Source organism: Pseudomonas sp. TE21435 (genome assembly GCF_056279265.1).
Genome location: NZ_JBWBQZ010000001.1, coordinates 1,239,294 through 1,296,736, shown reverse-complemented (window position 1 = coordinate 1,296,736; position 57,443 = coordinate 1,239,294). Strand labels below are relative to the sequence as shown.

At 64.6% G+C, this 57,443-nt stretch carries 44 protein-coding genes and 5 pseudogenes (2 of these 49 cut by a window edge); 23 read left to right on the top strand and 26 right to left on the bottom strand.

What is annotated here, in order from left to right; genetic code table 11:
- From ACZ9C1_RS05890 to ACZ9C1_RS05865, 6 genes are all read left to right on the top strand, one after another.
- Nucleotides 1-1,363: the 3' portion of a TonB-dependent receptor plug domain-containing protein gene (locus ACZ9C1_RS05890; protein WP_476253728.1), read on the top strand. It extends 1,088 nt beyond the left edge of the window; 1,363 of the gene's 2,451 nt are visible here — the last part of the coding sequence; its start codon lies off the left edge, out of view; it ends in the stop codon at nt 1,361-1,363.
- The gene (locus ACZ9C1_RS05885) at nt 1,363-2,313 is read left to right on the top strand and encodes an aliphatic sulfonate ABC transporter substrate-binding protein (RefSeq protein WP_476253727.1); all 951 of its coding nucleotides are present in this window, start codon (nt 1,363-1,365) and stop codon (nt 2,311-2,313) included. The genes ACZ9C1_RS05890 and ACZ9C1_RS05885 overlap by 1 nt, the downstream gene beginning before the upstream one ends.
- Before the next feature lie 234 nt (nt 2,314-2,547).
- Nucleotides 2,548-3,324 carry a 2OG-Fe(II) oxygenase gene (locus ACZ9C1_RS05880; RefSeq protein ID WP_046857791.1) on the top strand — a complete coding sequence of 259 codons (777 nt, stop codon included), beginning with the start codon at nt 2,548-2,550 and terminating at the stop codon, nt 3,322-3,324.
- A 5-nt stretch (nt 3,325-3,329) separates the two neighbouring features.
- Nucleotides 3,330-4,079: a tRNA-dependent cyclodipeptide synthase gene (locus ACZ9C1_RS05875; RefSeq protein WP_476253726.1), complete on the top strand. Its 750-nt coding sequence runs from the start codon at nt 3,330-3,332 to the stop codon at nt 4,077-4,079.
- A 70-nt stretch (nt 4,080-4,149) separates the two neighbouring features.
- On the top strand, nt 4,150-5,694 hold the full coding sequence (locus ACZ9C1_RS05870; RefSeq protein WP_476253725.1) for an MFS transporter: 1,545 nt from the start codon (nt 4,150-4,152) through the stop codon (nt 5,692-5,694).
- Complete coding sequence (locus ACZ9C1_RS05865) at nt 5,681-7,021, top strand: LLM class flavin-dependent oxidoreductase (RefSeq protein ID WP_457377615.1); 1,341 nt, start codon at nt 5,681-5,683, stop codon at nt 7,019-7,021. The genes ACZ9C1_RS05870 and ACZ9C1_RS05865 overlap by 14 nt, the downstream gene beginning before the upstream one ends.
- A 139-nt stretch (nt 7,022-7,160) precedes the next feature.
- On the opposite strand, the pseudogene ACZ9C1_RS05860 reads toward ACZ9C1_RS05865, so the two are convergent.
- The 3 genes and pseudogenes from ACZ9C1_RS05860 to ACZ9C1_RS05850 form a co-directional block, all read right to left on the bottom strand.
- Nucleotides 7,161-7,373, bottom strand: a pseudogene (locus ACZ9C1_RS05860) (3-methylcrotonyl-CoA carboxylase); the annotation flags it as partial.
- Between the two features lie 70 nt (nt 7,374-7,443).
- Entirely contained in the window at nt 7,444-8,430 is a 987-nt protein-coding gene (locus ACZ9C1_RS05855; RefSeq protein ID WP_277504164.1) for an RHS repeat-associated core domain-containing protein, read from the bottom strand.
- Between the two features lie 111 nt (nt 8,431-8,541).
- The gene (locus tag ACZ9C1_RS05850) at nt 8,542-8,703 is read right to left on the bottom strand and encodes a hypothetical protein (RefSeq protein ID WP_277504162.1); all 162 of its coding nucleotides are present in this window, start codon (nt 8,701-8,703) and stop codon (nt 8,542-8,544) included.
- Nucleotides 8,704-8,842: 139 nt separating this feature from the next.
- Between ACZ9C1_RS05850 and ACZ9C1_RS05845 the strand changes: the two are divergent.
- Nucleotides 8,843-9,181: pseudogene (locus tag ACZ9C1_RS05845) on the top strand (maltotransferase domain-containing protein); the annotation flags it as partial.
- Nucleotides 9,182-9,322: 141 nt separating this feature from the next.
- Here the strand turns inward: ACZ9C1_RS05845 and ACZ9C1_RS05840 are convergent.
- From ACZ9C1_RS05840 to ACZ9C1_RS05810, 7 genes are all read right to left on the bottom strand, one after another.
- On the bottom strand, nt 9,323-10,306 hold the full coding sequence (locus ACZ9C1_RS05840) for a fatty acid desaturase family protein (RefSeq protein ID WP_476253724.1): 984 nt from the start codon (nt 10,304-10,306) through the stop codon (nt 9,323-9,325).
- Nucleotides 10,307-10,325: 19 nt separating this feature from the next.
- Complete coding sequence (locus ACZ9C1_RS05835) at nt 10,326-11,393, bottom strand: GNAT family N-acetyltransferase (RefSeq protein ID WP_476253723.1); 1,068 nt, start codon at nt 11,391-11,393, stop codon at nt 10,326-10,328.
- Nucleotides 11,394-11,831: 438 nt separating this feature from the next.
- Nucleotides 11,832-13,127 (bottom strand): histidine decarboxylase, encoded by a 1,296-nt coding sequence (locus ACZ9C1_RS05830; RefSeq protein WP_277504159.1) that lies wholly within the window; start codon nt 13,125-13,127, stop codon nt 11,832-11,834.
- Between the two features lie 81 nt (nt 13,128-13,208).
- Nucleotides 13,209-13,958: a 2,3-dihydro-2,3-dihydroxybenzoate dehydrogenase gene (gene dhbA / locus ACZ9C1_RS05825; protein ID WP_476253722.1), complete on the bottom strand. Its 750-nt coding sequence runs from the start codon at nt 13,956-13,958 to the stop codon at nt 13,209-13,211.
- On the bottom strand, nt 13,958-14,824 hold the full coding sequence (locus tag ACZ9C1_RS05820) for an isochorismatase (RefSeq protein ID WP_023632374.1): 867 nt from the start codon (nt 14,822-14,824) through the stop codon (nt 13,958-13,960). Before ACZ9C1_RS05820 ends, dhbA begins: the two co-directional genes overlap by 1 nt.
- Before the next feature lie 17 nt (nt 14,825-14,841).
- Nucleotides 14,842-16,443, bottom strand: coding sequence for a (2,3-dihydroxybenzoyl)adenylate synthase (locus tag ACZ9C1_RS05815; RefSeq protein ID WP_430944303.1), 1,602 nt, complete (start codon nt 16,441-16,443; stop codon nt 14,842-14,844).
- Nucleotides 16,444-16,469: 26 nt separating this feature from the next.
- Complete coding sequence (locus ACZ9C1_RS05810; RefSeq protein WP_476253721.1) at nt 16,470-17,642, bottom strand: isochorismate synthase; 1,173 nt, start codon at nt 17,640-17,642, stop codon at nt 16,470-16,472.
- Between the two features lie 128 nt (nt 17,643-17,770).
- On the opposite strand from ACZ9C1_RS05810, the gene ACZ9C1_RS05805 reads away from it, so the two are divergent.
- Nucleotides 17,771-22,063, top strand: coding sequence for an amino acid adenylation domain-containing protein (locus ACZ9C1_RS05805; RefSeq protein WP_476253720.1), 4,293 nt, complete (start codon nt 17,771-17,773; stop codon nt 22,061-22,063).
- Between the two features lie 75 nt (nt 22,064-22,138).
- Nucleotides 22,139-23,458, top strand: coding sequence for a putative histamine N-monooxygenase (gene basC / locus ACZ9C1_RS05800; protein WP_139671025.1), 1,320 nt, complete (start codon nt 22,139-22,141; stop codon nt 23,456-23,458).
- A gap of 375 nt (nt 23,459-23,833) precedes the next feature.
- On the opposite strand, the gene ACZ9C1_RS05795 is transcribed toward basC, so the two are convergent.
- Nucleotides 23,834-25,939 (bottom strand): condensation domain-containing protein, encoded by a 2,106-nt coding sequence (locus ACZ9C1_RS05795; RefSeq protein WP_476253719.1) that lies wholly within the window; start codon nt 25,937-25,939, stop codon nt 23,834-23,836.
- A gap of 218 nt (nt 25,940-26,157) precedes the next feature.
- Here ACZ9C1_RS05795 and ACZ9C1_RS05790 point away from each other — a divergent pair, with 218 nt between their 5' ends.
- The 9 genes and pseudogenes from ACZ9C1_RS05790 to ACZ9C1_RS05750 form a co-directional block, all read left to right on the top strand.
- Nucleotides 26,158-26,676 carry a sigma-70 family RNA polymerase sigma factor gene (locus ACZ9C1_RS05790; RefSeq protein ID WP_476253718.1) on the top strand — a complete coding sequence of 173 codons (519 nt, stop codon included), beginning with the start codon at nt 26,158-26,160 and terminating at the stop codon, nt 26,674-26,676.
- Nucleotides 26,677-26,796: 120 nt separating this feature from the next.
- Entirely contained in the window at nt 26,797-28,584 is a 1,788-nt protein-coding gene (locus ACZ9C1_RS05785; protein WP_476253717.1) for an ABC transporter ATP-binding protein, read from the top strand.
- Nucleotides 28,585-28,586: 2 nt separating this feature from the next.
- Nucleotides 28,587-30,356: an ABC transporter ATP-binding protein gene (locus ACZ9C1_RS05780; RefSeq protein WP_476253716.1), complete on the top strand. Its 1,770-nt coding sequence runs from the start codon at nt 28,587-28,589 to the stop codon at nt 30,354-30,356.
- Nucleotides 30,353-31,297, top strand: coding sequence for an ABC transporter permease (locus ACZ9C1_RS05775; protein WP_476253715.1), 945 nt, complete (start codon nt 30,353-30,355; stop codon nt 31,295-31,297). Before ACZ9C1_RS05780 ends, ACZ9C1_RS05775 begins: the two co-directional genes overlap by 4 nt.
- On the top strand, nt 31,297-32,232 hold the full coding sequence (locus ACZ9C1_RS05770) for an iron chelate uptake ABC transporter family permease subunit (protein WP_102682064.1): 936 nt from the start codon (nt 31,297-31,299) through the stop codon (nt 32,230-32,232). The genes ACZ9C1_RS05775 and ACZ9C1_RS05770 overlap by 1 nt, the downstream gene beginning before the upstream one ends.
- On the top strand, nt 32,229-33,011 hold the full coding sequence (locus tag ACZ9C1_RS05765; protein WP_258701578.1) for an iron ABC transporter ATP-binding protein: 783 nt from the start codon (nt 32,229-32,231) through the stop codon (nt 33,009-33,011). Before ACZ9C1_RS05770 ends, ACZ9C1_RS05765 begins: the two co-directional genes overlap by 4 nt.
- On the top strand, nt 33,008-33,970 hold the full coding sequence (locus tag ACZ9C1_RS05760; protein ID WP_139671013.1) for a siderophore ABC transporter substrate-binding protein: 963 nt from the start codon (nt 33,008-33,010) through the stop codon (nt 33,968-33,970). The genes ACZ9C1_RS05765 and ACZ9C1_RS05760 overlap by 4 nt, the downstream gene beginning before the upstream one ends.
- Nucleotides 33,971-34,196: 226 nt before the next feature.
- Nucleotides 34,197-36,434 carry a TonB-dependent receptor gene (locus ACZ9C1_RS05755; RefSeq protein WP_430944297.1) on the top strand — a complete coding sequence of 746 codons (2,238 nt, stop codon included), beginning with the start codon at nt 34,197-34,199 and terminating at the stop codon, nt 36,432-36,434.
- A gap of 237 nt (nt 36,435-36,671) precedes the next feature.
- A pseudogene (locus ACZ9C1_RS05750) lies at nt 36,672-36,815 on the top strand (CopG family transcriptional regulator); the annotation flags it as partial.
- A gap of 24 nt (nt 36,816-36,839) precedes the next feature.
- Here the strand turns inward: ACZ9C1_RS05750 and ACZ9C1_RS05745 are convergent.
- The gene (locus ACZ9C1_RS05745; protein ID WP_457377606.1) at nt 36,840-37,772 is read right to left on the bottom strand and encodes a LysR substrate-binding domain-containing protein; all 933 of its coding nucleotides are present in this window, start codon (nt 37,770-37,772) and stop codon (nt 36,840-36,842) included.
- Nucleotides 37,773-37,893: 121 nt separating this feature from the next.
- On the opposite strand from ACZ9C1_RS05745, the gene ACZ9C1_RS05740 reads away from it, so the two are divergent.
- Nucleotides 37,894-39,225 carry a serine hydrolase domain-containing protein gene (locus tag ACZ9C1_RS05740; RefSeq protein WP_476253714.1) on the top strand — a complete coding sequence of 444 codons (1,332 nt, stop codon included), beginning with the start codon at nt 37,894-37,896 and terminating at the stop codon, nt 39,223-39,225.
- Between the two features lie 35 nt (nt 39,226-39,260).
- Here ACZ9C1_RS05740 and ACZ9C1_RS05735 read toward each other — a convergent pair whose 3' ends face one another.
- From ACZ9C1_RS05735 to ACZ9C1_RS05695, 9 genes are all read right to left on the bottom strand, one after another.
- Entirely contained in the window at nt 39,261-39,764 is a 504-nt protein-coding gene (locus ACZ9C1_RS05735; RefSeq protein WP_102681999.1) for a fimbrial protein, read from the bottom strand.
- An 8-nt stretch (nt 39,765-39,772) separates the two neighbouring features.
- Nucleotides 39,773-40,279: a fimbrial protein gene (locus ACZ9C1_RS05730; protein ID WP_102681998.1), complete on the bottom strand. Its 507-nt coding sequence runs from the start codon at nt 40,277-40,279 to the stop codon at nt 39,773-39,775.
- Nucleotides 40,276-40,761 carry a fimbrial protein gene (locus ACZ9C1_RS05725; RefSeq protein ID WP_158247483.1) on the bottom strand — a complete coding sequence of 162 codons (486 nt, stop codon included), beginning with the start codon at nt 40,759-40,761 and terminating at the stop codon, nt 40,276-40,278. The genes ACZ9C1_RS05730 and ACZ9C1_RS05725 overlap by 4 nt, the downstream gene beginning before the upstream one ends.
- 10 nt (nt 40,762-40,771) lie before the next feature.
- Nucleotides 40,772-41,365 (bottom strand): fimbrial protein, encoded by a 594-nt coding sequence (locus ACZ9C1_RS05720; RefSeq protein WP_158247484.1) that lies wholly within the window; start codon nt 41,363-41,365, stop codon nt 40,772-40,774.
- A gap of 8 nt (nt 41,366-41,373) precedes the next feature.
- On the bottom strand, nt 41,374-42,117 hold the full coding sequence (locus tag ACZ9C1_RS05715) for a fimbria/pilus periplasmic chaperone (protein WP_102681995.1): 744 nt from the start codon (nt 42,115-42,117) through the stop codon (nt 41,374-41,376).
- 26 nt (nt 42,118-42,143) lie between these two features.
- Nucleotides 42,144-44,621 carry an outer membrane usher protein gene (locus tag ACZ9C1_RS05710; RefSeq protein ID WP_476253713.1) on the bottom strand — a complete coding sequence of 826 codons (2,478 nt, stop codon included), beginning with the start codon at nt 44,619-44,621 and terminating at the stop codon, nt 42,144-42,146.
- Between the two features lie 41 nt (nt 44,622-44,662).
- Nucleotides 44,663-45,208 carry a fimbrial protein gene (locus ACZ9C1_RS05705; protein ID WP_158247485.1) on the bottom strand — a complete coding sequence of 182 codons (546 nt, stop codon included), beginning with the start codon at nt 45,206-45,208 and terminating at the stop codon, nt 44,663-44,665.
- 70 nt (nt 45,209-45,278) lie between these two features.
- Nucleotides 45,279-45,833: a fimbrial protein gene (locus tag ACZ9C1_RS05700; RefSeq protein ID WP_102681994.1), complete on the bottom strand. Its 555-nt coding sequence runs from the start codon at nt 45,831-45,833 to the stop codon at nt 45,279-45,281.
- Nucleotides 45,834-46,009: 176 nt separating this feature from the next.
- On the bottom strand, nt 46,010-46,636 hold the full coding sequence (locus tag ACZ9C1_RS05695) for a response regulator transcription factor (RefSeq protein WP_102681993.1): 627 nt from the start codon (nt 46,634-46,636) through the stop codon (nt 46,010-46,012).
- 199 nt (nt 46,637-46,835) lie between these two features.
- Here ACZ9C1_RS05695 and ACZ9C1_RS05690 point away from each other — a divergent pair, with 199 nt between their 5' ends.
- The 3 genes from ACZ9C1_RS05690 to ACZ9C1_RS05680 are packed head-to-tail and all read left to right on the top strand — an operon-like array spanning nt 46,836 to nt 52,669.
- Entirely contained in the window at nt 46,836-48,047 is a 1,212-nt protein-coding gene (locus ACZ9C1_RS05690; RefSeq protein WP_476254558.1) for an EAL domain-containing response regulator, read from the top strand.
- A gap of 45 nt (nt 48,048-48,092) precedes the next feature.
- Entirely contained in the window at nt 48,093-51,788 is a 3,696-nt protein-coding gene (locus tag ACZ9C1_RS05685) for a response regulator (protein ID WP_476254557.1), read from the top strand.
- Between the two features lie 59 nt (nt 51,789-51,847).
- Nucleotides 51,848-52,669: an MrpH family fimbial adhesin gene (locus ACZ9C1_RS05680; protein ID WP_476253712.1), complete on the top strand. Its 822-nt coding sequence runs from the start codon at nt 51,848-51,850 to the stop codon at nt 52,667-52,669.
- 13 nt (nt 52,670-52,682) lie between these two features.
- Here the strand turns inward: ACZ9C1_RS05680 and ACZ9C1_RS05675 are convergent.
- Both ACZ9C1_RS05675 and ACZ9C1_RS05670 read right to left on the bottom strand, forming a co-directional pair.
- Nucleotides 52,683-53,270, bottom strand: a pseudogene (locus tag ACZ9C1_RS05675) (methyl-accepting chemotaxis protein); the annotation flags it as partial.
- Between the two features lie 273 nt (nt 53,271-53,543).
- Nucleotides 53,544-53,723, bottom strand: a pseudogene (locus tag ACZ9C1_RS05670) (HAMP domain-containing protein); the annotation flags it as partial.
- Nucleotides 53,724-54,577: 854 nt separating this feature from the next.
- Between ACZ9C1_RS05670 and ACZ9C1_RS05665 the strand changes: the two are divergent.
- Nucleotides 54,578-55,315: a PA3715 family protein gene (locus tag ACZ9C1_RS05665; protein WP_102681988.1), complete on the top strand. Its 738-nt coding sequence runs from the start codon at nt 54,578-54,580 to the stop codon at nt 55,313-55,315.
- Nucleotides 55,316-55,472: 157 nt separating this feature from the next.
- Here ACZ9C1_RS05665 and ACZ9C1_RS05660 read toward each other — a convergent pair whose 3' ends face one another.
- The 3 genes from ACZ9C1_RS05660 to ACZ9C1_RS05650 form a co-directional block, all read right to left on the bottom strand.
- Entirely contained in the window at nt 55,473-55,856 is a 384-nt protein-coding gene (locus ACZ9C1_RS05660; protein WP_277504128.1) for a hypothetical protein, read from the bottom strand.
- Between the two features lie 24 nt (nt 55,857-55,880).
- The gene (locus ACZ9C1_RS05655) at nt 55,881-56,444 is read right to left on the bottom strand and encodes a hypothetical protein (protein WP_277504127.1); all 564 of its coding nucleotides are present in this window, start codon (nt 56,442-56,444) and stop codon (nt 55,881-55,883) included.
- Nucleotides 56,445-56,687: 243 nt separating this feature from the next.
- Nucleotides 56,688-57,443 carry the 3' portion of a glycine betaine ABC transporter substrate-binding protein gene (locus ACZ9C1_RS05650; protein ID WP_277504126.1) on the bottom strand. The gene runs 48 nt beyond the window's last position, so 756 of the gene's 804 nt are visible here — the last part of the coding sequence; its start codon lies beyond the right edge, outside the window; its stop codon occupies nt 56,688-56,690.

Genomic DNA, 57,443 nt, shown 5'->3' with positions numbered 1-57,443 from the left:
CAACCTGTCCAACGACCCGTTGCTGAGCCAGCGCCGCTTTCACCTGACCGACGAGATCTTCGACCAGTGGACCACCAACCTGGACTTCAGCCGGGCCCTGGACATTGGCTGGAGCAGCCCGCTGGAAACCTCGTTCGGCGTCGAGTACCGCTGGGAGAAGTACCAACTCACCGAGGGCGAACCCAATTCCTATAACTATGGCGACTACGTCATCCCCAGCGGCCCGCTGGCCGGACGGCGTCCGGACCCCGGCCTGTTCTCGGTCAACGGCACCACGCCGGAGGATGCCGGGCAGATGATCCGCCATAGCGGTGCGGCCTACGTCGACTTTGGCCTCAACCTCACCCCGCAGTGGTACAGCGCCTTCGCCCTGCGCTACGAGCGCTACAACCAGGAGGTCGGCGAGACCGTCAGCGGCAAGTTCACCACCCGCTACGAGTTCGCTCCGGGTTATGCGGTGCGCGCGGCGGTGAGCAATGGCTTCCGTGCGCCGTCTCTGGCGCAGAACGTGTTCTCTTCGACCAGCTCGGTGACGATCTTTGGCGCCGGCGGCAGCACCAGTACCGCACGCACCAAGCAGATGCGCCCCGGCTCGCCCGAGGCCATTGCCCTCGGCGCCCAGACCCTGGAACCGGAGAAGTCGCGCAACTACAGCCTGGGCTTCACCGCCGAGCCCACCGAGCGCCTGCGCCTGACTGCCGACTTCTACCTGATCGACATCGACGACCGCATCCTGCAGACCGGCGTGCTCACCGGGCCCGCGGTGTCGCAAATCCTGGTGGCCAACGGCCTGTCGCCTGACTTGTCCGGGCAGTACTTCGCCAACGCCGCGGACACCCGCACCAAAGGCGTCGACCTGGTGGCCGAGTACCGCCAGCCGCTCGCCGAGTACGGCACGGTGCGCTGGAGCCTGGCCTACAACCGCAACAAGACCACCATCCGTGACCTGGCCGACACCCCGGCGAGCCTGTCGAGCCTCGGCGCAGGGTACGTGCTGTTCGACCGCCAACAGCAGATCGACCTGACCAAGGCCACGCCCAAGGACAAGTGGATCCTCAACAGCAACTACAAGGTCGACGACTGGACGGTGAACCTGACCCTGACCCGCTACGGCGAGTACACCGAAGGCTCGAACATCCCGGCCAACGACCGCACCTACAGCGCCAAGTGGATCACCGACATCGACGTGGCCTACGACCTCACCCAGAACATCACGGTGGCGCTGGGGGCCAACAACCTGTTCGACAAGTACCCGGACAAGATCGGCATCGTGCCCTGGGCCGGGACCTACGAGTACGGGATGTTCTCGCCCTATGGACTCGGTGGGGGCTACTACTACGGCCGTGTGAGCCTGGCGTTCTGATGAGTCATTTATTCAGTGGGCGTCACATGCTGACGGGGTTGCTGTGCCTGGTGCTGGGGGGCGTTCACGCAGACGAAACCCTGCGCGTCTCCAGCCAGAAGAACTCGCTGCAGGTGCTGCTGCAGGCCGCCGGCGAGCTCGACGACGTGCCATACCCCCTGGAGTTCGCCGCCTTCGGCGCCGCCGCACCCACCGCCGAGGCCCTGGCGGCCGGCGCGGTGGATATCGGCACCCTGGGCACCGCGCCGTTCGTGTTCGCCACTGCGGCCGGTGCCGGGCTCAAGACCGTCGGGGTGGTGCGCCTGCAGGTGACGCCCACGGCGGTGGCGATCGTCGTGCCCGAAGCGTCGCCATTGAGCGACGCGGCGTCGCTGGTGGGCCGGCGCATCACCACCACCCGTGGCTCCATCGGCCATTACCTGGCGCTGGCAGCGTTGCGCGCCACTGGCCACAGCGGCCGCGACGCCACGTTCGTGTTTCTCCAACCAGGCGAGTCACGCAGCCTGCTGGCCAACGGCGGCGCAGACGCCTGGGCCACCTGGGACCCGTACACCAGCATGGTCCAGCTCGAAGGCGGCACGCGGGTGCTGGTCAGCGGCGAAGGCTTGTTCGCCGGCAACATGCTGCTGGTGGCCAACCCTGCGACGATCCGCGACAAGCCGGCGCAACTGCGGGATTTCCTGCGCCGGGTTGGCCGCGCCTGGGACTGGGCCAACGCCCATGTCGAGGAGTTTTCGGCGATTCAGGCCTGCCAGAGCGGGCTGCCGCTGGAGGTGCACCTACGCTCGAACCGCTTTTCACAGCCACGCCAAGTTGCGGTGGACGACGCGCTGGTCAGGGACTTGGCCGACACCGCCCGGCTGTACCAGGACGAGGGGGTGATCGGCCCGGGCTTCGTTGCCGAACAACAGGTGGACAAACAGTTCAATGAAGCACCGGAAGTTCAGTGAAAGTTATCCGCAGTGCGTAACTTAAGTTGTAATTTTTATAATGTTCATGCGTATTTCTGATAATAGCTTAAGTTGCTCTGTAATATTTTGAAAAAAGTTTTGATGCTAGAGAAAAACGATATTTCACAAGTGCTTGCTGCTTGTTGAAGATGGCCTGGCGACCATCGGAAGTCGCCGGTTAGCCGCCAATCACAGGTGCAGTCAAACCGTTCAGGAATACGCGAGGGAGTGTTCATGCTGACGATTACCACGGTCGAGGAATTGACCGCCGCACAGTTAGACGATGTGATTCACGCCCGCACACTGGGCATCCTGATCAAAGGCTTCGCACCCGCCGATACCGTGGCCCTGGCCCTGGAGCGCCTGAGTCATCACGAGCTGCGTGGTGCCTTCAGCGAGCAGACCGAGTTCGTGCGCCTGGGCAAGGCCTACATCGAGATCAGGGACGAGGCCAGCCGCGCCGAGTACCACGGCCAGGCCATCGCCAATATTCGCAAGATCCGCAGCGCCTTCGGCCCGCTGGCATCGCCCATCGACCATCTGCGCCTGCTGCTCGACGAGGTCTGGCCCAAAGGGGCGCGGCTGCTGGATGTGAACGGGCGCAAGTGCTTCGTCGGCATCGCCCGCTTCCAGGGCAACAACGTCGACCTCACGCCGCATACCGATGACCTGGCCCGCAATGCCCCGGCCGACCACCAGCCGCGGCTGCTCACCCAGCTGTCGACCAACATCTACCTGCAGATCCCCGAGGACGGCGGCGAGCTGGAGATCTGGAACCTGCACCCCGACGAGGCCGAGTACGAACGCCTGCGTGGCCAGCGCGCCTACGGTATCGAGCGCCACCTGCTGCCGCCACCGGACCTGGTGGTCAAGCCCGAGGCGGGTGACCTGATCTTTCTCAACCCGCGGTTGATCCACGCGGTGCGCCCCTCGGCCACCAGCACCCGGGTCACCCTCGGCGTATTCATCGGTTATTTCGGCGACGACCAGCCTTTGGCCTACTGGAGCTAAGCAACATGAGCAATGTGGAAGCGATCAACCTCAAAGCCTATTTCAACAAGGGCGGCGAAGCGCTGGACTTCACCGGCAAGCGCTGCGTGCTGGCAGTCAGCGTGGGCCAGGAATACCACGAGGAGCAGAAGCTCAGCTCCACCGTGCACCTGATCAACAAGTCTGGCTTCAGCCAGGTGAAGGTGGTGGTGGCCGACACCTTGCAGCGCCACAACAAGCACGGCAAGTCGCCGGGCGAGGCGCTGTCGGCGTCGATTCGCGATGGTGACGCGTGGCTGGCGCGCAACCGCAAGTACCTGGCCGGATTGGAGGCGCCGGTAAGCATCAGCCGCTGGAACCAGGAGCTGGCCTCGGACCGTTACGCCGAGCTGCGCCAGCAGGTGAACCAGCTTTATCGGGAAAGCGAGGACCTGCGCGGCGCCATCGAAGCCACCATTGGCGTGTTCATCGAGCGTCTGCGAGTGCGTGACCCCGAGGCGGACCTGGAGCGCGCCGCCGCCCAGTGCCGCGAGTACATCCTCGAGGAAGTGCCGATCATCCTGCCGCAGTGGGCCGAGCAGGGGTACGACTACGTGATCTACCCGCAGCAGATGACCGACGCCATGGCGACCGCCCGGCGCCTGCTGGTCGAGCCTCACGCGCCAGACCGCGTGCACTGGCTGCCGCTGAAGTTCAAGAAACGCGGCATTCCGATTCCCTTCACCCTGCCAGGGGTGGTGCATCCGGCCTGGGCCGCCAGCGCCATTGCCATCTGACCTTTAGCCACGCAGGCCCCACGCCACACGGACGATGGCCTTCACACTGAAATCCGGAACAGGAGTTTCCATGGGCGTTTTTGCGCAACAGCAACGCAAATGGTGGGCTTTGCTCGGTGTGAGCATCGCCAGTTTTCTCGGCTGCGTCGACTTCACCATCGTCAACACCGCGCTGCCGGCGTTGCAGGCCGACCTCGGCGCCTCGGTGGGCAGCCTGCAATGGGTGATCAACGGCTTCATCCTGGCGTTGTCCAGCAGCATGGTGCTGGTGGGCAGGCTGGCCGACCTGAAAGGCCGCCGGCGGGTACTCAACCTCGGGCTCACGGTCTTCGGACTGGCCTCGCTGGCGGCAGGGCTGGCCAGCACCATCGATACGCTGGTGGCCGCGCGGATCGCCCAGGGCCTGGCCTGCGCGGTGCTGTACACCGCGTCGGGGGCGATCGTCGCGGCCACCTTCGCCAGCGAGGAACAGGGCAAGGCGTTCGGCGTGCTGTTCGGTGTCAATGGCATCGGCCTGGCGGCGGGGCCGGTGTTGGGCGGGCTGATTACCAGCGCCTTCGGCTGGCAATGGATCTTTCTGGTCAACGTGCCGTTCGTGTTGCTCAGCCTGGCGATCATCGCCGTGGCGGCGGACGAGTCGCGGGCCGGCGAGGACGGCGCACGGCTCGACTGGCTGGGGGCGGCGTTGCTGCTGCTGGGTTTGCCGAGCCTGGTGCTGGCCATCGTCCAGGGCGCCGACTGGGACTGGACCTCGGCCAGTACCCTGGGCCTGCTGGGGGTGGCGCTGCTTGCCCTGCTGGCCTTCGTCGCGGTCGAGTTGCGGGTCGAGGCGCCGATCATCGACTTGCGCCTGTTCGCCAACCGCCGCTTCGTCGCGGCGGTCACCGCCAGCTTCGGCCTGGCAGTGTTCTATTGCGTGGCATTTTTCGTGATGCCGTTGTACCTGGCGTTGATCCGTGGTGAGAGCGTGCAGACCAGCGGCCTGCTGTTGCTGCCGACCACGCTCGGCGTGGCGTTGCTGTCGCCGTGGGTGGGGCGCCTGGTGGACCGCAAGGGCCCGACATTGCTGGTGCAGGCCGGGTTACTGCTGTTCGTGCTGTCCGCCGTGCTGCAGGCGGCATTCGGCGAGCAGACTTCGTTGCTGCACCTGCTCGGCGCCTTCGCGGTGATGGGGCTGGGCTGGGCGTGCATCCTCGGGCCTTCGACGGTGCTGGGGATCTCTTCGGTACCGCAGCAGGTGAGCTCGGTGGCCATGGGCTCGCTGATGACCCTGCACAATGTCGGCGGTGGGCTCGGCCTGGCGGTCGGGGTGGGGCTGTACCGGGCGGTGGCGGCCGATACCTTGTCCGGCGCCACGGGCGTACCTGCGCAGACCGCTTGGCTGGCCAGGGCGGCGGCGGCGCCGGAGCAGGGCGCGGCCCTGCTGGGCGAGCACCTGGGGCAGGGCGGCGACGTCCTGCAGGGCTGGGTGCATGCCGCGTTTCTCGACGGCTACCAGGCGTTGATGGTGTTCCTCGCCGTCAGCCTGTTGCTGGTCTGGGGCACGGTGACCCTGCTGCTGCGCACGACAAAAGCACCTGCGCCTGCCCAGGAGCCCAGCCATGGCAAGGCGTGACGGCCGCCTGCGACTGGGGGCTTTTCTCTCCGGCGCCGGCGCCCACGCCGGCAGTTGGCGACACCCGCAGGCCGACGCCGATGCCTCGATCAACTTCGAGCGCTATCGACAGTACGCCCAGACCCTTGAGCGCGGATGTTTCGACGTGCTGTTCCTCAACGACAACGTCGCCGTCGGCGAGCTGGATCCACGGGTGCTGCGCAGCAGCGCCCACAGCCTGCGCTGGGACCCGCTGACCCTGCTGCCGGCACTGGCGGTGGTGACCCGCCACCTTGGCTTGATCGCCACCGCCAACACCAGCTTCAACGAGCCGTACAACATCGCCCGCACCTTCGCGTCCCTCGATCACCTGTCCGCTGGCCGCGCCGGCTGGAACCTGGTCACGGGATTGATCGGCGGCGAGAATTTCAACCACGCGGCGCACGTGTCCCATGCCGATCGCTATGCCCGTGCCGGGGAGTTCTTCGACGTGGTCACCGGGCTCTGGGACAGCTGGGCGGACGATGCCTTCCCGCTGGACAAGGCCTCCGGCACCTGGCTGGAGCCCGCGCGGATGCGGGTGCTCGACCACCAGGGCGAGCATTTTCGCGTGCGTGGCCCGTTGAATGCGCCACGGCCGTTGCAGGGCTGGCCGGTGATCGCCCAGGCCGGCTCCTCTGAAGCCGGAAGAGCGTTGGCGGCGCGCAGCGCCGAGCTGGTGTTCACCGCCCAGCAGACCTTGACCGAAGGCCGGGCATTCTATGCGGACATCCACCAGCGCCTGGCCGTGGCCGGTCGGCCGTCGCAATCATTGCTGGTGTTGCCGGGCCTGGCGCCCGTGGTGGGGCGCACGGCCAGCGAAGCGCAGGAGAAGCACGAGCAACTGCAGGCGCTGGTGGATCCGGAGGCGGCGCTCAAGGCACTGTCGTTCCTGCTGGATATCGGCATCGACCTGGAGCGGCTGCCACCCGATGCCCCGGTTGTGCTGCCGGCCCCGTTGCCAGTGACCGAACGGCACAAGAGCCGCCAGCAGCTGGTGGTGGACCTGATCCGCCGCGAACGGCCCACCGCCAGACAACTGCTGGCCAGGCTCGGCGCAGGCGGACACCGGCTGCTGGTGGGCACGCCCGGACAGATTGTCGAGGAGATGGCCTGCTGGTTCGAGGAAGGCGCGGCGGATGGCTTCAACCTGCTGTTTACCCATCTGCCGGGCGGGCTGGATGATTTTATCGGGCAGGTGGTGCCGGAGTTGCAGCGGGTGGGCTTGTTCCGGCGCGAGTATGAGGGGCGTACGTTGCGGGAGAACCTGGGGTTGCGGTATGTGCCGAACCGGTATTTTTCGAACTGAGCGTGGCACCTGTGTGGGCTTGACCCGCGATGGCGCTAAAGCTATCGCGGGGCAAGCTGCTCGGGACTGTCAGATTTTCTGTGTGCGGGCCGGTAATGGCCTGACAATGGCCTGCGTCAGGCAGGCCCTGACTCTCACTAGGTCGGCCTGATGAACCGATCTCCGTCGGGGAGAACGCCGGGTGCGCCAGGATGCGGCGCAGGAAGATAATGTTGGTCTTCAGCCCCCCAATGGCGAACTCATCAAGCATCGCCAGCAGTCGCAGGCGCGCCTGTTCGTGGTCCTGGCCCCAGGCGATCAGCTTGCCCAGCATCGGGTCGTAGAACGGCGATACCACGACGCCCTCGCTGACTAGCAGCTGGCGCATTTTGGAATCGGATTTCCATAGTGTGAGTAGGGTCGTGTTTTAGAAGTATTGAAGGCTAGCTAAGAAAGTTTCGTAACCGATCCATGAAGTCGCTGATGAAATTTCTCAATCCCTGCCCGAAACGAGGATAAAAGGTTATCGGTTCAGGGTTCGGGTGGGGTGCCGTACGAATTGTCATAGAGACGAGATTCCCCTGTGAGTCGAACGCATGACTGACTGGTACCTGTTTTTGGTAAGTAGTTACTGGCCTGTTGGCTAGCCGGGCTAGAACCAATCCTGGGGGCTTGACAGGATTGAAGTTATGATCCTCATACCAACTACCAGCATGGCAGCGAATGAGATGTATCGGTCCATTGGATAGTTCTATGTTTTCTCTCTTCATTTCTGCTAATAGCGCTTTGGGTTCGAACCCTCCAATTGTGCTGGTTCTAGGGCGCCCATGTCCGGCGATTACTGTCATGTTGTCGGTGTTGTGAATTATAGTGATGGCCCTAGCCTTAGGCGTTTCGCCAGTCAACTCTCCAAGGTACCGCACCGAGCCATCAGTTTTCTGAAGAGGAATAATGTGCGGTTTTCGCCGATGCCCTGAAGGGTCGCTGAAATTTATTGGATCCCCGGATGCAAATGCGTAGCTGTTGATCCCCCCTAGATCGAAAGGGCTTTCACTGTCCGGGCTACAAAATCTCATCAGAGTTGGTACATAAGAGCGCTGCCCCTTGCCAAGTAAATAATGGAGAGTAGGTTCCTCGGGGCGCTCACCCTTGAAAGCGATCGGTAGCAGTTCCTCGCGTCCAGCTGTGCCATATACGCTGAACATGCTGGATTGGACCCTGGCCACATAAAATGTTCGCATGGGAGTGTGTTGCAAATCGCAGGCGGCAAGGTTGACGAAATTTTTATCGGCTGTAGTGAGTAGCCAACCAACCGGTAAGCCACCGTGGCTTAAAATTGAAGTCTGACGTTCTTCCTCAAGAATCGTGGTGCGATTGTTATCAAGGTAAAAGAATCGCTTCACATGAAGCTTCCTGTCGACCATTGGCATACCCTGACTTCTCAATTAGTTTTCTTCGATAGGACATTTTTGCCGTAACTCATAATCACGGCATGTCGTGGGGCTATCAACTGGCAAATTTATCAGTTCTCCGGTCTATCCTTAGGCGTTCACCGGCGGCTCCAGGCTCGGCGGGTCGCCCACCGTAGGCGGCACGGTCGGCTTGATCGGCAGCTCGTCCGGGTCCTCCTCGGGCACCGGCGGCGGCAAGGTCGGGTCGTCGATGTTCGGGTCGGGTGTCTCCGGTGGAATGGGAATGTTCATGGGCCTGGCCTCGCGGGATGAATGAAGAGGTGTCGCAGGATTTGACCGGGGCTTGCGCCCTGCGCTCATTCTTTTTGAACCCTCGCGCTTGCGCACGGCTCTGAACCCTTTCCGCCACCAGCCCAAGGGAGCATGGTCGATGTCTGGTAACGAGCCGTTCGAAAGCGTGCCCATGGCGGGCGATCACCCGGACCAGGCCCCCAGCCGGCGTTTGCACTGCGTGGTCATGCATTCGCCGGGCAACGACCTGTGGCTGGCCGACTTCACCCCCACCGAGCTGGGCCTGCACCTGTTCAGCATCGAGGCCTAGATCGGCCCCTGGGCCACCTATTGCCAAGAAATACAAATTGTTGCTGCACCCCGACGCCGCACGTCTGATGGGGAGGCCGAGCACCGCAGCTACCTCACCCGCAGTCGCGAATTCCCGCTGGACGTGGACCGCGAGGCGACCCAGTTTGCCAGCTGGTATGAGCTGTTCCTTCAGGTTCGCGCGCAGAGCGTGTTGGGGCTGCGAAGTGCCAGGCGGCAGCAGCGATCTTGAAATCGAGCGCCGCCCGCGCGGCGCATCGCGGGGCAAGCCCGCTCCCACGCAGCCCCGTGCTACTTCAGAGGGGGCAGCTCAACTCCGCTGATCGAAGAAATGCCCCATCAGCTGCAACAACGGCCGGCGTCGGTTCTTCACCGCGAACTCCCATTCATGCGTCTGCGACGGCGCATGGCCGAGCTCATGCTCGCCCAGCAGCTTCTGCACCTTGGCCAGGCGGTACCAGGGCACGGAGGGGAAGGCATGGTGAACGATGTGCAGGTTGAAGTTGAGGATCACGAAGCGCGACCACAGCGGCAGGCTCTTGCAGTCGTGGGACACGCCGTCCTGCTCCCAGAACTGCAGGCGATCGGCATCGCGGGCGAGCAGCGGGGCCTCGGCGTGGTGCGGCAGGTTGAGCAGCTCGACCATGAAGAACAGGAACACCCAGGTGATCAGGTAGAACAGCACCAGGTCCAGCAGGTGCCCCAGGCTCCAGGCCAGCACGGCCGCCGCCAGGTAGCCGGCCAGGTACAGGCGGGCGAAGCGGATCTCCTTGAGGATCCGCGGCGAGCTGTCGCCCTTGGCCTTGGCGATGAAGGGCGCGCGCCAGTTGAGCAGGAAGTGGTTGGCGGCGATCATCGGGATCCAGTGCTTCCAGACGAACTCCAGGGTGCGCTCCTGCTTCTTGGTCATCACCGAGAAACGCTCGATCATGCCGCGGTTCTCCGGATCGTTCAGCGGGTGCGCGGTCCAGGTGTGGTGGGCCATGTGGAAGCGCCGGCGGACCAGGAACGGCAGGGCGATCAGCCAGCCGTTGCAGTGGCCGATGAAATCGTTGAACCGGCGGTTGGCCGAGGCGGCGCCGTGGGTCGCCTCGTGCATGATCAGGTAGAGCTGCACGGTGGCCAGACCTGCCAGCGCCAGGCCCAGCAACTGCAGGGCCGTTGAGTCGGCGAGCCAGAGGTTCCAGGCCACCGCCAGCAGCAGCAGGTCGGCGACCCACAACATCACGGTCCAGGGTTCCCGGGCGCCGTCGGGGATCTGTTTTCTTACACTAAGCCATTGGTCCTTGGTCACTTGCTGAAACTCCGATCGGTTAGCTGGCGGCCCGGGAAGCCGGGGCCGCGGGAAGGCTGCAGAGGTTGTTGGCCAGGTGCGCGTAGGCCAGGTCGAAGCGGGCGATGTCATCATCGAAACCGTGGCTGCGCGGCGCCACGGCGAAGTCCTGGAACACCAGCTGGATGCAGTCGTAGCGGCTGCCGTTCTCCAGGTGCCAGGCCGGCAGGTAGGCGGTGATCGCAAAGCCCAGGCGGCGCAGGCTGGCCAGCAGCTCCAGCTTGTCGGCCAGGATCACCAGGCCGACGTACTCGGCCTGGGAATACTGACGCAGCAGCGCGCCCAGCTCGGTCAGCACGGCATGGGTCGAGGCATAGTGGCCGCATTGGCCCGACAGCATCAGCGCGGCGGCCTGCGGGTCGTGGCTGTAGCTGAGCTGGCCATGGCGTTCGGCGCCGCTCGGGCCGCTGAGGTAGGTGTCCGGGTAGCTGCCGGGGACAACGGCAAGCTGCAGGGCGGGGTAGAGCAGCCTGCGGATATAGTCGGCGGCGCGGGTGGTCACGTACCAGGGGGCGACGTGCGCAAAGCGGGCCTGGGGTACGGGGTGGATGGCGGTCAGGTGATACTCGCGCAGGCCATCGACCTTGTCCGGGCCACCGTCATGGCCCACCAGCACGGCGGGGCGGATCTTCTTCATGACGCCGTGGCTGGCGATGTTGCGGGTAATGTAGAAGCCCAGTTCCATGGGTGCTGGCCGGTGCGTCTCGAAACCGAGGCGGACCAGGCTGGAGATGGCGCCGGTCCTGCGCGCGTCAGGGTGAATCACACCGTGGCACACCTCCCACGACTGGTTCCACGGGCGGCGGGCGATGCAGCAGCAGCCGACCAGGTTACCCTCGGCCTCGGCGACGAACCACTGCTGTTGCCCGCTGCTCATCGAGTAGCGGATGTAGGACGCGCTCTGGCAGGGGTGGGTGGTCTGCCCATAGACCTGCTGGAACAGCGCGGCGAGGGCTTCGATATCGGCGGGGTTGGCTGGGCGATAGCGCAGTGTTTCGGTTTCCGGCAACGGCGCAACGGCCGTTTGCGGTGAACGGGTCGCAGTCATGACGCACCTATTGTCTTTATTGAAGGCGAACGAAGGCAGTGACCGCCCAGGGCAGGTCACGGGTACGTGTCGGTTTTGGCGCTGCGGTCAGTGGCGAGGATGTCGTCGGTTGACGGCGGGGCTGGCGGGGGCGAGCAAAAGGCAAGGCAGGGCGGGTTTGAACGGAGCGTCATCCGTGAGCGTGGCCATTACGCAACTCCTGTACATGGCGGGGTTCTTGTCCGAGGCAAACAGAAATCCTTCCCGTTGCCAGGAAACCGACTATAGAGCCATGCCATGGGCTGTCAAACGCGCACGGAGGGTCGCCTGCGCGGTGGCCTGTGTGGGGCGGGCAAGGGGCGGATCAGCCCGCCCCCGGTTTTTCGGCACGCCAGGTTCCAGGGTCATGTGTTGTAGGCATAGGCTTACATGCTTACGCCCGTAATGACGACTCGGCGTTCAGCTATCGCTGCCCTTGGGATGGGCGATGATGCGTTGCGGTTCAGGTTTCCCCAGGCTCGGTGCAGGCACGCGCAGTGGCTGGCCGGCAGTGCTGTAGACCTGGGTGCGAGTGGCCAGCCCGTCGACCAGGGCGCCTTGCAACGGTTGCCTGGCCGGCGGCTTGCCACGGGCCTTGAGATCGGCGATCACCTCGTCGACCAGGGCATCGATCTGCGTGCTGTCCCGGTGGTGGGCGGTGGTGATCAGGTGCGCGGTATCCCCCGAGGTGGCCAGGCAATGCCGCTTCCACACGCTGGCCGAGGGGCAGGGGAACACCACGGTGATCGAGTTAGGGTTGCGCCAGGCCTCGATGCCGGCTGCCCGCAGCCGGTCTACCGCATGCTGGGCCAGGTCCAGGCAGCGCTGGATGCGCTCACGCCAGTCGTCCATGGAGCGGCTGCGCAGGGCGGCCCACATCATCAGCGGCGTATGGCCGTTGCGCGAGCCGCTGATGGTCTGGTCGCGGGCGCTGATGTAGTCGACCTCCACCGAGATGCGCTCGACGTTGGCGCGCCGGGCCACGACGATGCCGCAGGGCATCGGCGAGCCGATCATCTTGTGCCCCGAGACGCAGATCGAGTCGATGCCGTCGGCGAACGAGTAAGGCTCGGGGGCGTCGACGAAGGGCAGGATCATGCCACTGAGTGCCGCGTCGGCGTGCAGGTAGTAGTCCTCCCGGCGGATGCCGGCCTGGGCCAGGCGCTGCTGGATGACGGCGATATTGTCGGTGGCGCCGCGCAAGGTGGTGCCGATGTTGGCGAAGATGATCGGGTGGCGCTCGCCGTCGGCCGCGATCCGTGCGACCAAGTCGTCATAGTCCATCTCGCCACTGGCCTGGGACGCCACCACCTGGGCCTTGATGCGCAGCAGGCGGACGATCTTGGCCACCGAGTAGTGGGTGTCCTGGGAGTAGTAGAGCGTGGCGTCGGGGAATAGCTCGCGGGCCAGGTAGCAGCCGAACATGTTGCCTTCGGTGCCGCCATTGGTGACATAGCCCCAGCTGTCCTCGAAGGGGATGTGGAACAGTTCGGCGAAGAAGCGCATGACCTCGCGCTCGAAATCGAAGGAGTTGAGCAGGTAGTTGCTGTACTCGTTCCAGTCGCCGCAGTTGTTGATGGAGAAGCGCATGAAACGGTGCAGCAGGCTGTAGTCGAAATCGGCGGATTCGGGGTAGCCGACATTGAAGTACTGGTGGGTGAGGCAGTAGCGCCAGAACCCCTCGAGACGTGCGTGGTCGGCAGGTGAGAATGTCATGTCCAGCTCCATGGAGCGCGCCCGGCCGACCTGGGCCGGGCGCGTTGCGGGTGAAAGTCCTTGTCGGTGGTCGTGTCGGGCTCAGGCGGCCAGGGTGGCGCCGCCGTCGACCACGATGTCCTGCAGGGTCACGTGGCCGGCCTGCTCGGACGCGAGGAACAGCACCACATGGGCGATGTCTTCGGGCGTGGCGATCTTGCCCAGGGGCACGCCGAGCTTGAATTGCTGTGGCAGGCCGTCGATCAACTGCCGTTCTGCCGCCGGATCGCCCAGCATGCCGGCCAGCATCGGCGTGCGCGTCGAGCCCGGCGAGACCACGTTGCAGCGCACGCCGTAGGGCGCAAGCTCCAGGCCCACGCAGTGGCTGAGGCTGACCAGCGCGGCCTTGGAGGCGCAGTAGGCGGCCATGTTCAGGCGCGGCACATGGGCGGCGTTGGAGGCGACGTTGACGATGGCGCCGCGGCGCTGGCGGCGGAACACCGGGGTCCATTGGCGCATCAGGTAGAACGGCGCGCTGGCGTTGACGTCGAGGCAACGCTGCCAGTCCTCGCAGGACACCTCGTCGCTGAGCCCGAGCCGCAGTACGCCGGCGACGTTGACCAGCACATCGAGATACTGCGCCTGTTCCTTGAGCCGGTCGCAGACCCGTTGCACGTCGGCCGGGTCGGTCAGGTCGACATGCAGCAGCGGGAACGGCACGTCGGCCTCCTCGCAATCCAGGCCGATGACCTCGGCGCCTTCATCGACAAAGCGCTGCGCCACGCAGCGGCCGATGCCGCTGGCGGCGCCGGTGACCAGCACGCGCCGTCCAGTGAAGCGGGCCATGGCCATCAGGCAGCCCCCCGCGCTTGTACCAGCGACCACCAGCCGTCCAGGGTCGGCGCGTTGGCCAGCTCCTCGAAGCTGACGGCGATGCCGCGCTGCTTGAGCTCGGCCGCCAGCTTCATCACTTGCAGCGAGTCCAGGCCGTAGAAGATCAGGCTTTCCTGGGGATCGAGCTCGCTGTCGTCCTCGATCATCTGGCGCACCCGGCCGTGCAGCCAGTCGCGGGTGGTCACGCCCGCCGGCTGGGTCAGCAGGGTGGCGGTGTCGGTGACATGGCCACAGCGGGTGGCCACGTACTTCAGGGCCAGGCGGTGCTCTTCCTCGGAGAAGTCGGCCACCGCGTCGCCCACCAGGAAGGCCTGGATATCGTTCATGAAGGCATCGGCGGCGGTGATCATGCAGCCGATATGGGCGTACACGCCGCCGATCAGCAGTTGGTCACGCTGCCAGCCACGCATGCGTTCGAGCAGGTCGGAGCGTTGGAAAGCGCTGTAGCGCCACTTGGTCAGCACGGTATCGCCCGGCTGTGGCGAAAGCGCGTCGATGATCGGTTGCTGCTCGGGGCTCGCTGCCGGCAGGCCCGGGCCCCACATGGCGTTGAGCAGGGCGCGGTCTTCCGGCGGCTGTTCATGGGGCTGGGCGGTGTAGACCACCGGGATGCCCTGCGCGCGAGCCCACTGGATCAGCCGCGACAGGTTGTCCACCAGCGCGGTGAGCAGGGCTCCGTCCGGCTGGTAGAAGCGCAGGAAATAGCGCTGCATGTCGTGGATCAGCAGCACGGCGCGGGCCGGGTCGGGTTGCCAGGTGGTCTTGTTGGCCGGGTAGCTGGCCGGTTGCGGCATGGGATAGTCGTGGATGGTTGGAATGGTCATGTCGGGTCCTTGGACGGTCAGGCGGTCGGGGCGACGGCGAGCAGCGCGCGCAGTTGCTTCTTGTCGATCTTGCCCACCGCGGTCAGCGGCATGGCATCGATCAGCCGGATGCGGTCCGGGAGCTTGTATTCGGCGATGCCCAGGCCCATCAGGTGGCGGCGCAGGGCGATCGGCTTGAGTTGCGGGTTGCGCGAGACGATGAACGCGCAGCTCTTCTCGCCAAGCAGTTCGTCGGGCAGCGCCACCAGGGCGGCATGAGTCACGTCGGGGTGCATGACGATCAGGTTCTCGATCTCCTCCGAGGCGACCTTCTCGCCGCCGCGGTTGATCTGGTCCTTGACCCGCCCGACGACCCGCAGGTTGCCGTCGGCGCTGCGCTGGACGATGTCGCCGGAGTGGTAGAAACCGTCCTGGTCGAACACCTGGGCGTTGTGCTCGGGGCTTTTGTAGTAGCCGCAGAAGGTATAGGGGCCGCGGGTGGCGAGCATGCCGGGCTCGCCGTCAGCGACCGGCCGGCCCTGTTCGTCGAGGATGCGCACCTCGTCCAGTTCGCTGATCGGCCGGCCCTGGGTGGTGAACACCTGTTCGTCGCTGTCGTCCAGGCGGGTGTAGTTGACCAGGCCTTCGGCCATGCCGAAAACCTGCTGCAGCTTGCAGCCCAGCACCTCGGGAACCTGGCGCGCCAAGGCCTCGGCGAAACTGGCGCCGCCGACCTGCAGCAGGCGCAGGCTGCGCAGCTTGGCGGCGTGCCCGGGGGCGGCCTGCAGCCATAGGGCCACGGCGCTGGGCACCAGGGCGGCCATGGTCACGGCGTGGCGTTCGATCAGGGCGAAGCAGTGCAACGGCTCCGGGTTGGCCGCCATGACGATGCAGCCGCCAGCGTGCAGCACGCCCAGGCCACCGGGGGAACTGAGGGTGTAGTTGTGCGCCGCTGGCAGCGCGCAGAGGAAGCGCGTGGCGCTGTCGAGGGCGCAGATCTGCGCGCTGGCCCGCACGCTGTAGGCGTAGTCGTTGTGGGTACGCGGGATCAGCTTGGGGGTGCCGGTGCTGCCGCCGGACAACTGGAACAGCGCCACCTCGCCGGCGGCGCTTGGGGTGTAGTGGGTGCCGCGCACATCGGCGCTGGCGCTCCAGTCGTCGAGGGCATCGAGCATCAGCGTCAGTTTCGGGCGCAGGCCTTCCTTGGCCAGGTCGTCGAGGAACGCCTCGTTGCGGAATACCTCATGCTCCGCCGAAGCGATCAGCAGGGCCGGCTGGATCTGCCGGGCGAAAGCGCCCAGCTCGTGCTGGCGGTGGCTGTACAGCGCGTTGACCGGGGCGATTCCGGCCTTGAGCAGGGCGAACAGCACAATGTAGAACTCGGCGACGTTGGGCAACTGCACCAGTGCCGTGTCGCCCTGGCCAAGGCCGTGGGCGGCCAGGCGCGACGCCAGGTTGGAGGCGCGGCGGTCCAGTTCGCCATAGCTGATGCGGCGTTCGCCGCAGAGGATCGCCGGGGCTTGCGGCTGCACGGCGGCGCGGGCGATCAGCAACTGGCTGAGTGGCTGGTCGTTCCAGAGGCCGGCGGCGCGATAGCGTTGCGCCCGGTCTGTGGGCCAGGGGGTGAATTCGATGGTCATGGGCATCTCGGAAAGCCGGTTTGAGGTCAATGGTCCAGGCCACAGGCACGCAGCATGGTGCCGAGCTTGGTCTGCACTTCGTTCCATTCGCTGTCGGGGCTGGAGGCCTCGACGATGCCGGCGCCGGCGAACAGGCGCACGCGCTGGCCGCTGAAGGTGCCGCAGCGGATGGTCACCACCCACTCACCGTTGCCCTGGGCGTCGCACCAACCGACCATGCCGGTGAACAGGCCACGCTCGAAGGGCTCGACGAAGCGGATCAGCTGGCGGGCGCGCTCGGTGGGGTAACCGCATACGGCGGGGGTCGGGTGCAGGCGGCAGGCCAGTTGCAGGGCGTCGATATCGGCCGAGGCCAGTTCACCCTCGATACGCGTGGACAGGTGCCACAGCGCCGCAGTGCTGATCAGCGAGGGCCGCTCGGGGACCTGCAGGCGGCTGCACAGCTCGCCGACGCGCTGGGCGATGTCCTCGGTGACCAGGCGGTGCTCGTAGTGGTCCTTCTCCGACGCCGCCAGCCATTGCGCATTGGCGCGGTCGGCCTCGGGGTCGGCCATGCGTCGCACGGAGCCGGCCAGCGGGTTGCTGACGAAGGCGCTGCCTTGCTTGTGCACCAGCAGTTCCGGGCTCACCCCCAGCAGGGTGGAACCGTCGGCCAGGGGCGCGCGGAAGTGGTAGCCCTCGCGGTTCAGTGCCTTGAGGTTGGCCTGCACCTGGGCTGTGTCCACGGGCGCGGCAAAGTGCAGTTCGCGCTGTACCGAGAGCACGGCCTTGCGCACATCGCTGTGCTGGAAGTTGACGATGGCGTGGCGCACGGCGCGCTTGAAACCGTGTTCGTCGGGGATGTTGGCCTGGCTGAGCAGAGCAGGCAGCGAGCCGGGCTGTACAGGAGCCGCGGTGCGCGCCTGCCAGGTATAGGCCTCGGGAACGTACAGGCTGGAAGCCTGGGTGGTGTCGAAGGGGATCGCGCCGACCACGATGGGATTTTCCTGCCCGGCCTGGCGGGCGCGTTCGAAGGCCTGGTCGATGCTGCGCCGCAGTGCGCCACCGGCCAAATGGCTGCCGTGAGCCGGGGTGTCGATGCGTTCGCGCAGGCCGCTGACGCTCAGCTCGCGCTCGCCGGATGTGAATGAAAAGCTCGAATCCTCTTGGTTGAGCGGCATGGTGTCCCTGTCTTGCAAACGCAGGGTGCCTGTCTTCATGGGTTGCCTCCTTGGCGATGGGTGAGAAAGAAAACCTTGAAATATAATCATTCTCGTTAGTAAATATGAGGACGCGAAACACATGGATTTGTCAACTACGCGGGTAAGCGATGAGAGAGTTAACTTCGATGCAGGCCGCCTGTTGGATCGGGCGGGATGCACATGCGGCACTGGGTGGCGTCAGCGCGCACCTGTACGCCGAGTTCGATGGCCGGGCCATCGATGTGGCGCGCCTTGCCGGCGCACTTGAGGAGCTGTACCGGGCGCATCCGATGCTGAGCCTGCGCATCGACGGGCAGGGGCTGCAGACCATCGACGTAGCACAGCGCGCCCAACTGGAGCTGGAGGATTTCAGCGATCTGGATGGTCCAGCCGTGGAGCGGCGCCTCCTGGAGAAACGCCAGCAGTGGAGCCACCAGCGCCTGGACCTGAGCATGGGCCAGGGTGCGCGCTTCGGCCTGAGCCTGCTGCCGGGCAATGCCAGCCGGCTGCACGTGGACACCGACATGATCGCGGTGGACCCGTCGAGCTTCCGGGTGCTGATGGAAGACCTGGCCCGCCTGTACGACACCCCCGGCACCGCGCTGCCGACCACACCGAACTACTTCGACTGGCTGGACCAGGTGCGTGCCGATGCCGACCTGCGTGCCGCCCGCAGCCGCGACCGTGCCTGGTGGCGAGCACGCCTGGCGCAGATCGCCCCGGCACCCTCGCTGCCCTTGCTCCCTGCGGGGCCAGCACGCAGCGAGCGCTTTGCCGCTCGCCTTGAACCTGCGCAGTATCGTGCCTTGCAGCACGCGGCGCACGCACTGCGGATCACCTCGTCGGCGTTGATGCTCGGGCTGTTCGCGACCGCCCTGGGTGAGCACAGCGGCGATCGGCGCTTGCGCCTGAACGTCCCAGTGTTCTGGCGCGAACCGCTGCTGGAGCCTGTGCAGCGCATCGTTGGCGAGTTCGCCAACCTGGTGCTGGTGGATGTCGACTTCAGCGGAGTCGCCAACCTTGCCGCGCTGTGCCGGGACCTGCATCGGCAACTGGTGGAGCGTCTGGCGCACAGCGCCTATCCGGGCGTGGACCTGATGCGCGACCTGTCGCGCCATCACGGTACGCCGCAACTGGCACCGGTGGTGTTCACCGCAGGGCTGGACCTGCCTGGCGGCGAGCTGTTCTCCGAGCGGGTGAGCCGGGTGTTCGGGCCGATGGACTGGGTGATCTCCCAGGGCCCGCAGGTGGCCCTGGACGCGCAGGTGGCGCGGGCCGACGGCGGCCTGCTGATCAATTGGGACGTGCGCCTGGACGCATTGCCCGCTGACTGGGTCCAGGCACTGTTCGAGCGCTTCATCGCCCTGGCTGTGGCGGTGGCTGCCGACACGGGCGCGCTGCACCAGCCATTGGCGATTGCGGCGAGCCGGGATCGACCACTGAACGCTCTGCAACAGGCTTACCTGCTGGGGCGTGGCGAGCATCTGCCGCTGGGCGGCGTGGCCATGCAGGAGTTCCGCGAGTATCGCGGGCGCATGGACCTGGCGCTGCTGCGCAGCCGCCTCACGGACATGGTGCGCCGCCACGACAGCCTGCGCACCCGCATCGATGCCCAGGCATTGACCCAGTCGATAAGCGACCAGGTGCAGGTCAACCTGGAGGTGATCGACCTGCACGGGTTGACGGCCGAGCAGGCCCAGGCGCAGCTTGAGGTCCGTCGCGAGGACTATGCCCATGCGCTGTTCGACCTGGCCGGGCCGCCCTGGAATGTGACCGCCTTCCAGTTGCCACAAGGCGAGTTGGTGGTGTTCGTGCGCTTCGATGCGCTGATTCTCGATGGACGCTCCATCGCTACCTTGATGGTCGAGTTGTTCGACGGTCACTGCCAGCCGCTGACGGCCAGCGAGCCCACGGCGGCTGTCATCGACCAGAGCGAGGTGCGCAAGGCCGATGCCGAGTATTGGAAGTCAAAGCTGGCCGAGGTCGACGGCGCGCCAAGGCTGCCGAGGCGGCAAGCCTTGGACAAGGTCGGCGTGGCCCGATACGCCCGCCAGCGTCAGGTAATCTCCGCCCAAGCGTTCAAGGCATTGAGCCGCGCCGGTGCTCGTGAGGGCCTGTTCAAGAACTCGGCGATCATGGCCGTGGTGCTGGAAGTGCTCGGCCACTGGCTCGACGAAGGCAGCCTGTGCGTGGCGGTGCCGGTGGCGCCGCCCCAGGACGGCGCATTCGCCAACCGCTCCAGCTTCATCGCCGTCGATTGGCAGCGCGGCCTGCCCAGCCTGGCCGAGCGCGCCAAGCGCCTGCAGGCCGATGTGCTGGAGGGCTTGCAGCATCTGGCGTTCTCCGGCGTGGACCTGGCCCGCCTGCTGTACGACAGCAACGGCCCAGGCCCGGCGCTACCGGTGGTGCTGACCAACGGCCTGTCCTGGCCAGTGGGCGCGGTCGATGGCCCGATGTCCCTGAGCGCGGGCCTGACCCAGACGCCGCAGGTGGCCATGGACATCCGATTCTGCAACACCGCCGAGGGCGGGCTGGCGTTCGAGATCGACTATGCCCGTGAAGCGGTCGATGGCCGCTGGGTCGGGCAGTTGCTCGCAGCCTTGAACCAGGCGGTGGCGCAATTGGCCGGGCAGGCTGCATTCGAAGTCAACGCACGGCAATTCATCGACCTTGGCCACTACCGCCTGAACAGCAGCGAGGCGCAGGCCGAGCCGGTCGATTTCCTTGGGCGCATCGCCCACAACCTGTTCGGCCCGGACAATGGACGCATCGCCTTGCTGCATGGCGAGCGGCGCATCAGCTATGCCGAACTGGGGGAGGGTGTGAAGCGCATTGCCGGGGCATTCCAGGCCCGCGGGCTGCGCCCCGGCCAGGTGGTCGCCATTTGCCTGCCACGCGGTCCTGAGCACACCATGACGGCCCTGGCCTGCGCCCTGAGCGGGCTGGTCTGGGTACCGATCGACGCGGCGGCGCCCGAGGAGCGCCTGCGCTATCTGCTGGACAACTGCCAGCCGGCACTGGTGGTCGACGCCGTCGCGCCACTGCAGGCCAGCCCTCCGGCAGCCCTGGACCTGACGGGCCTGGCGGCCTTATCGGCGAGCACCGTGCCGGCCTACTACCTGTACACCTCCGGCACCACCGGCAAGCCCAAGTGCGTCGTGCTGAACAACCGCGCCACCGCCAACGTCATCGGCAGCACCTTGGCGCAGTGGCAGGTCAGCCGCGACGATGTGTTCATCTCGGTGACCCCGCTGCACCACGACATGTCGCTGTTCGACGTGTTCGGCAGCCTGTGCGCCGGGGCGGCGCTGGTGCTGCCCGAGCCCGGCGAGGAAAAGGATGCGCTGCGCTGGAACCAGTTGGTCAGGCAGCACGGTGTGAGCCTTTGGTGCTCGGTGCCGGCCATCCTCGAAATGCTCCTGGCCTGCCGTCAGGGTGATGGTCTGCGCAGCCTGCGCCTGCTGGCCCAGGGCGGCGACTACATCAAACCGGCGGTGATCGCCGAACTACGCGAGCAACTGCCCGAGGCGCGCCTGGTGTCCCTGGGTGGCCCGACCGAGACCACCATCTGGAGCATCTGGCACGAAATCGGTGAACAGGACCGCGCCAGGGTGCCCTATGGCCGGCCACTGCCGGGCAACCGCTACTGGCTGCTGGATGAGCACGGCGCGCATTGCCCGCAGGGCGTCGCCGGTCGTATCCACACCAGTGGGGTGGGCTTGGCCTTGGGCTACCTGGAGGACGGCAAACTGGTGCAGAACGACTTCGTCAATGTGCCCGACGAGCACGGCGCGCCAGTGCGTGCCTTCCGTACCGGTGACCGGGGCCGCTACCGCGAGGACGGCGTGCTGCTGTTCGACAGCCGGGTCAATGGCTATGTGAAGGTGCGTGGCGTGCGGGTGTCGCTGCCGGACATCGAGATCGAGCTGATCCGCCATCCGGCGGTGCAGCAGGTGCTGGTAGTGGATTACGGCGACACGCTACAGGGCGAGGCCTGCATCGGCGCGCTGTATGTACGGCGCCATGGTGCGCCGCCCGGCGCCGTGGCGTTGCGCGAACATGCCCGGGCCCTGCTGCCGCAGTCCCACGTGCCCACACGGTTTGTCGAGGTCGACGCCTTGCCGTTGACCGCCAACGGCAAGCCGGACCGCAGGCTCGCCCGCGCCTTGCTTGAAGGTGACACCGAGCAGGCGCCGATACCGGCGGCTGTGCCCAGCGACCCGCAGCGTCATGCCCAGGTGCTGGCGATCTACCAGCAGGTGCTCGGCGCCACACAGCCGGCCAGGGATTTCCTCGCCATGGGCCTGCGGCCGCAGCACCTCAAGCCGCTGGCGGCACGCCTGGGCGAAGCCTTCGCGGTGCGCCTGTCGCCCGCGCAGTTGCTGCCGTGCCGCACGGTGGAAGAGGTCGAGCGCCTGCTCGTCAGCGCCCCCGTGTGAAACCACCGGCCTGAATCAATCGCCCTGGGCCTGGCCTGGGGCGCCAATCATCGTTCTTGGGAAATCATCGAGCATATGGACATCGCACACCTGGATATCGCCGGCATCGGCATCGGACCGTTCAACTTGGGCCTGGCCGCGCTGCTGTCGCGCCACCCGCACCTGAGCTGCGCGTTCCTCGAGCGCAAGGCGCAGTTCCGCTGGCACGAGGGCCTGCTGCTGCCCGGCACCACCTTGCAGGTGCCATTCCTGGCCGACCTGGTGACCCTGGCCGATCCCTGTCACCCGCTGAGCTACCTCAATTACCTGCACCAGCATGATCGCCTGTTCCAGTTCTACTACTACGACCATTTCCAGGTGCCCCGGCGCGAGTACGACCACTATTGCCGCTGGGCGGCGGGCCAACTGCCGGGCTGTCATTTTGGCGAGGAGGTCACGGGCGTGCGTTACGACAACGCCAGCGAACGCTTCGTCATCGACAGCGTGTCGGTGTCGGGCCTGGAGCGGCGCTACAGCAGCCGCGACCTGGCCATTGGCCTCGGTACCCGGCCATGGTTGCCGGCCTGGGCGCGCACCCGCACCCAGGCGCCGTTGCTGCACTCGGCAGAGTTCGGCAAGCGTCAGGGCGAGCTGGAGCAGTGCCGGCGCGTGGTGGTGGTCGGTTCCGGACAGAGCGCCGCGGAGTGCGTGCTGGCGCTGTTCAACGCGCTGACCCCGGAGCAGGTGGAGGCGGGGGCGTCGATCCACTGGATCACCCGCTCGGGAGGCTTCCACCCCATGGAGTACTCCAAGCTCGGCCAGGAGTGTTTCACGCCGGCGTACATGAACTACTTCCACACCCTGGCGCGGGACAAACGTCGGGAGATCGTCGCCCAGCAGGGCCTGTTGTACAAAGGCATCAGCTTCTCGACCATCGGCGCGATCTACGACCTGATCTACGAACGCTCCATCGGCGGGCGCGAACCTGGGCTGACGCTGTTGTCCAGCTGTGACGTGGAGACGGTCGAGGAGCTGGGCTCGGCGGGGCTGCGCATGACCTTCCGGCACAGCCAGCTGGAGCAACGGGCAACGCTGGAAGCCGACGCGGTTGTCGCGGCGACCGGCTATGCCCATGCCTGGCCGCAATGGTTCGAGCAGCTCAAGGGTTCGGTGCTGGCCACCGACGCGCACGGCGACTGCATCGTCGGCGAGGATTTCACCGCGCAGCGTTGCGATGGCGGCAGTGGCCGCGTGTTCGTGCAGAACGCCGAGATCTTCCAGCATGGTGTCGGCTCGCCGGACCTGGGGCTGGGGCCGGTGCGCAATGCGGTGATCGTCAACCAGTTGCTGGGCCGGGCGCAGTATCGGGTGCCGCAACGCTCGTCGTTCCAGCGCTATGGGTTGCCGGAGGGGTGATTGGCGTTTGGGCTGCGAGGTGTTCGCCGGGAGGGATGTTGCGCCTATGAAATCGAGCGCCGCCCGCGCGGCGCATCGCTGGCAAGCCAGCTCCCACATCTGTTTCGGGCCAGTCTGTCCTGTGAAGTTGTCGCTGTCCGCCTTGGTGCATGTCTTGAGACAAGTGGGACGCCAGTGATGCCCACGCTGAGACCGTGTCGTACCCACAAGGCGTACAGCCGCGGCGGCGCAGGCATAACTGGCCCGAAACAGATGTGGGAGCTGGCTTGCCAGCGATGCGCCGCGCGGGCGGCGCTCGATCTTGAAGGCGCTGAACCTCTTTCGCCAAACACATAGCAGGCGACGCTCAATCCCAGAAGCGCCGCCCACCTTGAACTACAAAACCACCGCAGCCAAAGCCCGCCGGCCGCCATCCACCTCGGCCAACACACCGAACGCCGCCGAAATCATCGCGCACAGGCGCTCGACCTGAGCACCGCTGTAGCGATCGCTGCGGTAGGTGACCACCAGGCGCAGCGAGCGTTGGCCATCGAACACATCTTCCATGATCTCGAACTGCAGGCCGAACATCGACTCGCTCTTGTCCGGGTCGATCTGCTTGTAGCGGATAGCCCGGCCATCGGGTGCCTGCAACGCGCCATTGAGGGCGTTGTTGGCGTGGATCTGCACATACACATCGAACATCAGGCCCTCGGCGGGGGTCATGCCCAGCGCCTGCTGGATGGTCTCCATGGGCACGTCGGCATAGGCCATCGAGTCGTTGATCATCCGCGTCACCTCGCCCAGCAACCCGGCCAGCGACTGTTCGGGGGCGAACTGCACCCGGTGGGCGACCATGGTGGTGAAGTAACCGACGGTGTCGAAATACGCAGGGTCGGTGCGCCCGGACGCCGAGGTGCCGATCACCAGGTCCGAGAGGTTGCCGAGCTTGTGCAGCGACAGGGCGATGGCGGTGTAGATCACACTGAACAGCGATGACTGATGCAGCCGGGCACTGGCGCCCAGTTGCTCCAGCATGCCGGGTTCGGGGCGCAGCTCCAGCCAGCGCGCACGCGTGGTCGCCTGGTCGGCGGGCAGCAGCGTGGCGTCATCGCAGGCGGGCAGGGCGAGACCGCGGGTGGCGTCGCGCAGCAGCTCGGTCCAGTACGCCAGGTGGCGCGGGTTCGGGCCCTGGGCACTCTGGGCCAGGGCGAATTCGTGGAAGGTGCGCGCCGCCGCGGGCCATTGCGGCGCCCGGTCCTGGGCGCGGGCCAGGTAGGCCTCGACCAGTTCGGCCATGATCACGTTCAGCGACCACTCGTCGATGGCCATGTGGTGGACCAGGAACGACAGCACCTGGTGGCCACTGTGCGGGTCACGCAGCATGCGTAGCCTGAGTGGCAGTTCGCGGGCCAGGTCGAAGCGGTGCTTAGCCTCGCTGGCCAGGCTCGCGCCAGCGCTTTCGGCGCTGTTCCAGAACCACTTGAAACGGCCCAGCTCGGCCAGCGGCACGATGCGCTGGCAGGCGTCGTCGCCCTCGCCATGGTAGGTGGTGCGCAGGCTGGCATGGCGCTCCAGCAGGTCGGTGAAGGCCTGCTGCAGCAGCGCCTCGTCCACCGGGTCGTGGAAGTCCAGGGCAAAGGGCAGGTTGAAGATAGTGCCGTAGTCGAAGGCCGCACAGGCACGCCACAACGACGCCTGGGCCAGGGCCATCGGCGCCTGCTGGATATCCACGGCCTGATCGCTGGCCTGGCTGGCTTGCCCTTGGCTCAGCTTGGCGCGTGTGGCCAGCGCCGAGGCGCTGGGCGAGGCGAAGAAGTCGCTGAAGCGCAGTTCGATGCCATGCTCGCCCTGCAAGCGCCCGATGATCCGGGTGGCCAGCAGCGAGTGGCCGCCCATGTCGAAGAAGTCATCGTCCAGGGTCATGTCAGGCTCCGCCAATGCCTGGCGGAACGCGTCGAGGATGCGTTGCGCGATGTCCGTCGAAGGCGCCTGCGACAACGGTTCGAGCACCAGTGGCTGGTCGCCGGCCTGGACGTCATAGGCGGTGCGGATACGTTCGAGCAGGGCTTGTGGCGGCTGTCGCAGCACCGCATGGCAGAGCAGACCGAGCGCAGCCTGGTGATCGCCGGCCAGCAGCAGGGCCTCGAACGGCGGCTGCGTGGTGGAATCCCAGGGCGCCGCCTGGCGCGTCCGCAGCAGGGCGTCCATGCCCTCGGCCGCGCTCCGTTCGATACGCAGGCACGGGTACCAGCCGGGTTCCTGGGTCTTGTACAGGTCGCCATCGTCGCTGAAGTGGTAGCGGCTATTCAGGCCCGGCGTGGCTTCGACCACCGCCTGCACGGCCAGGGCCAGCAGCGACAGGTCGGCCGTGGGCCCAAGGCGCCAGGCGCCCAGTTGCCGGTGCAGCTGCTCGGGTTGCTGTTGCTGGGCGAACCAGGCGAGTTCTTCGTGTTCATCCAGGGCCTGGGGCGAGGGTAGGGTGGTGTTGCGTTCCAACATGGTTAGCTTCCTGCTGTTCGATCGATCAAGGCCCGCGTCGGCCTTCACTGCCATCCGTGGATCGCGGTGAGTGGCCGCGCAGAGGGTTCGCACCACCGGGGTGCATTGCGTGAATCCCGAGGATTCGTTATGGTGAGAAAGATGCAAATAATTATCATCTAGATTGGCGCACGTCAAAGGAAGCCGTCTGGAATGCACCACGCTCAGGGAGAGGTACCGTGGACAACGGAACGTTCGCGCTTCGTCAACAGCTGCAACAGCTGTATCAGGATCATCACGGCTGGTTGTGCGAGCTGCTGCGCCGCAAGCTGGGCAACGCGGTGGACGCGGCGGACCTGGCCCACGATATCTACCTGCACCTGATGAACAAGGGCCAGGTGCCGACGGCGGAACAGTCGCGCTGCCACCTGACGCAGATCGCCAACGGCAAGGTCATCGACCTGTACCGCCGCCGCCAACGTGAAACCCGTTACCTCGAGGACCATGGCCTGCAGCCCGAGCCGCGGGTGCCGTCGGAAGAGGCGCGGGCGCTGGTGGTCGAGGCCCTGGGTGCGATCGACAGCGCCCTGCAACGGCATTCGCCCAAGGCCCGCCAGGCCCTGCTGCTGTGCCGGCTCGACGGCATGGCCCATCGCGCCATCGCCGCCGAGTTGCGGGTGTCGGTGTCCTCGGTAGAGAAGTACATCGCCGCCGGCATGCGCACCTGCAGGCGCTACCGCATCGGCAGTGGCGCCTGAGCGTGGGCATTGTTTTTTGCGGGTTTGCCCGCCTCGTACGGAATACAGGTTGAGAAGGACTGGCGGGCCAGGCGCCAAAGTGGCTGCCCGGCCTGCTCCTCGTGCTGAAAAGGAGCATTCATGAGTGTTGAACAAGGGGTGGCGGTGGAACAGCCCGCCAAGGGGCCGGTCGCCGCAGTGCTGGCGCCGATTCGCGGGCGCTTGATCATCGCCGGGTTGCTCGCCGCGTTGGGCGCCATGCTCAGCCTGGCGCCCCTGGCCGCGATCGCCGAGGTCGCCCGGCTGGCGTTCGCCGAAGGGCAGGGCGTCGCCCAGGCCTGGCCGGTGATCGTGCTGGGGCTGGGCTGCCTGTTCGTCGGCATGGCCCTGATTTCGCTGGGCGACCTGGTGGCCCACCTGGCCGACAACCACATCACCGGCACGCTGCGCCTGGCAATCATCCGCCGCCTGGCACGGGTGCCGCTGGGCTGGTTCACCAGCCGCGCCTCCGGCGAGGTGAAGCAGGCCATGCAGGACGATATCGGCATCCTGCACAGCCTCACCGCGCACTTCTACACCACCCTCGGACGCAGCGCCGGGGCGGTGCTGACGTCGATCGTCTACCTGTTCGCCATGGACTGGCGCATGGCGCTGGTGTCGATGCTGCCGTTCCCGCTGTTCTTCCTGTTCTTCGCCCGTGCCCACCAGGCCAGCGCCCGCAACATGCAGGCCTTCGGCGCCGGCATGGGGCGGATCAACCAGGCGGTGGTCGAGTTCGTCAACGGCATCCCGGTGGTCAAGGCCTTCGGTGGCCAGCGCAAGGCCCATGGCAGCTACCGCGAGGCGGTGGACGCCTTCGCCGCTGCCTTCACCGACTTCACCCGGCCGCTGGTCAGCGCCATGGCCAATGCCAACGCGATGATCGCGCCGGTATCGGTACTGGGCGTGGTGCTGGCGTTCGGCACGCTGTTCGTCGGCCTGGGCTGGATCACCCCGGTGCAGGTACTGCCGTTCGCCCTGGTGGCGCCGGGCATCTGTGCGCCGCTGCTGTTGCTGGCCTATATCACCCACGACCTGAACAACGCCACCGGTGCCGCTCAGCGCGTGCAGGCGCTGCTGAATACGCCGGTGCTGGAGACCGACGGCCAGGGCGCCGGCAAGCTGCCGGCCGATGCACGCATCGAGGTGCAGGGCCTGGGCTATCACTACGACCCGCGCAATCCGGTGCTGAGCGAGGTGTCGTTCGCCCTGGAACCGGGCACGGTCACGGCGGTGGTCGGCGCCTCGGGCGCCGGCAAGTCGACCCTGGCGCGCCTGTTGCTGCGCTTCTTCGATCCCAGTGCCGGGCGTATCACCCTGGGCGGCGTCGACCTGCGGCAGATCGACAGCGCGCAACTGTACCGACGCATCGGCTTCGTCCTGCAGGACGTGCGCCTGATCCATGCCAGCGTGCGCGAGAACATTGCCCTGGGCCGGCCTTCGGCGAGCCAGGAGCAGATCGAGGCGGCGGCGCGCATCGCCAATATCCACGAGCGCGTCCTCGCCCAGCCGCGCGGCTACGACGCGGTGATCGGCGAGGACGTGCAGTTCTCCGGCGGCGAACTGCAACGGCTGAGCATTGCCCGCGCGGTGCTGCTCGACCCGCCGGTGCTGGTGCTCGACGAAGCCACCGCGGCGGCCGACGCCGAGAACGAAGTCAAGCTGCAACAGGCGCTGTCGCGCTTCGCCCAGGGGCGCACGCTGCTGGTGATCGCTCATCGCCTGGACACGGTGATGCACGCCGACCAGATCCTGGTGCTGGACCAGGGCACGGTCGCCGAGCGCGGCAATCACGACGAACTGCTGGCCCGTCGCGGCCTGTATGCCCGCTTGTGGGCCGCCGGCGGCTATGCGAAGACGCGGGCGACCGCGCAGGTGGAGGAGCACTGATCATGTTGGGGATTTTCGTTCGACTGCTCGGCGACGACGCCGTGTTCCTGCGCCGTTACATCCGCCTGGCGCTGGTGTATGGCGTGCTGTGCGGGCTGACCATCGTCACCCTGGTGCCGATCCTGCGTCACCTGCTGGGCAACCAGCTGGAGGCCGCCGGCCAGTGGCTGGCACTGCTGGCCCTGGGCGTGGTGGTGTGCTGGTACCTGCGGCGCCGGGTGGAGAAGGCCGGCATCGCGGTGGGCATTGCCGTGCTGCGCGGTGGCCGCCAGCGCCTGGGCGAGCATGTCGGCACGCTGCCGGTGGGCTGGTTCAATGCCGCCAACACCGCGCGCCTGAGCCATGTCACCACCCAGGGCATGATGGAGATCGCGCAACTGCCGGCCCATGTGTTCACGCCGCTGTTCACCGGGGTGGTGACGCCGCTGGTGATCCTCGTTGCGCTGTTGCTGGTCGACCTGCGCCTGGGCCTGGTGGCCCTGCTCAGCCTGCCGCTGCTGGCGCTGGTGATGCTGGCGACGATGCGCCTTGGCCAACGCGCCGACCAGCGCTACCAGCGCGACACCGCGCAGACCAGCCAGTGCATGGTCGAGTTCGCCCAGGCGCAGTCGGTGCTGCGCGCGTTCAATGGCGAGCAGGGCGGCACGCGCTTCCTGGAGCAGGCCGTGGCCCAGCAACAGCAGGCGGCGCGCAAGCTGATCCAGCTGTCGGCGTTGTCATCGGTGCTCAACGTCTGGGCGGTGCAGGTCAGCTTCGCCGCCTTGCTGGTGGTAGCCACGCTGTGGCTTGGCGAGCAGGCCGGCGCAGGCTTCGACAACGCAACGGTGATCAGCACCCTGGTCGCGCTGGTGCTGGCGACCCGCTTCATCGACCCGCTGCTGGACGTGGCCGGCTACAGCGAGGTGCTGCGCGGCACCCGTGGCCAGTTGCAGGCGGTGGCCGAGCTGCTGGCCGTCAAGCCGCTGCCCGAGCCCGCCGCACCGCAGGCGCCGGTCGACGGTTCGGTGCAGCTGGAGCAGGTCGGATTCCGTTACGGCGACGACCAGCCCGAGGTGCTGCGCGAGGTCAGCCTGGACATCGCGCCCGGTAGCATGACAGCGCTGGTCGGCGCGTCGGGGTCGGGCAAGACTACCCTGGTGCGCCTGATCGCCCGTTTCTTCGACGTTACCCACGGCCGGGTCAAGGTTGGCGGGGTGGATGTGCGGCAGATGTCCGCCGAACAGCTGGCCGGGCAGATCAGCCAGATCTTCCAGGACGCCTACCTGTTCCAGGGCAGCATCGCCGACAACATCCGCCTGGGCAAACCCGACGCTAGCGAGGCCGAAGTGCTCGAAGCGGCGCGACTGGCCGGGGTGCAGGAGATCCTCGAACGCCTGCCCGAAGGTTTGCACACGCCGGTGGGCGAGGGCGGTGCACGTCTGTCCGGCGGCGAACGCCAGCGCATCTCGATTGCGCGGGCGCTGATCAAGGACGCGCCGATCCTGCTGATCGACGAGGCCACCGCGGCGCTGGACGCCGAGAACCAGGCGGCCATCGCCGAAGCGCTGGCGCGGTTGCGCGGCAAGCGCACGCTGATTGTCATTGCCCACCAGCTGTCGACGGTGGCCATGGCCGACCAGATCGTGGTGCTGGACGAAGGGCGCATCCGCGAACAGGGCGCCCATGCCCAGCTGGCTGCCGAAGGTGGCTTGTACGCGCACTTCCTCGAGCAGCGCCGGGCCGCCAAAGGCTGGCGCATCGGTGAGGCCGCAGGCGATGGAGTGACCGCTTGAGTCGGGTGCTGCTGCCAACGCTGTTGTTGCTCTTGTGTGGTGTTTCATTGATGGTCGGGGCCAGCCAGATGTCCTGGTCGGCCTTGCTGTCCGCCTCCGACGATGCCTGGCTGACCCTCACCGCCAGCCGCTTGCCACGCCTGACGGCACTGGTGCTGACGGGTGTCGGCCTGTCGATCTGCGGGGTGATCCTGCAGCAGATCGTGCGTAATCGTTTCGTCGAGCCCGCCACCTGTGGCGGGCTGGATGCGGCCAAGCTGGGCATCCTGGTGGCCCTGACCGTACTGCCGGGAGCCGGGGCTACCGGGCGCATGCTGTTCGCCCTGGTGTTCTGCCTGCTGGCGAGCCTGGTGTACGTGGCGATCATCCGCCGCATCCGCTTCACCAACCTGGTGCTGGTGCCAGTGATCGGCCTGATGTACGGCAGCGTGCTCAGCGCCATCGCCGAGTTCTATGCCTATCGCCACAACATCCTGCAGAGCATGCAGGGCTGGCTGCTAGGCGACTTCTCGCGGGTGATCGAGGGCAACTACGAGATCATCTACCTGATCCTGCCGATCGTCGTGCTCACCTATCTATATGCCCAGCGCTTCACCGTGCTGGGCATGGGCGAGGGCATGGCTACCAGCCTCGGCCTGAACTACGCGGCCACCGCGATCCTCGGTCTGGTGCTGGTAGCGGTGACCGTGTCGGCCACGGTGATCACCGTGGGCGCGATCCCCTTCGTCGGCCTGGTGGTGCCGAACCTGGTTGCGCTGCGCTACGGCGAGAACCTCAAGCGCACCTTGCCCATCGTCGCCATGTGCGGCGCGGCGTTGCTGCTGGCCTGCGACATACTTGGCCGGTTGTTGATCCACCCCTACGAAGTGCCCATCGGCCTGACCGCCGGCAGTGTCGGCGGTGTGCTGTTCCTGGTGCTGATCCTGTGGAAGTGCAAATGATGCGCCGCGCCGCCTGGTTGTTGCTGCCGGCCCTGGCGCTGGCGTTCCTGTTGCTGGGCTCGGGCCTGGACTTCAGCTACGTGATCCCCAAGCGCCTAGTGCGCCTGGGCGCGATCGTGGTGGCCGGGGTGTGCATCGCCTTGTCCTCGGTGATCTTCCAGACCCTGGCCGGCAACCGGGTGCTGACCCCAGCGATCATGGGCTACGAAGGCATCTACCTGTTGTTCCAGGCCGTGCTGGTGCTGTGGCTGGGCACCGGCAGCGTGGCGCTGCTCGGCGCGCAGGGCAACGCGTTGCTGTCGATCGCGTTGATGCTCGGTTACTCGTGGCTGCTGCAGCGCTGGCTGCTGCGCGAAGGGCGCGGGGATGTCTACCGCCTGCTACTGCTGGGGCTGGTGCTGACCATGGTGCTGGGCACCTTCACCCAGTTCATCCAGCTCAAGACCAGCCCGGGGGAATTCTCCATCCTGCAAGGCTTGGGTTATACCTCGTTCAACCGCGCCCAGCCGGCCCAGGTGCTGTACTCGGGCCTGCTGGTGGCGGCAGTGGCAGTGCTGGTGGCGCGCGGCACACGGGTGCTTGACGTGCTGGCGCTGGGTCGCGACCAAGCCATTGCCCTGGGCCTGGACCATGGGCGCTGCCTGCGCCTGCAGATGGCGCTGATCGCCGTGCTGGTAGCGGTGTCCACCAGCCTGGTGGGGCCAACCGCATTCATGGGGGTGTTCGTCGCCAACATCGCCTATGCCCTGGCGCGCAGCGCCCGGCACCAGGTGACCCTGCCACTGGCCTGCGCCGTGGCCATCGGCATGTTCCTGCTCGCCCAACTGCTGGTCGAGCATCTGTTCAACTACCGGACCAGCGTGAGCATCCTCGTCAACCTGGTGTGCGGCGCGTACTTCCTCGCGCTGATGGTCCGTACCCGAGGCACCCCATGATCACCCTCGAACACCTGCACAAGGCCTATGGCGACAAGACCGTGCTCGAAGACGTGAGCCTGACGTTCCCGGCCGGCCAGGTTACCTCGCTGATCGGCCCCAACGGCGCCGGCAAGAGCACCTTGCTGATGTGCATGGCTCGGCTGCTGCCGGCCAGCCGCGGGCGCATCCTGCTCGACGGCCTGGACATCGGCCGCATCGCCATCGCCGACTACGCCCGCCGCGTGGCCACCCTGCGCCAGGTACTGGACTTCAACCTGCGCCTGACCGTCGAGGAACTGGTCGCCTTCGGCCGCTTTCCCTACAGCCGCGGGCTGCTGACCGCCGACGACCACCAGGTAATCGACGAATCCCTGGATTTCCTGGGGCTGCAAGCGCTGCGCCGCGCCTACCTCGACGAACTCAGCGGCGGCCAGCGGCAGATGGCCTTCCTGGCCATGACCATCGCCCAGCGCACCGACCTGTTGCTGCTCGACGAGCCGCTGAACAACCTCGACATGAAGCACGCGGTGCAGATCATGCAGGCAATCCGCAGGCTCTGCGACGAGCAGGGGCGCACGGTGATCCTGGTGGTGCACGACATCAACTTTGCCGCCAACTATTCCGACCACATCGTCGCCATGAAGCAGGGCGCGGTGCACAGCCACGGGCCGGTCGCCGAGGTGGTCACCGAGGCCAACCTGCGCGCGCTGTTCGGCCTGGCGTTCGAGATCCTGCCGAGCGCGCACGGTTTCGTCTGCAACTACTTCAACCCATCACTATCGAGAGAGCTGGTATGAACGGAATCTGCAAGATACTGCTGGCCGCCGCCGTGGCGGCCACGTTGCCGGGCTGCGACCAGGCCCCGCCGGAGCAGGCGCGCGCCGCCAGCGCCGACTACGCCCCGGTGAAGGTCGAACACGCCCTGGGCACCACGCTGGTCGAACACCAGCCGCAGCGCGTGGTGGCCTTCGACATGAGCGAACTGGACACCCTCGACCAACTCGGCGCGCCGGTGGTCGGCATCGCCAAGGACTATGTCGCGGGCTTCCTGGCCAAGTACCGCGACGACCCCAAGGTGGCCGACGTCGGCACCACCATCCAGCCCAACCTTGAACGCCTGCATGCGCTCAAGCCCGACCTGATCCTGATCTCGCCGCTGCAGGCGCAGAGCTACCAGGAGCTGAGCCAGATCGCCCCGACGGTGCACTACGACATCGACATGGACAACCGCCAGGGTAATGTCATCGACACCGCCAAGCAGCACCTGCTGACTGTCGGGCACATTCTCGGCAAGGAAGACTTGGCCCGGGAAACCGCCGCGCGCATCGATGCCAAGGTGGCCCAGGTGCGCAAGGTGACCGACGGGCGCCCGGAAAAGGCGCTGGTGGTGCTGCACAACAACGGCGCGTTCACCGCCTACGGTGTGCGTTCGCGCTACGGCTTCATCTTCGACACCCTCGGGGTCAAGCCGGCCAGCGACGACATGCAGGCCGGCCTGCACGGCCAGCCGATCTCCAACGAGTTCATCCACCAGGCCGACCCGGACATCCTCTATGTGATCGACCGCACCGCGGTGATGGAGCGCCGCGCCGCGCTGGACCGCGAGACCCTGGACAACCCGCTGCTGCGCCAGACCAAGGCGTGGAAGAGTGGCCATGTGGTGTTCGTCGATCCGCAGACCTGGTACCTGTGCACCGCCAGCGTGACCTGCCTGGAGCGGGTGGCGGACGAGGTGGTGAAGGGGTATCAGGGCTGACTTCCTGAAAGGGGGGCTGCTACGCAGCCCATTCGCCGGCAAGCCGGCTCCCACAGAAACTGCAGCCAGGCGCGATTCCTGTGGGAGCCGGCTTGCCGGCGATGAGGCCGGTACAGATGTGAAACCGATAGTGGCCATTTGAGTGTAATTTCTGTTGAGGGATTCGCCGATTCGTACGGAATGACTAATGAGAAGCATTACCATTCTGTCCCGAAAGGAATCCCTCATGCCTCCACTGCAACATCCCCAGGCCCCGAAACTACCCCGCAGGGCCTTGCGCATGGCCGTGCTGCTGGGCATGGCCGCCATCGCCGGCAATGCCTTCGCGCAACCGCCACGCAGCACCACCTCGGCGCAGCAGCAGCCCCCCGATGTGAAGGAAGAGGGCCTGACCCTGCCGGAAACCCTGGTGCAGGAAACCCGTGACGCCCTCGGTGCCCCGCCACCGGAATATGCCGGGGGCCAGGTCGGCTCGGGCAGCCGGGTAGGGCTGATGGGCAACAAGGACTTCAGCGAAACCCCGTTCAACGCCATCAGCTACACTAAGGAATACATCGAGAACCGCCAGGCCCAGGACATCGGCGCGGTGATCGGTGCCACCGATCCTTCGGTCTATGTGCCGAGCAAGCGCGGCATCTTCGAGACCTTCTTCATTCGCGGCCTGTACAGTACCGGCAACGACATCACCTTCAACGGCCTGCCGAGCATGGCGCCGAACATGCGCGGCTCCACCGAGCTTGCCGAGCGCATCGAAGTGCTCAAGGGCCCGTCGGCGCTGCTCAACGGCATGCCGCCAGACGGCAGCGTTGGCGGCAGCATCAATATCGTGCCCAAGCGTGCCGGCGACGAGCCCCTGGCCCGGTTGACCGCCTCCTACGAGTCCGATGGCCTGGCTGGCATGCATGCCGATATCGGCCGCCGCTTCGGCGACCAGAAGCAGTTCGGCGTGCGCTTCAATGGCGTCTACCGCGACGGCGACACCCCGGTGGACGACCAGCAGCACCGCATGCAGCTGTCGTCCCTGGCCCTGGACTGGCGCGGCGAGCGGGCGAGGGCGTCGCTGGACTACTACCACCAGCGCGAACGCATGGACGGGGTCAACTATTTCGGTATCGCCTCGATCAGCCCCGGCGTGACCCACCTGCCCAAGGCCAAGAAGGGCGATCACTCGCTGGCCCCGGAGTGGGGCTACACCGTCAACGACACCGACACCGTGGTGCTGCGCGGCGAGTACGACCTCAACGACTCGCTCACCGCATTCGCCGGCTGGGGCCATCGGGAAGGGGGCTACAACGCGCTGATGACCAGCGGCATGCTGCTCAATGATGCCGGCGACATCTCCGCCACACCGATCCGCTCTGCCCGCGATGGCGAGCAGAAGTCCGGCGAGGTCGGCCTGCGCGGGCGCTTCGCCACTGGCCCGGTGGACCACGCCTGGTCGCTGGCGGCCACCCGCTACGACTCCGAGAACAGTTTCAAGGACAAGCGCCTGCCGACACGCATCCTCACCAACTACTACAACCTGGACTATGGCCCGCGCCCGGAGATCGGCGAGTACGGCAACGTCACCTCGCGCATGCGCGCCCGGCTGAGCAGCGAAGCCTTGCTCGACACGATGTCGTTCCTCGATGACAAGGTGCAGTGGACCGTCGGTGCACGCCACCAGAACGTGCGCGCGTCGAACTACAACGGCAACCACCAGCGTACTTCCAAGCCCTACGATGAAAGCCGGGTTTCGCCGGCCACAGCCTTGCTGGTAAAGGTCACCGACGAGCTGTCGCTGTACGGCAACTACATCGAAGGCCTGAGCCAGGGTGGCATCGCCCCGGACAACGCGCGCAACGCCGGCGCGATCATGGCGCCGTACCAGACCAAGCAGTACGAACTGGGCGCCAAGCTCGACCTGGGCACCTTCGCGCACACGGTCAGTGTCTACCAGGTGAAAAAGCCCAGCGCCTATACCGATCCGCTCACGCAGATCTACGGCGTGTACGGCGAGCAGCGCAACCGTGGCCTGGAATGGTCGTTCTTCGGCGAGCTCGAGCCGGGCCTGCGCCTGCTGGGCGGTGCGTCCTACACCAAGGCCGAGCTGACCCAATCGATACGCAAGGAAAACGAAGGCAACCAGGCCACCGGGGTGCCCAAGGTGCTGGCCAAGCTCGGCGTCGAGTATGATCTGCGCGAGATGCCCGGGTTGACCCTGACCGGCAACGCCAACTATGCCGGCCGGCGCTATGCCACCGATGCCAACAACCTGTCGCTGCCGTCCTACACGATTTTCGATCTCGGGGCCCGGTATACCCTGAAGGTCTCGGACAAGCCGGTCACGTTGCGTGCCACCGTGCAGAACGTCACCAACAAGGCCTACTGGATCGGCTCGTGGAACGGCGGCGACGGCAGCGGCCTGTCCGGAGGGCTGGGCACGCCGCGGTCGTTGTTGTTCTCCACCTCGGTGGATTTCTAGCCAACGCCGTGTGGGAGCGGAGGTGCGCCGATGCCCCGCGACCATCGGCGTAGCCGGTGCAAGGCTACGCAGCCCGTTGACGCAGAATGACCATTCACTGTTTTTGCATCAAACTGCTAGGAGACCCCGCAGCACAGAGCACTACTGAAGGCACTGATGAGCGGAGGTTAGTTTCAGTTCGAACACTGAGGAGATCCGATAATGGCGAATACCATCAAAACCAGCTCTATTTTGGCCCATGAAGAAGAAAGGGTGCGGTTGACATCGGAAGCCCTGGCGGATGTTGACGCTGGCTGCGTGATTGACCACCAAGCCGTTAAAGCTTGGGTTGATAGCCTCGGCACGGACACGCCATTACCAGCACCGCACTGTGTCGTATAACTGCTTGTACAGGGAATGTAGTTTTCAAGTATCACCCGCATGGGAGGGCTTCTGCGCGACCACCAGCGCATCCGGATACTCTTCGCGCAGGCTGCCCCCCAGCCAATCCATGAACCACAACGCATCGGCACTCGGCGGCTGAGTCGGCGTCAGCAACTGGTAGCTCTCCAGCGCCACGGCCTGTTCCACGCAACGCACCAGGCTGCCTTCGCGCAGTTCACGTCCGACCAGCACTTCGGTGGCCAGGGCGATGCCGTGGCCGCGCTGGGCCAGGTTCAGCACGATATCGTTGCTGATATGCGAGGTATCGGCCTTGACCCGCACCCTGAGGCCATTGGCCGCGAACCAGCTGTTCCACCAGGTGCCGTCATCGACATGGATCAGCCGCAAGGCGGGCAGGTCGGCAGCGCTCAGCCCTGCGGGCAACTGCGCCAGGTAGCTCGGCGCGCATACCGCGAACACCTTCGGGCGGATCAACACCTCGCGTACACCGTTCAGCTCACCCGGCAGGCCGAAGGCGATGCCCAGGTCCGCCTGGCGGGCATCCACGCTGGTGAACGTGGCATTGGGCTCGATGGCGATCCTCAGGTCCGGGCGCAGGCTGCGCAAGGTGTCGATGCGCGGTGTCAGCCAGCGTGAGGCGAACGCCGGCACGCAGAGGATCCGTAGCCAGCGCTCGTCTACCCGTTGCGCCAGGCGTGCACCGGCATCGGCAAGGATCTGCAGTGCTTCGGCTGCGGCCTTGTAGTAATGGGCGCCGGGCAGGGTGAGGGTCACGCCGCGGGGGGAGCGCTCGAGCAGGCGCACGCCCAGCCAGGCCTCGAGGTTCTTCACATGCCGACCGATCGCCGGCTGGGTCACGTGCAACGCCTGGGAGGCCGCGACATAACTCCCCAGGCGGGCGGCGGCCTCGAAAGCACGCACGGCGTTGAGCGGGGGCAGTCGGTCTTCGGCCATGGGCACGCTCCTGGCTGTTAGTTTTTTTAATAGTGAAGGCAAATTTATTGTGCTTTTCCCGCCCGCTCAAGTTGTCGACACTCGGGACGGCGTATTTCCGCGCTTTACGAGGAGCCCTCCGATGCGGCCAACAACAATAAATAAGTCGTTCACCGGTCTTTCCATCCTGGCCCTGACGCTCGCCGCCCTGGCTGGTGCGGCGCAGGCAGCCGACAACAAGGGGGCCTGCGGCGTGCCAGAGCTTGAACCCTGCCCGCAGCCCTTCGACAAGGTGCTGCCGGCTGCCAGGGATATGCTCACCTGGGACCAGGACACCCGGGTCGTGGGCTTTCGCAACACCTACCGCCTCTACGGTGGCGATGTCTTCGCCCCGAACGGCGCCACGCCATTTCCCTTGCCGCCGGCCAGCCACACGCTGACTGACGTGCAGTATCAGTTGGGCGGCAAGACGCACAACCTGGCGCAATACCTGGCCAACCAGAGCGTGACCGGCCTGCTGGTGCTCAAGGACGGCAAGATCGCCTACGAGTACTACGGCAAGGGCAACACGCCGCAGACCTTGTGGACGTCCCGCTCGGTGGCCAAGTCGGTGGTCAGCGTGCTGGTCGGCATCGCTGTCAAGGAAGGCAAGATCCAGTCGCTGGACGACAGAATCAGCCGCTATGTTCCGGAACTGGAGGGTTCCGAATGGCAGGATGTAACCTTGCACCAGCTGTTGCAACACACCTCGGGCGTAATCTGGGACGAGAACTACGCCTCCAAGGATTCGGACTTTTCGCACATGACCCAGTGCGAGGCCACCGCCGATCCCTATCACTGCGTGCTCGAACTGGTGAGGTCGGTCAAGCGCAAGTCCGGGGTCAAGCCGGGCGAGGTCTGGTCGTACAACACCGGTGGCGCCTGGCTGGTCGGTCGGGTGCTGGAGAATGCCACCGGCATGACCATTGCCAAGTACCTGCAGAGCCGCGTGTGGAGCCGCTACGGCATGCAACAGGCCGGGGTCTGGCATGCGCTGGTGCCCGGCAAGGTGGACATGGGCGGCCACGGCTTCAATGCCACGTTGCGTGACTGGGGGCGGTTCGGCCAGTTCGTGCTGAGTGGCGGACAATTGCCAACGGGCGACAAGCTGCTCCCGGACGACTGGATCGCGCGCTCCACCCACTGGACCCAGGCCAAGGGCTCAGTGACGGCCGCCGCACCCAAGGGTCAGTACGGCTATCAGTGGTGGTACAACGCGCCGGCCCCAGACAGCGATGCCGAACCCAAGCGCACCGCCACCAGCGGCCAGACGTTCTGGGCGCTGGGCATCTTCGGCCAGAGCATCGCCATCAACCCGGCGGAGCGTCTGGTAGTGGTGCAGTGGTCGACCTGGAAGAACGCCGAGAGCCCCGGCTCGCTGTATGACGAGCAGGCGGTATTCGTCAACGCGGTGGGCAAGGCGTTGAGCAAGTAGTACCCACCGAAGACAGGGTGCCTCGAGGCGTCCTGTCATTCGTAGCTGAGTGAGAAGGTGACCGTCCCTTCAAACCTGCCTGGCTGCAGGATCTGCCCAGCCAGGAGGTCGCGTTGCAGGTACGCATTGAAGCCGATCAGATTCTCGCCGTTGACCAAATCGCCCATCGGATGGGCCTTGTTCAACGCCAGGGCTTGTCCATTGCCGCGCTCCAGGCCCACCAGCAAACCTTCGGCAACCACGAGCAGGCCAGGGGGGTCGATGCTCTCGGCGCCGTGCAGGGTGATGCTGACGCCTTTTGCGCCCACCTCTGGCGTGCAGTTCTGCAAGCGCAGGACGACTGGTTCGCCGCGGGTACGCCCATTGAGGTAGAGCGCCTTGTCGACGATGTTGCCGAAGTCGAGCGTGACCGCTTCAGACTCAGTGGCCAGCACGCAGGGCTCATTGACCAACGTGCCTGAGAAAAACAGGTTGTCCTCGTTGGCCTGGGCCTGCCCGACCAGGCAGGCCGTCATACAGACTGCGATGATCTTGTACATGGACGCTCCTAGTAGAGTTCGGCGAGCAGTAAGGCCGAGGCGGTGAAGTCCTTGCTCTGCAGCACAGCGTCGCGGCGCTTGACCGGGACCGCCTCCAGCAGCGGCAGTGGCGAACCGTTGGACACCTGGAGCGGGCGGGAGATACCCACCACAAGGTCGGCACCGTCCAGCAGAACCTTGATTCCCAGGTCGGGAATCGATGTCTGCAACGCCGCCGGATCAAAGGCTGTGGGGTCACCCACCAAGGTCAGGCGCATGCGCCAGGCAATGCCCGAACCCGCCGCGCCGGGGCAGTCGAGCTGATAGGGGATCGGCTGACGATACTCATGGCCATCGATGCGGTTGATGGCGATGTTGCGCTGGAAGCGCACATCGATACGGCCGCCTTTGTCACTGAGGGTGCACAGCGGCGTGGCGATCAGGTTGCCACTGAACTGCACGTTGTCGGCAGCCTTGCCCGAGAGCGCAAGGGCGAGCAGTAAAAGCGCCAGGAGCGCACGGTAGAGTCTGTTCATCGATAGTCCACGACCAGGGTCGCACTGGCCTTGAATGCGCCGGATTCGATATCGCTACCCGGTTGCTTGACCAGCACTGCCTGAAGCAGGGGCACTTTGCCGGAGTCGAAGTCGCTCCAGGTATTGACGCCGAGCCTGGCGTTATCCTTCTTCAAGGCAATCCCGAGACCGGGACGGCCAGGCACGAGCAGCAACTGCGGATCGAAGCCCGCGATGCTGCCCTTGATCTGCAGGCGCAACTGGTTGGTGCCGGCTCGTTTGCAATCGAGGGTGTAGTCGAGGGTGATGGTCTTGTAGACGCCATCGATGAACGCTGTCTGCACGTCACCGAATGCCGCGTCGATCGGCTGGTCGGCATTGATCACGCAGGGAATCGAAGCGAGGACCGTGCCCTTGATGGTCAGTACTTTGCGTTCGTCCGCGTTCACGGTCGACAAGCCCCATAGCAGGGCAATGGAGACCGCCACCTTCAACACCCTCATCGGTCTACCCTCAGTCATATGTCAGGTTCACCCAGAGACTGGCGCGGAACGCGCCGGGTTGCAGCGCCGCCGAGGTGCGCTCTGGCCGCAGATAGAACGTCAGCTGGCTGGCGCCCGGAGAAACGAACCAGGCAGGTGCGCTGTTGCCCAGCCGGACATCCTGCCCATGCACGTTGAGCAGGCGCAGGCCGAAACCTGCAGCGCCAGCCACCTTGATCAGCTCCGGCGTATCACTGTCGGCAACGGCGCTGAATGTCACCGTGGCCACCGGCTCGATGGCACTCCAGCTCAGTGTTCCAGTCTGTTCATCACGGCGGCCACCCTCACTGCGCACGCAACCCTCGAGTTTCAGGCGCAATGGGACGGCAGCGCCCCGTTCACCCAGGCGAGCCAGTGTGCGGGTGTCCAGCGCCCCCAGCGCAATGGCCTGGTATGCCGAGTCAGGTGCCAGATAGCAGGCGCTCTCCAGCAACACCCCCGTGACCTGGAACTCGGCTGTCTGAAGATCGCGTGCGCTTGCCAGGAGGGGCAACAATGCATTGCCAGCGCAGAGCAAAACCGTCAGGCGCACGTTGAATGTCTTGCTCATCGACCAATAGTGCATGGCAAGGCTCATTGACTGCCGGCAAGCGGGCTGGCGGTGCAGGTGTCCCCAGCGCAGGTGAAGCTCAAGCGTGGGCGACCGCCATAATCGTTCACATACGTAAGCACCGGGCTATCGCCCAGTTGGGTACGGCCCAGCCCAAGGTCCTGTTGCGCGCCCGGGGCGACCATCAATGGCTTGAAAGCACTCACGGAGCCGGCTTTCGCATCACGGGCAGCGTCGATAAGCGTGACGTAGTAAGGGGTGGGGTTGTTTACCCGATAGGCATCCCCCTGGCGAATCAGCGTCAGACGTTCCTGCCAGGGTACCTGGCCCATGCTGGCCTTGGTGGCGATCGCGGCGGGGCGATAGAACAGCTTCACTCGCGTCTGCAAGGCGATCTGCAAGGTGTTCGGCTTGTCACTGCGCGGCGGAATTTCACGCAGGTTGAAATAGAACAGTGATTCGCGATCCTGCGGCAGTTCGGCAAGCGCGGGCAGGCCCTGGATCTTCACCTGACTGTTGCTGCCGGCCTCCAGACGCTGGATCGGCGGGACGACAACCAAGGGGCTGCCGATTTTCTCGGCATGTTCATTCTCGAGCCAGGCCTGCGCCAGGTAGGGCAGTTGGGCATTCTGGTTGCTGATACCGAGGCTCACCGACTTGTCCGCACCGGTGAAGATGACCCGGGTGCGGTCCAGCGATACTGCCGCGAGGGTCGTTTGAGCGGTGCACAAGGCAAGCATGATGCCCAGAGGTTGCAAGATGTTCATGGGTGCGTTCCTGTTTCGTGAAAATATCAAGCAGCGGTGCCGACAGGCTGGCAGGAGAGCTCCAGCGCTTGCTGCGGGCTGGTCAGTTGCGAGGGCAGGGTGAAGCGGCAACGTTCGGCGCCGTCCCAGTGCAAGGACATGGCTTCGCCGGGTTTCATGCCGCTCAGGTAGGTCGCACCGTCCTCGCCGACGATGCCGGTTTCCTGGCCGCGCAGGTTCTGCACCGTGGCGCCGAACGGTGGCGTGCCGTGCTCGCCCAGGCGAATGACGACCATGGCTTTATGTCCGGCAATCACATCGAAGCGCCGATAGCCGATAGCCCCCTCGGTCAATGTGGCCTGGGTCACCGAGCGAGTGGCTTCGACGTCGTCAGCCAGGCTGTCCAGCTCGATGCTGGCCTGGTTGCGGTAGTAACTGTTGACATCGGTGACCACGGCTTTGCCGAAACGGTTGGTACGGGTGACCGCGCCATTGCCACGTACCGGCACACCCGCCACACCCTGGGTATCTAGCAGCAGCCGGGTGCCACCCATCACGCTGCTGCGGTGCAACGCGGCGCCTTGGCCGGTCAGGGTCGCGCCGCCTTGCAGTGAAAGTCCCGCCGAGGTGTATTCGCCTGCCTGATGGCTGGCGCTGGCGACCAGTTGCATCTGATCGCCGTCACGGGAATAGAAGCCACCCAGGCTCTTGCCGCCAGCCGCTGTGCCGGCGCTGAGCATGTAGTGGCTGCGTTCGTCGATGCGGTCGTAGCCGCTCAGCGTGTGGGAGCTATCGCCACCACTGGTCGAGGAGTTGAGACTCAGCGAGCCCGTCCCGCCCCAGGGAACGGTGAGCGACAGGTAGGCACCGTCTTCGGCGGTACCATTGGCCGTGTTGCGGTACGCCGTCAGCGACAGGCTGAGGTTCTTCAGGTTACCTGTATCGAAATAGCGCGACAGTGACAGGCTGTAGCGATCACTGGGCCGACTGTTCCAGTAGGTCTGGTGGTTGTAGTTCAGGTAGGCGCTGAGCCCGGCGTCACGGAACTGCTTGCTCAGTGTGGCGCTGTACAGTTCCTTGCTCTGGTTGAAGGGGTTGGCGCCACGACGTGCCTCGACGAACTCGTTGATGCTCATGTAGTTGCGCTGGGAAAACCGGTACCCGGCAAAGGTCACCTGGCTGTCATAGGCATCGAAGCGCTTCGAGTAGCTAGCGCGGTAGGACTTGCCGCTCAGGGCATCTTCCCCGGGCAGGTTGGCGCGAGACTGGGTCACGTCCAGCGACAGGGCGCCGAACGCCATGAGGTCCCGGCCTGCGCCCAGTGCAAGTGCGTTGTAGCCCGCTGCGCCGAGGGCACCGCCATACAGCGACCAGCCATTGCTGACGCCCCAGGAAAACTCGCCTGTGGCGAAGCTTGGGCCATCGAGGCGATGTTCCCAGTCGGAAGGCTGACCCGCGGCCAGCTTGTAGCGCACGCTGCCTGGGCGTGCGAGGTAAGGAATGCTTGCCGTGTCCAGCTGGAATTGCTGGACATGACCATCCTGTTCCTCGACGCGTACGTCGAGTTGGCCACTCACCGCATCGTTCAGGTCCTGAATGCGAAACGGCCCTGGCGGTACCTGGGTGTCGTACAGCACACGGCCTTGCTGGCGGATTACCACGCGTGCGTTGGTATTGGCCACGCCGCGCACTTCGGGGGCATAGCCCCTGAGGTTCGGCGGCAGCATGTTGTCGTCGCTGCCGAGGTTGACACCGGTATAACGCAGGCTGCCGAACAAGCCGGAGTCCAGGTAGTCTTCCCCCACGACCAGGTTCGCACGCAGGGAGGGCAAAGGCCGCAGCGCATGGATCCGGGCCCAGGTGAATTGCTGGCTGGAGGTTCGATCGCTGCCACGCTGCGCCTGCGCCTGCCAGTCACCTCGCAGGCGCCAGGCGCCAAGGTTGACACCGGTGGTGCCGTTGCCACTCAAATTGTCACCGCGTCCTCGTTCTCGCTTGCGCCAGCGGCTCTGCAGGTTGAGGTTGTAGTCGAACAGCAAGCCGTCGATACCGTGGTCCCAGCGCGAAGGCGGGTCCCAGTTGCTCGCTGTGTATTCCAGAGAGTCCTGGGGAATGCTCAGGTTCAGGGCCGAGGTTCCCAGGTCGCCGTGCGCCTGCATGCCCGGCACGCTGGTGAGATCCAGGCAGGCGCCATCATGCCACCAGGCCAGATCGTCGAGCCGCTGCTCCTTTAGCCCGATCTGTTCCACCAGTGACGGGGCAAGACAGGCGACGCTGTCCTTCGGATCGCCGTTGCGGGCGATATAGGGCACCTGGAATTCGGCTAGTGCCTGCTGGTTCACGCGGACCATGAGCGTGTACTCCCCGGGCATGATGAAGTTGGCCGACGCAAACACACCCAGATCCAGGTGCTGGCGATCCTTGACATCCAGTACGTCAGTGTTGAACTGAAACTGCTGGGCAGCACTCGCCCATGACGCGAGGCAGGACAGTGCCGCGATTGCCGATACCTTGCGATGAGTCACGAATGCGTTCCTTGAAAGCTGTAGCGCCAATGGTGGCGTGATCAGAGGTGCTGAATGACCAGTCTGACCGTGGCGCGGAACTCGCCCGATGCCAGGGTGGCGCCGTCGCCCACCAGTGCGAGGACGTAGTCCAGGGTCAGTCGGTCGACCGCAAAGTGACTGCCTTGCAGCACCGTTCCGGGGACGATCGGCTTTCCGTTGCTGTCCCGGATTTGCAGGGCGACGCCTCTGGCATCGCCCTGGGTGCTGAAATAGCCTTCGCTGCCCTCACCGTCGAACACGACCCGCATCAACTGCCGTGGATCGGCCTGGTCTTGCGCGGACATTGCGAAGCAGCCACTGATCTCGATGCGCAGCGGTTGCTGCGAAATACCATCGCCACGTAGCAGTCCTTGCAAGGCCGTGGCTGGCAGGCTCACCGTCTGGTTATCGCTGCCAACGCGAATGGAGCAGCCACCGACCACGATGCTGCCCGTCAGTTGCACGCGCCCTTTAGGCATCAGGGCCCTCGGTTCGGCCGTCTGCGCACAGCTCAGGCCTGTCCAGAGGCACAGTGCGGCGAGCCGTACCTGGGTCCAATGACGCATCGGCGTCTCCTCATGCGCCCCGCGGCAAAGGCGATTGCCGCGCCGCGGAGCGTTCCAGTGGTGCGCCGCGTTACTGGTAGGCGAGGGTAAAGTTGGCGAAGGTCTCGAAGCTACCTGGGGTGATCTCGGCAGCTGCGTCAGGGTTGCCGTTCTTCCCGGCGACCATGTCGCCTTGCAGGTAGGCATTGAACAACAGCGAGGTATCGCCATCGGACAAGCTCTGTGCCGGCGATTCGCTGCCAAGCTTGATCAACGCGCCGGTGTGGTCGGCAATCGCCAGGCTGGCGCCGGTGGCCGAGCCTTTGATTGCCAGCAGTTCGGGGTTGGCGGCAGGCGAGCCGGTGAAGGTCGCGGTGGCGCTCTTCAAGGCGCCAAGGTCGCAGCCTCGCAGCTCGATCTTGAATGGCGTGAGCCGGGACTTGCCGCCGTTCTTCAGGTCTGCGTTGGCGATCTGGTCCATGTCGATCGTCTGGTATTGCGACTCCTGGGCGATGGAGCAGGGCGCGTCGATAATCGCACCCTTGAAGGTAATGACACCGTGCCCCTGATCCTTGGCGACACTCGCGGTCGACAACGTGGCCAAGCTGACTGCCATGATCGCGCCGGCCAAAGTACTGACTTTCATTTTCACACTCCTGTATTGACGTAGACGTCCTCGAAGGGGGTTCGATGGAACGTGCTCGAAACGCAGACCAGCAACGTTCGAGGTGGCGCCAGTCTAGGAATGGGAGGGGAGGAATGGAGTAGGACGTTGCCGACGCACCCATAGGAAACTTCCTACAGGCGAGGAGGTGGAGTCTGTCAGGGAATCAACGCATTGCGCTTGGCGAACTCGGCCAGGTCCACCAGTGACGGAACGCAGAGTTTCTGCAGAAGACGTGTCTTGTAGGTGCTGACGGTCTTGTTGCTCAGGAACAGCATTTCACCGATCTGTTTATTCGAGTACCCCTGCGCCAGGTACTGCAGCACGGTCATCTCGCGGTCGGTCAGTGCGCGGATCTGCTCCAGCTCGGTCAGGTTTTCCGCAGGGTTGACACTGTCAGAGGGCAACGACGGGTAGAAGGTGTAACCCGAGTCCACGGCCTTGATCGCGGTAATCAGGCTGCTCAGGTCCTCCTCTTTGTTGACGAACCCCCGAGCGCCCAGCTGGATGCAGCGGCGACACACGGCATCGGCGGTCTGCGAAGTCAGCACGAGGATCTCGCTACGTACTTTCAACGCCTTGATCCGGGTAATCACGCTCAGGCCGTCCAGCTTCGGAATACCGATATCGAGCACTACTACCTGCGGCGTCAACTCACGCACCATCCGCACCGCATCAAGGCCGTTGTCTGTTTCGCCGACTACACGCATGCCGTGCTTTTCCAGCAATACCCTGACGGCAAGGCGAATGACCGGATGGTCGTCAACAATCAATACACTGTGCATCTTTCTAACCTTCAATACCCAAACAGGATGGTGCGGTGGCGTTTTGCTTGCACAGGGTAGCACTATCGGCTGCGCGAGAAAGGGCCGAGGCTTGTGGAAGTACAGTGTAGGAATTTTCCTAAAAAAACTTAGGAAAACTCATATGGAGATGGTACTGAGCCGTTCTCAGACTGGCTTTCCCCCTGCAGGAATGACGGCAATGCAACCTCTAAGCATTTTGGTGCTGGAAGATGAACCCTTCCAGCGCCTGGTTACTGTGACCGCGCTACAAAAGCAGTTCTGCGGCCCGATACTGCAAGCCGCGGACGGCGAACAGGCCATGGCGATACTCCACCAGAGCAGCGGTATCGACATTGTGCTCTGCGACTTGCGAATGCCGGGCACCGACGGCCTGGCATTCCTGCGCCAGGCCAGCCTCACCGGCAAGGTGGGGGCGGTGGTGCTGTGCAGCGAGCTGGACTCAGTGCTGCGCCAGGCCACGGTGGCGATGATCCACTGCCTGGGCCTGCCGTTCCTTGGCGACCTGGGCAAACCTTTCAGTCTCGAGGGGTTCAGCGGGTTGCTCGGACGTTATCGCGCGTATCGGCAGAGCACGGCCGCCCCCCTCGAGGCCATCGAACTGGCCACGTTGCGGGATGTACAACAAGGGCTGGACAACGGCGAGTTCGAAGCCTACTACCAGCCCAAGGTGAGCTTGCCCGGGCAACGGGGCATGGGCGCAGAAGTACTCGCTCGCTGGGCCCATCCCCGCTGGGGCGTGCTGACACCCGCGCATTTTCTGCCGGTGATGGAGCAGAGCGGCCTGGTTGATCAACTTTTCTGGCAACTGCTCAGACAAGGTCTGAGCCTGTCCCGGTTGCTGGCGGCGCATGGCAAGCCGGTCAACCTCGCCTTCAACCTGCACCCCGCGCAACTGGCCTGTGACTGCCTGAGCGAACGGATATCGGCGCTGCTCAAGCAGTTGCGGGTACCGCCGGCGCAGGTAACTTTCGAAATTACCGAATCCAGCCTGATCAGCGTTCCGGCAAAGAGCCTGGAGAATCTGCTGCGCCTGCGCATCATGGGCTGCGGATTGGCCATGGATGACTTTGGCGCTGGCTACTCGTCCTTGCAGCGGCTTGGCGAGTTACCCTTCAGCCAGATAAAGCTCGATCGCAGCTTTGTGCAGCGAATGCAAAGCCTGCCTCAGGGTGAGGCAATCATCAGTTGCGCCATCGCGCTGGCTCGCGCCCTGGATCTTTCGTTGGTCATCGAAGGCGTGGAAACGTCCGAACAGTTGGCGCGCCTGGTCGAACTCGGTGCGACCTTTGCCCAAGGTTTCCTGTTCGCCCGACCTATGCCGGAGCGGCTTTTCATCGAGTACTGGGGAAGTGCGCGGCAGGCAGATGAAACCGACGACTGTGCGCTATGATTTGTTCAGTCAGGAAGACCGATCAACGGCTCACAGCCATCATTGATGAATCCCCTTCAATCCATTGCTCCCTTCGGTTTTCTATCCCCCATGCTTCCACGGTTTCCATGGCTGTACCCATGCCTGATTCTGTTCTGCGCCCAACTGACGGCAGCAACGCTACCTGTGCCGCAAGCGCTCACGGGGTTGCTTGCCGCCGAACACTATCCCGTCAACCTGGCGGCCGAAGACTGGCAATGGTTGCGTCAAAAGGCTGAACTCAGGATCGGTGTTTCGCCCAGCGAGGCGCCACCTTTTTCAGTGAGTGCCGAAGGCCATCGTTACGAAGGCATTAGCGCCGATGCGACGGCTCTGGTTGCGCAGTTACTGGGGTTGCGGGTGAAAGCGGTGACGTATGCCAGCGACCAGGATGCCCTGCAGGCACTACAGGCCGGTACCATTGACGTACTCAGCCGTCATGCCAGCCCAGCACCATCCGACACGTTGATCTTCAGCGCCCCTTACGCGAGTGATCGCCTGGCGGTGTTCAGGCCCAGCGCCGAACCTCGGCATTCGCCGCCCGACCTGGCCGGGCTGCAGGTGGCCGTGACAGACGAGCATGTCGAGGCATTACGCGAGCGCTTTCCCCGTGCGCAGTTCAAGGTGAGCGCCGACCCGGGCCAGGCAATCGCGGCAGCGGCGTTCGGGCAGGCCGATGTCTATCTGGACGATCTGTATAGCGCCTATTACCAGATCAACCGATCCTATTACGACTATGTGCGCTTCGAACGCTTTGTCGATGTGATCTCTGCTGACTACCGCTATGGGCTGCGTGCGGACAACACACGTCTGCAGCGACTGCTGGACACTGCCATCCATGCCATTGGCAATGAGCGGATGGGCGCCTTGGCCAAACGCTGGGTTGGCAACAGTTTCATTCCCGGCGAGACGCCACTGGAGCTGACCTCGGAGCAGCGGCGCTGGATCGAGCGTCATCCCGTCGCACGGTTGGTGATCAACGATGATCTGGCACCTGGTGCCTATTTTGACGCCAAAGGCGTGTTCACCGGTGGTATAGCCGATCTGCTGGAAGTCATTACCCTCAGTACCGGGCTGCACTTCCAGGTAGTCTCGCGCGGAGGTGGCTTCCCTGAGATCATCGATGCTGTCCGCCAGGGTGACGCGGACCTGGCGATCATGACCGCCAGCCCGACACGTGAGGAGCACCTGCGTTTCTCGCGCCCTTTGCTGGGTGGCCCGTTCGTGTTGCTGCGCCGTGCCCGGGAGCAGGCCTCTGCGATGAGCTTGGCCGACAAGAAGGTGGCCATTCCCACTGGGCATGTCGCTATTCCTCGTTTTCGTGCGACCTTTCCGCATGCCAGGCTGATCGAGGCAGGCGGTTCATTGGACTCGATGAACCTTTTGTACCAGGGCAGGGCGGACGCCGCAGTGGTGTCCTTGCCAGCTGCGCGGTACTACAACGAGCGCCTCTTCGATGGCCAACTAGCGATCGAGCGCGCGCTCGATATCGGCCCGGCGACCGTCAATTTCGCCATGCGCCGAAGTGATGCCGAACTGCAGTCGATCATCGACAAGGTCCTGCGCGACGTGGCGCCCGATGAACTCAATGCGATTTCCAACCGTTGGCGCTCCCCGCCCGGCATGAGCGGGGAGACCTGGGTCGATTACCAGTGGCTGATCGTCGAGATCATCACCGGTGCCGCGCTGTTGCTGGGGCTCTCCCTGGTATGGGTGGGCTACCTTCGTCGCCAGGTCAGGGCCCGGCTGGTCGCCGAACGGCAGCTCGGCGACCAGTTGCAATTCGTCCAGGCCCTGACCGACAGCATGCCGCCGCCGTTGTATGTGCGCGATGTAAAAGGGCGCATGCTGTCGTGCAACCGCAGTTACCTTCAGGCCGTTGGCCTGTCTGCTGCCCAGGTACTGGAGCGCAACGTGCGCCAATTGCCGGCAGGGCACTTCGAGCGCTCGGGTGATTTCCAGCGTAACTACCTCAAAGCCATGCGTGATGGACAAACCATCGAGACGGTCTGCACCTTCCAGTTGCAGGGCCGGGAGGTGTGGGTCAACCACTGGATCCAACCGTTCAATGACTCAAAAGGTGTCACCAAAGGGGTCATCTGTGGCTGGCTGGACATCACTGAGCACCGCCAGCTGGTGCGCCAACTCGAAGAGGCCAAAGACAGCGCTGACGCGGCCAGCCGCGCCAAGACCAGTTTTCTGGCGACAATGAGCCATGAGATCCGCACGCCGATGAATGCGGTGATCGGCATCCTGGAGCTGGCGCTCAAGCGCGCCGACAGCACGCCGATCGACCGTGCCAGCATCGAAATCGCCCATGGTTCGGCCAAGAGCCTGCTGTCCCTGATCGGCGACATCCTTGACATCGCACGCATCGAATCCGGCCATCTGAGCCTTTCGCCCAAACGCGCCAACCTGCGTGAACTGGCCGAGTCGGTGGTCCGGGTGTTTGAAGGGCTGGCGCGTCAGAAACGCCTGAACCTGTCGCTGGATGTCGACTCCAGTATCAATTGCGATGTACTGATCGATGGCCTGCGCTTCAAGCAGCTGTTGTCGAACCTGGTCAGCAATGCCATCAAGTTTACAGAGGAGGGGCGCATCAGCATCCGCATGGGTGGTGTGCTGGTCGAGGATGCTGTACTCCAGGTAGCTCTTGTGGTGGAAGATACTGGCGTGGGTATAAGCCCAGCCGAGCAGAGCCGGTTGTTCCAGCCCTTTGCTCAGGTCAAGCGCAATGTTCAGCATCTTGAGGGCTCCGGGCTTGGCCTGGTGATCTGCCGCTCGCTGTGCGAAATGATGGGTGGCCAGGTAAACCTGAGCAGTGAGCCCGGCCGTGGCACGCGAGTGGCGGTTGACCTGCGCCTGCAGGTGCTGGAGCGCATGAGTGGCGCTGTCGCGCCATCGCCCGAGCCGGCTTGTCAGGTCTGCTGTCTGCAGGTGTTGGTGGTGGATGATCACCAGGTCAATCGCCAGGTGCTGCACCAGCAACTGCAGTTCCTCGGCCATGAAGTCATCCAGGCGCAGGATGGCCAGCAGGCCCTGGCATGCTGGAGCGCGCAAGCCTTCGATATTGTCATAAGCGACTGCCACATGCCTGTCATGAGCGGTGTGGAACTGGCGCGGGAGATTCGGCGACAGGAACAGGAGAAAGGGCTTGAACGCACCGTGATCATCGGTTTGACTGCCGATGCCCAGCCTGAAGAAATTGAACAGTGCATACAGGCCGGCATGGATGATTGCCTGATCAAGCCTATAGGACTGGATGAGCTCGGCAGACGCCTCGCTGCCTTGGGCACATCTGGCGAGCCTTCAAGCATGCCTGGACCTGCGCCACTGCCGATGCGGCACGCTGAGAGCCCATTGCTGGATCTGGGGCCTCTTGAGGTGCTGGTAAGCAATCAGCCAGCCAAGTTCCGCGAGATTCTTGACAAGCTGGTTGGCAATAACCGTCGGGATAGCCAAGCGCTTGGCCGATTGCTGGAGGAGGGGGCTACCGGGGCCCTGGCCGAGCTTGCGCACCGGATCAAGGGCGCCGCACGTGTAGTCAAGGCGCAGCAGGTGGTAGAGAGTTGCCGGCAACTGGAGTGGCTGTGCCAGAGCACCGATATCAGCGTTGCGCGCCTTGCGCAGGCGGTCGAGGACGTACAGTCCGCCATCGATGCACTGGATCAGGCGCTCATGTATCTTCGGAAATTTCCTAGTGATGGCTCGGATACTGCCTAGGTAATCACAGCTAATTGCCTACGTACTCTGTACGTCCAATGTGCCAGGCAAAGATTGTGATGAGCAAGTCGACAAGGTACTCCCGCTTCGCCCTGGCCATCATCGTCGCGACGGTGATCGGCAGGGCGCAGGCGGTCACCATCGTTTCGGATGAAAGCCGCATCGAACCGGGGGGAACCCGTTACTATTTCACGGTCACCGACTGGAACAGCGGGGGCGGAGCGTACTGTACCGATCTCAGGGCGGTCAGTTGTAACCTGAGCATCCATGGTGTTCACGGAGCAGGCAACTACATGAGGATGATCTCCAGTGGAAACTACTGGAGGTTGACGCCCTCGACCTCGATGAGCAGCATCTACAGCCAGTTGAGCACGCAGGGCTTCAGGATCCCTTTCCATGGATCGGTACTCGTCCCCAAGACCACGACCATCGATGACCGGTTCTGCATCTCGTTCACCGAAGGTTATTCGTACGAAGGCTCTGGTGGCTTCGTGGTTCCTGTAGGCCCCTGTACCAAAGTCAAGAAACCTGTGGTGCAGTGCCAAATCAATGGTTCTCCGCTCATTGATCACGGCACTGTGAAAGACACAGAGGTCAATGGCCACGAAGCGGCGACACAACTGCAACTGGCTTGTACCAATGTATCCAGCGTCACTGTCACGTTGAGCAGGGATGGCTCGAAGGGTGTGCGCCTGAGGTCCGACAACAGCCTGTACTCGCAGCTCACCATGAATGGCTTGGACGCCTCGGCAGGCCTGCCTGTCGCGGTGGAAGAGGGCAGTCCTGCGCGGCTCCTGATGAAGTCAAGACTGGTTGGCAGCGGCTTGGTCACTCCGGGAGAGTTTTCCGGCTCCGCGGTAATGACCGTTTCCATGCCCTGAACCACGGTACCCTTCACACCCGAAAGCGCGACACACTGGCCTGCATGCCCTGGGCAATCTCGCCCAGCCGCTGCGCCGCCGAGGCCAACTGCCGCGTGGTGTCGGTGCTGTCCCGCGACATGCGGGCGATCAGCTCGACCTGCTGGGCGACATCCTGACTGGCCCGGGTCTGCTCGCCGATGGTCTGCGAGATTTCTTCGACCACCGACGCGGCGCGGCGGGCGCCTTCACGAATCTGCTGGATCGAGTCGCCAGCCTGGGTGGCCAGCTCCACGCCGGCGCGGACCCGGGTGACACCGGTCTGCATGCTGTCGACGGCGTTGCCCGTGCTTTGCCGGATACGTTCGATCATGCCGGTGATCTCCCGGGTCGACTGCGCCGTGCGCCCGGCCAGGCCCCGCACTTCGTCGGCGACCACGGCAAACCCGCGCCCGGCCTCGCCGGCACGGGCGGCTTCGATGGCCGCGTTCAAGGCCAGCAGGTTGGTCTGCTCGGCGATGGTGTTGATCACCTGGATGATCGAATGGATTTCTTCTGAGCTTTGCCCCAGCACAGTGATGGTTTCAGAGGACCGGTTGACCGCTTCGTCGATCCCCTGCATGCCGCCAACCACGTTGAGGATGACCTCGCCGCCGTCGCTGGCCAGGCGCTCGGACTGCCCGGAGATGGCCTGCGCATCGCGGGCGTGGTCGGCGATCCGCGCCAGGCTGGCGATCATCTGCTCGGTGGCCGAGGCCATGCTCACGGCGCTGTCGGACTGCTGGCTGGTACGCTGCACCAGGCTGCTGGAGGCCTGGCCCAGTTCATCGGCCACTTCGCGCAGCAGCAGGTTCTCTTCATGGATGGCCTTGATCATATTGCCCAGGCTGTCACGCATGTCCGCCAGCGAACGCAACAGATGCCCGGTTTCGTCACGGTCGTGGACCTCGATCGCGGTGGTGAGGTCGCCCTGGGCGATACGCTCGGCAACCGCCATGGTCTGGCTCAATGGCCGCAGGATCGAGCGCAGCAGCAGGAAGGTGCACAGCACCAACGCCAGGGTCGCCAGGATCATCCCGGCCACCAGCACGCTGATGCCCTGATGCAGGGTGGCGGTGCTCTGTTCGCGGCTCTTGTCGGCATTGCCGGCGATCAAGTCGCTGAGGGTGCTGTTGCGCTGCTCCAGCTCCTTGAAGGCGGCGACGAAGGCCGGTAGCTGCGCCTGGGCCTGTTCAGGCGACTGCAATGCCAACTGAATGATCGAGGTGGCGCTGGCGATGTAGTGGTCGAGGAGGGGGCCCAGGTCGTTGATGGCCTGGTGCAGGTCAGTGTCCAGAGGCAGTTCCAGGTTGCTTTGCACGACGCTGCGGAACCACTTGGCGTGCTCGTCGAGGTCGGCCAGCACCTGGTTGGCGGTGTCGGTATCGCCCGGCTTGACCAGCAGGGCGGCCAGCACATCGGCGCGCAGCGCATCGTGCATCATGTCGCCTTCCATATGATTGCGCAGGGCCGCCATGCTGGCCTCGCTACGTTGCAACGCCTGGTTCTGGTCATGCTCGGCGAGCAGGCCGCTACCGCCGAGCAACAGGGCGGCGAGGATGCTGACCAGACCGAACCCGATGGTTTTCTGGCGAATGTCCATTTTCGAACAGGCTCCGTGGGGTGGGTTTGGTGAGCATAGATGGTTGGAGGTATTTCGCTGGCCGGAACAGGTCTGTGGAGGAGGGTAGGCAGTAGGCTCATGCCACGGCTTCAGAATTTCCTGGCTTATATATAACTCAACTAAATGTTTATTTAGTTGAGTTATACTTTATGGTTATTAAAAGCTGAGTAGGGCGCAGGGACGTGTTGCAGGAATCTATTAAGCGTGTGAAGTTTTCGCCCAACTCGCTTACCTTGGCAAAAACATCAAAGGAATGAGACACCTTCATGCGTCGATTCGCCGTGTTACCGCTGTTGCTTGCCCCCATGATCGCCTGGGGCGATTGCACGCAGCACCTGCAAACCTGGGCCCAGGACCTGCATCCAACCTTGGAGCTCGCCACCGAGTTTGTGGTCTGCAAGGTCAATCCCGCAGACGCCAGTCAGGTGCTGGCAGTCTTGCCTTTGATGGTGAACGTCGATGAATACGGGCAAGGCGATTACGGCCTGGATGTGCTGGTGGCCGATGCCGCAAGCGGCAAGGTCATAGCCCACAGTTACCAGGAGGCTGCGATCGCTTCCGACGCGGTGCGGTTTTCAGGCCTGACGCTGGACACCGCACGTTACCAGGTCGCGCCCGGACTGCGGGCATTTGGCGTGCGCATCAGTCATACAGGCTCGTCACGGGTCAATCCGTTCGGCAGCGAAACCCTGAATCTCTACGTAACCGACGGTTCGCAGTTGCGGCAGATCATGGGGCAGTTGGTGGTAAGCGAGAGCAATGGCGAATGGGACGGTGTCTGCGCCGGTGAATTCGGCGAGACGAAGCGGACCCTGGCGATTGGCAAACCTGGCAAGGATGGATTCAGCCGATTGCGGGTTACCGAGGTTTCGACTGGCAGGCAGGCCGTTCTCAAGGGCGAGGATGACTGTGAAGAAATGGAGGTCAAGTCGAGGACGAAGACGTTCAGCCTGGATTATGACGGCGGTCGGTATGGAGTACCGAAGGAATTGACGTACCAGTGAGCTGGACTGGCAATGGGGCTTTGATGGAGGCTGAAATCTGGCCTCCCTCTGGGCATGGTGTTCAATACGAACTTACGCATAATGTATATTATGTTAAATAACGTATTATGGGAGGTGACCTCTTGAGTCGATCACCCCATGGTTTGTATCTGCCGGATTACGCTCGAGCCGCCGGCGCCATCTCGATAACTGCGCAGCGCCCCTTCGTCCGCACCTTCTGCACCAGTCGCGCTCTGTTGACGAACACATCGATCTGACAGCTGCCTGAGTGCTGCACGTCTTCCCAGTATTCCGTGTGCACAAGCTGTCCGTTCTGCGGCCCCGTGTAAGTACCCGCGGCTTCACGTGTGACATAGCTGCTGTCGCGCACATACCTGAGCACGACCAGATCCTCTTCCGGCACCACCATGACCTGCCGTGGCACGCCGAAGAAATCGATCAGCTCGCCCACCGGGCGATCTTTCCAGGCACTGCTGGCTTCCAGCGATGCGCAGCCGCTGAGCAATGTGGCCAACAGGCCCAATGCGAACAATCGGTTCATAAGGTCTTCTCCCTGGAGGCCGCTTTACTTGGCAGACATCTGTGCGAACCCTTCGTCGATCTTCTGCATGATGGCTGCCTTGGCAGCCTCGCGGTTCAATATCTGGAACAGCTGTGGCCCTGCCTTGGCTATTTGCGATGCCGGCATCACACCCAGGCGCTCCATTTTCCGGGCCTGGCGGTCAGCCGGTTTGCACAGGAAGTCGCGGCTTTGCGCCAACCAGGTGTCAGGTTTGCTCTGCCATTGACTGGAATACTTGGCGTTGTGCAATTCATTGAAAACACTGCGAAAATCCTGCGCACCCATAATGCGTACACGGTTCTTTGCACAGTCGATTTCGACATCGTACGCCGTAAAGTTGGGTTTGCCGGGCTCTTCGTAAAGCTGATAAACGCCCAATGATTTCGCGCCACCTGGGCGATTGAAGATGTTATTGGGGTCGCCGTCTGCGACGAACACCTGGTTCTTGCCCAAGCCACCTTGGTAGTGGACTACCCAAAAGTCGCCCATCAGTACATCGCTCGCCTGGGCAGCGAGGACATTGCATACAAAGGCGACAGGCAGGAGCTGCTTCTTGAACACGATCATGGGGGGCAGTCCTTTGCCTATTCTTCGAGGCGATAGTTTCTCGCCTGAACATAAGGCAAAGGGCTATCTAGTACATCCGCCCTATGCACCGCTGATAGCGCAGCGGCCACCCCATTCGGGTCTTGAGCGCCCTCCTCTGCAGCCTCGCCGAAAGTCCCGACGCCAGTTGCGCATGATCCGTGTATCAGGGGACGATCTGTCAAAACCGTGTCGTCGATTAGGAGCCGTGCAACGCCCCTGGATTCAGGACACTGGCCGTAACCACGAAGCCAGCACCTGCGGGTGCTTCTCGAACCAGGCGCACGCTGCTTCGTCAGGGCTCGCGCCGCAGCGGTTGATGGCGTGGTCGAGCTCGGCCACGATGGTGTTGTCCAGGCGGATGTTGTCGAGCACCTGCAGCTGTGCGGCACTGAAACCCGATAGCCGGTCGTCCCGTGCAAGCAATACGGCCCGGTCAACGCTGCCCAGCAAACCCTTGGGGTCCTTGAGCTCGCGGATCCGATAGCTGTGATGCAGGAACTGCGGGTGCCAGAGCGGCACTATTCCCCACTTGCCCTCACGCACCAGTTGCTCATAGGCGGCGACGCATTGCTCCTGGGTCCCGGTACGGAAACTGTACCCGGCACTCACCAGGTCATAGTCGACCATCATTTTCAGGGAGAAGCGGGTAATGCCGGCGCCCGCCCCTATACCTTGAATCTGTTTGTGCACGCGTGCGCTGACGCTGGGGTCAAGCAGGTCCTCCACCGACGCGACCATCGATTCCGGTACATAATCGGGAACCCCCCATAATGCATAGGGCGTGTAATGCAGCCCCAGCTCACGGGTTGCTACCTGTTCCTCCACCTGTGCCTTGTAAAGTCCATGGCTTGAAGGTATCCACGCCGACGCGAGCATGTCGATCGCGCCCTCGCGCAGCCGCTCGAAGTTGCGCTCGTGCGGCGCGCTGGAACGCTCCACCACGAAGCCCATGCGTTGCAACACCAGGGCCACGACCGC

What these genes read in the sequence shown, in the direction of transcription:
- ACZ9C1_RS05885 (WP_476253727.1), top strand. Translation starts at nt 1,363, where the DNA reads ATGAGTCATTTATTCAGTGGGCGTCACATGCTGACGGGGTTGCTGTGC.
- ACZ9C1_RS05880 (WP_046857791.1), top strand. Translation starts at nt 2,548, where the DNA reads ATGCTGACGATTACCACGGTCGAGGAATTGACCGCCGCACAGTTAGAC.
- ACZ9C1_RS05875 (WP_476253726.1), top strand. Translation starts at nt 3,330, where the DNA reads ATGAGCAATGTGGAAGCGATCAACCTCAAAGCCTATTTCAACAAGGGC.
- ACZ9C1_RS05870 (WP_476253725.1), top strand. Translation starts at nt 4,150, where the DNA reads ATGGGCGTTTTTGCGCAACAGCAACGCAAATGGTGGGCTTTGCTCGGT.
- ACZ9C1_RS05865 (WP_457377615.1), top strand. Translation starts at nt 5,681, where the DNA reads ATGGCAAGGCGTGACGGCCGCCTGCGACTGGGGGCTTTTCTCTCCGGC.
- ACZ9C1_RS05855 (WP_277504164.1), bottom strand. Translation starts at nt 8,430, where the DNA reads ATGCCAATGGTCGACAGGAAGCTTCATGTGAAGCGATTCTTTTACCTT.
- ACZ9C1_RS05850 (WP_277504162.1), bottom strand. Translation starts at nt 8,703, where the DNA reads ATGAACATTCCCATTCCACCGGAGACACCCGACCCGAACATCGACGAC.
- ACZ9C1_RS05835 (WP_476253723.1), bottom strand. Translation starts at nt 11,393, where the DNA reads ATGACTGCGACCCGTTCACCGCAAACGGCCGTTGCGCCGTTGCCGGAA.
- ACZ9C1_RS05830 (WP_277504159.1), bottom strand. Translation starts at nt 13,127, where the DNA reads ATGACATTCTCACCTGCCGACCACGCACGTCTCGAGGGGTTCTGGCGC.
- dhbA (WP_476253722.1), bottom strand. Translation starts at nt 13,958, where the DNA reads ATGGCCATGGCCCGCTTCACTGGACGGCGCGTGCTGGTCACCGGCGCC.
- ACZ9C1_RS05820 (WP_023632374.1), bottom strand. Translation starts at nt 14,824, where the DNA reads ATGACCATTCCAACCATCCACGACTATCCCATGCCGCAACCGGCCAGC.
- ACZ9C1_RS05815 (WP_430944303.1), bottom strand. Translation starts at nt 16,443, where the DNA reads ATGACCATCGAATTCACCCCCTGGCCCACAGACCGGGCGCAACGCTAT.
- ACZ9C1_RS05810 (WP_476253721.1), bottom strand. Translation starts at nt 17,642, where the DNA reads ATGAAGACAGGCACCCTGCGTTTGCAAGACAGGGACACCATGCCGCTC.
- ACZ9C1_RS05805 (WP_476253720.1), top strand. Translation starts at nt 17,771, where the DNA reads ATGCAGGCCGCCTGTTGGATCGGGCGGGATGCACATGCGGCACTGGGT.
- basC (WP_139671025.1), top strand. Translation starts at nt 22,139, where the DNA reads ATGGACATCGCACACCTGGATATCGCCGGCATCGGCATCGGACCGTTC.
- ACZ9C1_RS05795 (WP_476253719.1), bottom strand. Translation starts at nt 25,939, where the DNA reads ATGTTGGAACGCAACACCACCCTACCCTCGCCCCAGGCCCTGGATGAA.
- ACZ9C1_RS05785 (WP_476253717.1), top strand. Translation starts at nt 26,797, where the DNA reads ATGAGTGTTGAACAAGGGGTGGCGGTGGAACAGCCCGCCAAGGGGCCG.
- ACZ9C1_RS05780 (WP_476253716.1), top strand. Translation starts at nt 28,587, where the DNA reads ATGTTGGGGATTTTCGTTCGACTGCTCGGCGACGACGCCGTGTTCCTG.
- ACZ9C1_RS05770 (WP_102682064.1), top strand. Translation starts at nt 31,297, where the DNA reads ATGCGCCGCGCCGCCTGGTTGTTGCTGCCGGCCCTGGCGCTGGCGTTC.
- ACZ9C1_RS05765 (WP_258701578.1), top strand. Translation starts at nt 32,229, where the DNA reads ATGATCACCCTCGAACACCTGCACAAGGCCTATGGCGACAAGACCGTG.
- ACZ9C1_RS05760 (WP_139671013.1), top strand. Translation starts at nt 33,008, where the DNA reads ATGAACGGAATCTGCAAGATACTGCTGGCCGCCGCCGTGGCGGCCACG.
- ACZ9C1_RS05755 (WP_430944297.1), top strand. Translation starts at nt 34,197, where the DNA reads ATGCCTCCACTGCAACATCCCCAGGCCCCGAAACTACCCCGCAGGGCC.
- ACZ9C1_RS05745 (WP_457377606.1), bottom strand. Translation starts at nt 37,772, where the DNA reads ATGGCCGAAGACCGACTGCCCCCGCTCAACGCCGTGCGTGCTTTCGAG.
- ACZ9C1_RS05740 (WP_476253714.1), top strand. Translation starts at nt 37,894, where the DNA reads ATGCGGCCAACAACAATAAATAAGTCGTTCACCGGTCTTTCCATCCTG.
- ACZ9C1_RS05735 (WP_102681999.1), bottom strand. Translation starts at nt 39,764, where the DNA reads ATGTACAAGATCATCGCAGTCTGTATGACGGCCTGCCTGGTCGGGCAG.
- ACZ9C1_RS05730 (WP_102681998.1), bottom strand. Translation starts at nt 40,279, where the DNA reads ATGAACAGACTCTACCGTGCGCTCCTGGCGCTTTTACTGCTCGCCCTT.
- ACZ9C1_RS05725 (WP_158247483.1), bottom strand. Translation starts at nt 40,761, where the DNA reads ATGAGGGTGTTGAAGGTGGCGGTCTCCATTGCCCTGCTATGGGGCTTG.
- ACZ9C1_RS05720 (WP_158247484.1), bottom strand. Translation starts at nt 41,365, where the DNA reads ATGCACTATTGGTCGATGAGCAAGACATTCAACGTGCGCCTGACGGTT.
- ACZ9C1_RS05715 (WP_102681995.1), bottom strand. Translation starts at nt 42,117, where the DNA reads ATGAACATCTTGCAACCTCTGGGCATCATGCTTGCCTTGTGCACCGCT.
- ACZ9C1_RS05705 (WP_158247485.1), bottom strand. Translation starts at nt 45,208, where the DNA reads ATGCGTCATTGGACCCAGGTACGGCTCGCCGCACTGTGCCTCTGGACA.
- ACZ9C1_RS05700 (WP_102681994.1), bottom strand. Translation starts at nt 45,833, where the DNA reads ATGAAAGTCAGTACTTTGGCCGGCGCGATCATGGCAGTCAGCTTGGCC.
- ACZ9C1_RS05695 (WP_102681993.1), bottom strand. Translation starts at nt 46,636, where the DNA reads ATGCACAGTGTATTGATTGTTGACGACCATCCGGTCATTCGCCTTGCC.
- ACZ9C1_RS05690 (WP_476254558.1), top strand. Translation starts at nt 46,836, where the DNA reads ATGCAACCTCTAAGCATTTTGGTGCTGGAAGATGAACCCTTCCAGCGC.
- ACZ9C1_RS05685 (WP_476254557.1), top strand. Translation starts at nt 48,093, where the DNA reads ATGAATCCCCTTCAATCCATTGCTCCCTTCGGTTTTCTATCCCCCATG.
- ACZ9C1_RS05680 (WP_476253712.1), top strand. Translation starts at nt 51,848, where the DNA reads ATGAGCAAGTCGACAAGGTACTCCCGCTTCGCCCTGGCCATCATCGTC.
- ACZ9C1_RS05665 (WP_102681988.1), top strand. Translation starts at nt 54,578, where the DNA reads ATGCGTCGATTCGCCGTGTTACCGCTGTTGCTTGCCCCCATGATCGCC.
- ACZ9C1_RS05660 (WP_277504128.1), bottom strand. Translation starts at nt 55,856, where the DNA reads ATGAACCGATTGTTCGCATTGGGCCTGTTGGCCACATTGCTCAGCGGC.
- ACZ9C1_RS05655 (WP_277504127.1), bottom strand. Translation starts at nt 56,444, where the DNA reads ATGATCGTGTTCAAGAAGCAGCTCCTGCCTGTCGCCTTTGTATGCAAT.